Genomic DNA, 57671 nt, shown 5'->3' with positions numbered 1-57671 from the left:
TTTAGTATTAGCTATTCCTTCCTATGCCCAGGAAACACCTCAACAAAGATTGACAAAGTTCTTTAACTGGGTAGGTAAATCAGAACAATTACCAGATGAGAATAATTGCTTTGAGGGAGAAGGATTAGATATTACGAAAATTAATAAAAAGTGTCTGGAAAATTATCTGGTAGCTATTCAGAAGACCGGATTATTTTCAAGTATTTACATGAAGAGCCTGAAAAGTGAGTTAGCAGAAAAACAGGCTATAGTAGCAAAAAAGGAAATTGCTGAAAGGTTGGATTACGACAGGTACTTGCTATCGCAAGACCCTCCTACTACTGCGCAATTGGTCTATGCGTTGAAGAATAGTTCTGCAACTAAAATAGATAAAACTAAAGCCAAGGTAACAGTGAATATCAAAAAACCTTATGTACAAACATTGATTTATAATTTCGATTTAGAAGAAAATAGCTGGAAGATTTCTTCCATAGAATCTAAAGAATAAGATGGAAAAAATACACGCAACAACCGTCCTTGGAATCATTCATGATGGCAAAGTAGCTCTGGGTGCTGATGGACAGGCCACAATGGGTAATACGATCGCCAAAAGCAATGTAAGAAAAGTAAGAAAACTATTTGGTGGTAAAATACTGGCCGGATTTGCAGGTTCAACTGCTGATGCATTTACATTGATTGAACGCTTTGAAGAGAAATTAAACTCTTATGGAGGCAATATGAAGCGTGCCGCGATTGAACTGGCCAAAGATTGGCGTATGGATAGATACCTCCGCAAATTGGAGGCAATGTTAATAGTAGCTAACGAAACAGAACTATTAGTTATTTCTGGCACAGGTGATGTATTAGAGCCTGACAATCAGATTGCAGCAATTGGTTCAGGAAGTATGTATGCACAATCGGCAGCTATTGCGTTGAAAAGACATGCACCCAAATTAAGCGCACATGAAATGGTACAAGAAGGATTGAATATCGCGGCTGATATTTGTATCTATACCAACCATAATATTATTATTGAAACACTTTAATAGTATAATTTTTTTTAAGATACCACCTTATGAATCATTTCTAAGGTGGTTTTTTATTGTAGAGTTTCTTTCAATAGCATTATATCAGATTTGACTAAGTTTTTTTTCAGGGTATCTTTCAAAAATATAATCTTCTTGGTCGTAGAATTGGTCTGATAATACTAAAAGGACTGCGTTTTCAGAAAAATCATACATTTCATGCCAATCTTTAGGGTCAAGTAACAAGCACATATCAGGAGCATCTAAATCGTACACGTGTTGTTCTTCTCCATCATCTACAAAAACTTTGCAACTCCCACTCACACAAGTTAAAGCATTATAAGCCTGTTTATGTCTATGCCCACCTCTTATTTGATTTTCAGCATCATATATATAAAAAATCCTTTTGATACCCCCTGACAATATTTTTTCAAAAACCGTCAGGCTTCCCTTTTCTGATGAAAACGTTTGTAAATGAAATAGTTTTGCCATGAGGCTATGCTAAGCTTAGTTATAATAGTTAAAAATTGCGAGTATACTGTAAAATAAAGCCTTTTTTTTATCATTTAAAAGCCTTAGCCTCTAAATCGAATTAAAATTCCTTTTTTCTTATTTAACAACCACAAGGGAACTTCATCCCTAATGCTTTCTTTTTGTCAATTAAGCCGTTCCAGGTGGCTGGTTTTGGAATAAAGACCACTCTTCCTGCTCCCGGGAATATTGTACTTTGTGTCGGCTTGCCTATTTTATTAACAATTTGATTATACATTTTTTCCGGAATCAAATCAATACATAAGTTGATTCCCGAAAAATCATTATACTGAAAATACTTAATAAAGTATGCCAGCTGCTCTTCTGAAAACTCATTAATTATCCTTGAAGCATTCCGCCAATCTCTTGAATCAGGCTCAGTCAGGTTTCCGACACCTATATCAACAAAGCCTTTAATCGCTGCTGGATGTATATGGCTATAATACCCTCCAATTACCTTTTTCTGATGAAATCTCCTTAGCGCATACACATTACAGGTCTTCTGAAAAATCGGGCAAAGATTTTCTTTCAAACCCGTTCCATCCCCTCCTACCACACAAAATGGAAAGTCCAGAACCGCCTCACCTTTCTGCTTTTCAACTACTGACATATAGTTGAAAAAATTCTTATCGACTCTATAAGTCTCTTTATTATATAAAAACAGATAAACTACTATTCCTTCTACCAAAAATAATAAGGCAAGTACGCCAATCAATATTTTATGCGACTTCAGCTTGAATAAATCAAATGGTAAGATGAAGCAGCAAAAAATAACGGGTAATATCGAAGTAAACCTTGATGGCACACGATTAAAAGTACCCCAAGGAAAAATCTTTAGTGTCGGTACTCTGTTTGGGTGATAAAAGGTTGAGATAACCAGTAATATCACAAGTGGTAAAAATACCAGCCAATATTTCTTCCAGTTTGAAAAGTATCCTATTATTCCTAATCCTAAGCAAAACCAACCCGGACTTCCAGACCCCAACCCTTCGGGCATATCTCTCAATAATTCAGTCATCGGGTTCTGAGTAGCATTGAAAAAAGGCAAATACGGAAATAACATTCTCAAAGGATGGCTCCAAAGATGGGGCGACTGGGCATTATTAAAATGCAACGACTGCGACTCTTTGTAAATCTGCCATACAATAGGTAAATAAAAATATAACAACAAAAGAGGTGGAATGGCCACTAGTGTATATAAACCAATTCCGTTTTTTAATTCTTTACCCCAATTATTGAAATATGTACCTAATTGATTCTCCTTTTTTAAATACCTCTTTATTAATATAACCGCAACTACAAATAGACTTAAGACAAAACTTGTCAGGGCAAATCCGCAGATATAACCTAGATTCATTCCAAGTGTAGCAATCAGCAAAAACGCTTTTAAAAATACCCACTTCAAAGAGATACTCTCTCGCTGAATGATTCTCTTGGTTAATATGAAATCAGAGAATATACTCAGGATTGTCCAATGGATAGTGCTATGATTAAAATGATGTGGATATTTATTTAGCGCATAGAAATTAAAAAATGTCACTACAAATCCCACAAAAAATGCCTTATTCTGCCCAAACTCTTTCTTTAATAGTAAATAGGATCCCAAAAAAGATGTAATAAGGCTCAGCACATAATAATAATTTAGCCACGCGCCATGTCCCCAGTTTTTATAGAAGAAAGCGAACCAATAATTACTTTCAAGCGACCAGTCAGAGAACGCCTGGGTGGTACCAAAAGGATAAAATGTCTGATTTTGTTGTAGCGCAATTTGCGGAAAAATATCGAAGTGAATATTTTCGGCTAAAAAATAACCAACATATTCCCATTCGTCAACATCTCCCCCTCCCGTTAGCGGCAAGCTGAAATTCCGGATAAAGAAAACTCCATAAATAACAGGAAGTAAAACTGCAATAAAAATAAAAATCTGATTTTGCCTTGATGCTCGAAAGTTCATTCAATGTGTTGCTATCCCAGCGGAATTTAAAACACAAATGTATCAATTTTATCATAACCTTTCTAATTTAAAACACTGACTGGCGTTCTATAAAAAAGGTTGGAATGCTTTACAAGTATTTTATAAAAGCGGGATTGGGCGTACGGTTCTTTCTTCCAAAGAGATAAAAGTTTCGGTTCGTTGAATACCCTGAACTTTTTGCACTTTATCATGAAGGACTTCTCGTAAGTGTGGTGTATCGCGGCACACTATCTTGGCAAAAATACTATACATTCCAGTTGTATAGTTAATACTAACTACTTCGGGTATTTTCTCTAACTGATCGGCTACTTCATCATATAGAGAACTTTTATCTAAGTATATGCCAATGAAAGCACTGATGTCCCAGCCTAGTTTTTCAGGATCAACAATCAATTGCGAACCTTTTACAATACCCATTTGTTCCATTTTTGCCATCCTTACATGCACTGTGCCCCCTGAAACAAAGATTTTTTCTCCGATTGCGGTATAAGGCATCTTAGCATCTTGCATTAATAATGATAAAATCTTCAGATCTGTTTTATCAATTTCTAAATTTTTGTCCATTCAGAGTATATATTTTTGCGAATTTATCAATAAATACGCCATTTATTTAATATTTATTCAAATATTTGAGAAATTTTATAAAAAATTTGCAATTATACTGAAATATGTAGTACCTTTGTAATGTCAAAGCGAAAGAGAGACGGCCTTGATGATGATAATGTAAGGTGATGAAATTGGCAGCCATGCCCTCCTGTCTCGGGGGTGGTGATAATAGGACAAACGCAGCATAAAGCCGGACAATTTTAGTCGACTGGGATTGACCACCAAATTTTGTACTGTGGCTAACTACACCGTGGGCGGTTCGAGTCCCCCTCTTACAGCGTGAAGTATGAAAGATTTATGAATAAATTTCTTTCATACTTTTTTTTTAAGTATGTTTGCTTAACAAAAACATTATTTGGTTTTTAGTTTGTTGATGAAGTGTAATTGCGACACGCAGTTCCGAATTGAGGATTGCGTGTTTTTTATTTGAGCCGTTTTTTGCCATTTTTCGATGTTTAAGTGCCATTTCTTAGTGGTTCTTATTTTGCATATTGTGTTAAAATATTAGTTTATTCAACAAAGAAAATCAAACTTTCTCGTTCATGAACCCAAACTCTCCTCTAATCACAAATGATGCAATTGTGTTAGGTATTTTACTTGGTACATTAGCGCTTATTTTTTACTCTACCAGAGTCAAAGCCTTTGAGAAAATCTATAAAATCATTCCACCCATCTTGTTATGTTTTTTCATTCCGGGCTTATTAAGTTCATTCAATGTTATTTCGGCAGACCAATCTCAACTGGATGAAACAGCATCACGATTTTTATTACCGACTTGTTTGGTATTTTTTACACTGGGTATTGATTTTCAGGCTATCAAAAGATTAGGAGGAAAGGCTTTATTTGTGTTTCTGATTGGGGCCATTGGTGTAATGGTAGGCGGACCTTTAGCTTTGTGGGTTGGAAAAGCAATTGATCCGGGTTTTCTCAATAAAAATGGTGAAGAAGTATGGAGAGGATTGGCCACTATTGCCGGAAGCTGGACAGGTGGCAATGCCAACCAATTAGCACTGAAAGAAATATTTCAGCCTGCTCCCAACGTTTTTGCTCAAACAAGTGTCATAGATGTATTATTCTCTGAATTATGGCTGGGATTACTGCTCTATTTTGTCGGAAAGGCGACTATCATAGATAAAAAAATGCAGGCCGATTCTTCTGTCATTGAAGAAATAAGAATTAAGGTTGAGAATAATGGTGTGAAACAAAAGAATCCTGACTTTCAGGAATTAATGATTTTGCTGGCTGTGGGCTTTGGTATTACTGCTGTTTCACATTTTCTTGCGGATTTGATTGCGCCATTTATAGAAAAGAATTATCCGACGCTGAAAGCCTATAGTCTGGCATCTAAATCGTTCTGGATTGTGACTATTGCTTCTTCTTCCGGTCTGATATTATCGACCACAAAGGCACGGCAGCTAGATGCCTGGGGAGCAACTAAATTTGGCACTTTGTTTCTCTATATTCTGATTGCCACCATTGGTATGCAGTTACATATTTTTGATGCTTTTCAGAATCCAACTTTGTTTATTGTTGGCTTAATCTGGATTCTGACACACGCTATTTTTACCTTAATAGCAGCTAGAATGGTGAGAGCTCCTTTCTTTTTTACAGCGGTTGGCTCACAGGCGAACGTAGGTGGTGTAGCCTCTGCCTCAGTAGTAGCCGCAGCTTTTCATCCTTCTTTAGCGCCTATTGGAGTGCTGCTGGCTATCTTAGGAAATGCCATCGGTACTTATTGTGGATACCTTACTGGCCTAATTATGCAATGGATTGCAAATTAGGCATTGTTTTTGTCTTGTATTAATTGTGATTATGCAACCCAAAAAGTAGCCCCAAAATGCTGTAATGAAAATATTTACCGCTATACTAATTCTTTTAAGTACAACTGTTGTCTTTGCCCAGGAAAAACAGCTTAAAAACAAATTCAATTATGAATTTGAAGTGGGAGGATATTTTTCTCTTACCAATAAGCTTCCCTTCTGGCAAGCCAGTAATCAATATGGAAGTATTCCCAAAGAACTTCCTGCCTTTGTATGTCGTCAGATTTTAAGAACTAAAAAAGACACGCTCAATAAATTTTTCAGACTTGATTATGGTGCAGAACTGGTAACTATACTCGGAAATAAACCCCAATTAATTGTTCCGGAGGGATATATTTCTGCCAAAATAGGTATCTTCCAGATTTATGCAGGGCGAAAAAAAGAGATATATGGTCTGGTTGACACTACACTTAGTTCAGGTTCTATTTCATGGTCGGGCAATGCACTGCCCCTACCCAGAGTTCAGGTAGGCATTCCGAATTATACCAGGTTATTCTTCAAATGGCTTAGTTTTAAAGGGATGTTTGCACACGGATGGTTTGGCGACCAGCGATATGCACAAGGATATTATCTCCATCAGAAATCTCTCTTTTTAAGACTTGGCACACCTCAGGCGAAAGTAAAATTATATGGTGGTATTGTTCATAATGTACAGTGGGGTGGCTCACCTAAAGTAAAATTACCTGAGGGAGATGATAGATTATTCAATGGCAAATTCCCGGAAGATTGGTTTGTTTATGGCAATGTGGTGTTTCCATTTAAAAAACTATGGGGCATAGCATCAAAATATGAGGATTATAATAAGTTTGAGTTGGGAAACCGTTTTGGTAATCATTTAGGCTCGCTGGATGCAGGTGCAGAGATTACCATTAAGAAAAGTAAATTGTTATTGTATAAGCAATTTATTTTTGATGATGGTCAGCTTTTTGGACTCACCAATACTGACGATGGTTTATATGGGATAAGCTTTACTCCTGAAAAATCTGCCTTCAAAAAAATAGTATTTGAATATCTCTATACCAAAAACCAAGGGCATTATGTCGCTGCTTTTGGCAGACTTTTGGGCTTACCTGATCGCCACCCGAACGAAGAAAACTTTATCTTCAATCACCAGCAATACCTCGATGGGTGGTCTTATAACCGCAATACCATTGGTACGCCATTCTTAACCCCAGAAGAAAATCTCAGGTCCGAAAAGCAGGTGGATAATAACTATATTTTTGTTAATAATAATCGGGTCTGGGCTTGTTATTTAGGGCTCGCAAATCAGATTGGTACGATTAATTTTACCAATAGAATATCCTATAGCAAGAATTTTGGCTCTTATGATGTAATCGGCAAACCAATTACACCTGTCACACAAATATCTTATAGTGTGAATACTTCTATTCCTTTGAGTAGATTAAAAGCCTTCTTAAACGTAAATATAGCAGTCGATCATGGTGACTTAATCAGAGATAATTTTGGTTCCTATGTTTCAATTGTTAAAAGGTGGTAAGACCTGATTCTTTGTTCCTTAAACTTATAACTCCTTTCTAATTTGCTTCCTTTTTGCTAAGTTTATGGCAAAGCCCTCTCAAATGAAGAAAATCACCCTATTTGTTTTCCTGATAACTACTTCTTTTCAATTATTAGCCCAAAGTGGAAGAATTCAAATCGCGTTTCTCGGTGTCTTTCATATGGGAGAAACACCCGATTATAAACAAGGCTCTTTGACTGATTTGCTTTCTCCCAATCGTCAGCATCAGATTTCTGAAGTAGTGGATGCTTTGGCTCAATTTAAGCCGGATAAAATTTTTGTGGAGAATACTCCCGATACCCAGTCATTCTGGGATAATGTCTATAAAAACTATCAGAATGGACTCAAACCCACAGAACGCAATGTAGAATTTAATGAAATCTATCAATTAGGAATAAAACTGGCTCATAAACTTAATCATCCGACTGGAGTAACTTGCGTGAATTACGTACAGCCTGAACTAGTACCGGGCTTAAAAATAGCACGAAATAAAGTAGACACCCTAGCAAGTTTTTATTCTCATGAATTAGAAAGAAAACGCCCTTCTTATGATGCGTACTTTAAAGCAAATCCAAGTGTAAATAAAGCCTTGAAAGATTATTTAGCGCGATATGAAACCTGGAAAAACCTAAGTATCAAAGATCATCTGATGCTATTGAATTCGGAAGAAAGTATTGCCACCCTGCATTATTTTAATATAACAGGTTGGATGGATACGAATACCAATGGATATGGTGCAGAATTCACAGCGAAGGAGTATCTTCGGAATACTAAAATACTCCAGAATATACTCCTTCGTGTCAGTCCTTCAGACCGTAAATTATTAGTGATTATTGGCGGTGGGCATATTCAAGTCTTACGAGATATGCTAAAAACCCACCCCTATTTTGAAGTAGTTGATGCTGCTACCCTATTGAAGTAAGGATGCGGCTTCTTTATCAATCCAGATATGGCCATTGATATGCTTTTTGAAAACTGTGGCTGGTAAATTAATATTAGGGTCCTGAAGCACTACTTCTTGTATAATTTCAGCCTTTTTCTCTCCCGTTGCAATCATTATCGCAGTTTTAGCTTCCAGCAAGTGCTTTAAGCCAATAGTTATTCCTTGTGTAAGCTCTGTATTTTGATTAAAATATTTCTGTCCGGTGCTTATTGTAATTTCTGCCAGTTTTGATACATGACAATACAAATCGAAACTTGTTCCCGGTTCATTTAATCCTATATGGCCATTCAGACCAACACCCACTATAATGAAATCGGCACCGCCTTTTTCAAAAATCAATTTATCTACTCGCGTACATTCGCTTTGTAAATCATCCGTCATTGAATCAAAAAAAGTGTATTGCGCAGGGTTAACATTGAGAGGTTTCAATAAATTTTCTTCTACAATATATCGGCAACTTCCTTCACTGGTGGCAGGCACACCTACCCACTCGTCTAAGCCAATCACGGTTGCCTGATCAAAATCACCTGGCTGAGCTAATTCAACTATTTTTTTATAGGTTTTTACAGGTGTATCACCTGAGGTAAGAATCAGGGTTGCAGTTGGTTTCTCTCTTACTAGATTGATAATAAATTGTGCTGTCTGTTCAGCTAATTCATTTGGATTTTCGAATACTTTAACTTCCATAGGATAAAGGTTTTTAAGATAATGATGGACTCCGATGCTCGCTGCAAAAATATTCAAATTTGTGAAGAATCAACGTAATCCTCCTGTATGAATTAATACAACAGTACTATTATTTTTAATTTCAGTTTTCAATAATTCATAAAAAGCAAAAAACATCTTTCCAGAGTACACATGCTCTAATCGTATCTGATGATTTGCTTCAAATTTCTTGATAAACGAAATTAATTCAGGTGTGTTTTTTGCATAGCCCCCCTGATGAAAATTCCAGAAAATTTCAAAGTTTTTGCTCACCGCATTTTCTTTATTCTCAATCAGTGACATTATTTCAGATGCTAAATATTGTGCATTTTTCAATACACAAATACCCATAATCCGGGTTTCAGAAGTGGCATTAATCAGGCCGGCTATTGTACCTCCAGAACCCACAGGACAAAATATATAATCGGGTACGTAGCCTAATTGACTCTCTATTTCATTATACATCTCTCCTACGCCTACTAATGAGAGATGATTTGTTCCACCTTCTGGCAATATATACTGGTCGTCTTTGCTATATATTTCTAATAGTCGGCTTTTGTCTCTATACGCTTCTCTTGTTACAAAATGCAATTGCATGCCACATTCATGGGCATATTGTAAAGTAAAGCTTGATGCTTCATTTAATTCATCTCCCCTGATAATACCACTTGTCTCAAACCCTAAATATTTTCCAATTGCAGCAACAGCATATAAATGATTTGAATGCGCACCTCCGAAAGTGATTAATTTACTAAAGCCTCGCTTCTTTACTTCTAAAAGGTTAAACTTCAATTTTCGCCATTTGTTTCCCGAAATCTGTGGATGAATCAAATCATCTCTTTTTACAAAAACTTTTAGCCCTTTTTCTTCAAACGCAGATTCATTAATCAATTCTAATGGAGAAGGCAGATTTAGTATTTTCTCAAAATCAAGCATATCTTTGTGCAATAAATGAGAGTTTAATTCTGTATTGAAACAGATTAAACAGGCAATTTTTAGATTTTCACCAAAATTAAATAGAATGTCTGACATACAAGAGAATATTGATAACGAAGAAGAAGAGGACGAACTTTATGAGCATCAACGAGTGGTAGTTGATAAAGGCCAGGCATTGATGAGACTCGATAAATATTTACCTCATTTTTCTAAAAATCTTTCACGCAATCGTATCCAGAATGCGATTGAAGCTGAAACGATTAAAGTAAATGGGCAAACCGCCAAGGCAAGCTATAAGGTAAAACCTTTTGATGTTATCACCTATTCTTTACCTAAGCCTCCCAGAAATACAGAACTTATTCCTGAGAATATTCCACTCAATATTGTGTTTGAAGATGATGATATTCTGATAATTAATAAGCCTGCTGGAATGGTTGTTCACCCAGCTTTTGGGAATTGGACAGGCACATTAGTGAATGGTTTGATTTATTATCTGCAAAATTTACCAACTCACAGAAACGGAGAAATCCGCCCTGGCTTAGTTCATAGAATAGATAAAGATACCTCCGGCTTGCTGGTTATTGCCAAAACCGATTATGCCATGACATTTATGGCCAATCAGTTTTTTGAACATACCATAGAAAGAACTTACTACGCATTAATATGGGGAGTACCTAAAGAAGAAAGCGGAACGATCCATAATTACCTGGGCAGAAGCCTTAAAAACCGAAAAGTATCAGATGTATTTCCTGATGCTTCACAAGGTAAAGAAGCTATTACCCATTATAAAGTCCTAAAGGATTTACGCTATGTATCATTGATTCAATGTAATCTGGAAACAGGCCGTACGCATCAGATACGTGTGCACATGAAGCACTTGGGTCATCCATTATTTAATGATGCTGACTATGGAGGTGATAAGGTATTAAGAGGACAACTCTTTAACAAGTACAAGCAATTTGTAGAGAATTGCTTTGAAATCATACCCCGACAAGCACTTCATGCCAAAACTTTAGGTTTTATTCACCCACGTACAAAGCAATGGATGCAATTTGATACCGAGTTGCCCGATGATTTTAAGCGAGTGCTGACAAAATGGGAAAATTATGTAACTGAATAAGATAATTTCAGATAAAATAGAGAATTTGTCAACCGAAAGAGTAAATATAAAAACCTAAATAAACCTACTGATGAAAATCAAAATCAGAAAAATAAAAAAAGAAGACATTCCACAGGTTTTTAACCTGGTATATGAATTAGCTGTTTATGAAAAAGCCCCCGAGCAGGTTACTAATACCGTAGAAATGATGGTAAAAGATGGTTTTGGCAAAAACAAAATCTTTGGCTGTTTTGTGGCAGAAGTAGATGGCAAAATTCAGGGTATTTCTATTTATTATTATCGCTATTCAACCTGGAAAGGCAAAAGATTGTATCTGGAAGATATTGTGGTAACTGAGGCCATGCGTGGCAATGGATTAGGCAAATTGCTATTCGACAAAACAATTGAAGAAGCGAAAAAAACCGAATGTACCGGAATGATGTGGCAGGTATTAGACTGGAATGAACCGGCTATTAATTTCTACCGTAAGAATTTCCCGACAAGATTCGATGGCGAGTGGATTAACTGCCACTTAGATTTTTGATAACCCTGATTCCAACATCAGTTTTTCTCTAATTGGCGTCTTTGTTTTCTGACCTTGCGTTTGTTGCTGTCTCCTATCAGTTTTTCGCCAACGAAGTGTACGCGGGTTTTCCATATTTTGCGTGGAGAGAATGTTTTCTCTCCATGCCTATGTTCCATCCAGACTTTGCAGGATTTGATAGGACATGGTCGGTAGATGTAGCAGCTCTGTGCAATAAAGAGCAATAAAAGTATAGCAAGTATCTTTCTCATCAAGTATCAAAACGTTTTCATATTCAAGTTATTTTCTGCTTTCAAACATAAATATCCACTACACCAACCTTTGTGCAAAATTTCTCCAATAGTTGAGTAATTTCCTCGCAGCCATCCACATATTGGGGAAATTGTACCACAAATCTTTATTTTTCGTTAAGGAATAATTTTTTTGTGATTAGAACCATTAAATCTACAACCATGAAAAAATCAGAAAAAGTCGATCACCTTGACCATAATGAAGAGGAACAGGTGAAAGAAGAAAAGAATCTTAATTTTAAAAAAATGTTAATGTGGCTTTTTGGATTAGGAATCGTTTTTTCAATCATTGCTTATGTTGGAGGATTCATTACCGTAGGTGGGCCAGATAAAGGCGGACGTTTCGGTGCGGTTACTCCAGAAGATTCAGCGGCAGTTGTTAAAGGCGATACATTAAAAGCCAAATAATTGATTTCACCACACAAATTTAAAACACACAACAAAACATGAAAACTGAAAGAGAAGAACTGCTAGATAAAGCAAAATCAAAAAAAGAATCTTTGGAAGATAAAGCAGAAAACAAATATGAGCAAGCCAAAGATAAAGCCGAAGATTTAAAAGATAAGGCGAAAGATAAATGGGAAGAAACCAAAGAGGATGCCTCAGAAACTTGGGACAAAACCAAAGAAAAGGCATCTGAAACCTGGGAAAAAACAAAAGACAAAGCCAACGAACTAGGCGATAAAATCAGCGACAAAGCTGAGGAAGCAAAAGATAAAGTAAAAAGTTGGACAAATTAGATATTAATCGTGGATTCTATAGTGGTTGTGAAAGTCAAACAGGGGTATACTACTTTAATATACCCCTTGTTTTAAACGCAATCAAATAGCATTCAAACATATAAAGATACTTTACCAATGAGGTAAAAAAGAGCGCAACTCAAATACACACAACTAACAATACTTATAATTCAGTATAGGTTAGAATTATAATAGTTGCTTAAATTCACACAGCTTGTAACATTACAAGCACACAAATATTAAAATTTCTAAATCCATCATTTACACACAACGAGCTTAACAGCTATTAAATTCACCAGCTTTACAAAATCAGGACAGATTGAATCCTATTGAGTAAGTACACACAACAAAATTGAAAAATTCGCACAATGTATGACATGAGGATTGAAACCCATTCATTAAATGCGCACAACTATTTTAATTGACAATTCACACAATTACTATTTTTAAGCCAAACCCATTTATTCTAAATGGACATTAAAACTTTGATTGAGTTCACACGACTTTAGTTTTAGTTACGCTATTAAATTTTGCACAACTTGCCTTATTAAATCCAATAAACTCTGAGCTACAAAATCCTATTGAAAAGGGGGCATTTTCGAATATCCCCTTTCTTTATGCTAAAATAATATAGATAAACACCTGAGGTTATGCTGCCCATTGTTTATTAGGATGATAGGCTCTGGTCAATAATTGTGGTTTAATTATCTGGTTAAATCTTTCATGTGCAAATCCGTTTTGGAGGTAGGCTGGCAATTCATTCAATAGACTCTGATAAGCATCCATACCCAATGCTTTGACCAGATATAGCTCATGCACCAGATTAATATTATACACGATACCAATCAATGAGTCATGAAAGGCATCAAATGCTATATTGGCATTCAGATAACGCTCAATCTCTCTATTACTTTCTGAATATTTTAAGCGTCCTAATAAATCAAAAACAGTAGTTACAGGCAATTGAGAAGTTATCTTTTCCCAATCGTCTTTGGTAAACTTCAATATCGGGTCTCCGGTCTTTTTATTCTTCAAGGCTGTATCTTCATTACTTTGTATAAACTCTCTCAGTTTTTTAGCCTTAATTGTACGGGTAGTCTTTAAAAACTGTGCAATATGAGAGGCAACATCTTCCTCATCTTTCAGAAAATCAACGCTTGGCTGAACATCTGTCTTGGGTAAACGATGTATTTTGAAATCATTATAATTACCCGAGCTATAATAACCCAATGAAGGCGGATAAAAGCCTCGCTCAACCCAATTAGCCATTCGCTTAGACAAAGCGCTTTCATCGGCCGTATAAATGCCCTGTGTGCCCATTAAAGCCCTTGTCGAGTAAAAGATACTGAAATAAGCTTGTGGGAATGTCCAGTGCAAAGAGCGATTGATAAATTGTGTTTCAGATGTTTTAGCAACACTTCTTAATGAGTACTCCGTATTCCATGCATTCAAGAGCATGGCTTTGATATAATTAACCCTGTTATCATTCATAAAGGGTCTGAATTTTTTCCAGGATGGTAGTGAGGTAACCCTATTCATTTCGCCCTCAACATCAATATTACGATAGATAGCTTCAAAATGATTAAAGAATACTTGCGCTGGGATAGACGATGCGTCCATCATAGTTAATTTTCCTGACTGATAGGTTTTAATTACTGAATTTCTTTCAATATTTTCCATAGTAAAAACAGCTTGATTAAATATATAAAATGTGTGGGTAGTGATATATTTTCAACCTAGAAAATACCCTTATATTATAACGAAAAAACAGTATAAAAAATTCTTTTTTTATTAAAAAAACAAAGATTTTTCACCATACAATCTATTGAAAATCAATAATTTACAAGACAATCTTAGCTTGCTTGTTAGTAGCAAAGTATACGTATTAAAAAGCCATTCTTTTAGCTCATATATGTGAGGATTTTTCACCTCAGGAAAATAAACTTCTGAGTATAATTCAAGGCTACAGAAGATTTACTTTAAAGCTAAATTGAAATGGAATAGTTTTTTTGACAGATAAGATAAGTCATTAGCACTTCTCTTATTTTTTATTTAATTAAAATTCAGGGAGCCATGAAAAATCCTAATCAAAATTTGAGTTCAAAATTCTCAGAACACGATGGTGAAAAATTAAAAACACTTTTTGTCGATGGTTTAAAAGACCTGTATTGGGCAGAAAGCCATCTGGTAAAAGCTTTACCCAGAATGTCAAAGGCAGCAACGTCAGAAGACCTGAAAATGGCCTTTAATACACATCATGCCGAAACCGAAAAACACATTAACCGCCTGGAAAGAGTTTTTGAAATTATCGGCGAAAAAATTCAATCAAAGAAATGCCCGGCTATGGAAGGGCTATTACAGGAAGGTGATGAAATTGTTGAATCTACCGAGACCCGAAGCTTTGTCAGAGATTGCGGTTTAATTATGGCAGCACAAAAGGTTGAACATTATGAAATTGCCTCTTATGGCACTTTACGTAATATCGCCCGGATTCTGGGTCATTTTGAGGTAGCAGAAATTTTGCAGACAACCTTAGACGAAGAGGGAGAAGCAGACCATAAATTAACAGAGCTGGCAGAAGCGCATATCAACGAAGAAGCGGCTTTAGAATAGAGCAATTGCAATTATTGAGTCATTGTATACCAAGAACGCCTTATGATTGCTCATAAGGCGTTCTTGTGAGTTTCAGACACAATATATTTCCTATCATCTATCAAACTTAAAAATATCCTCACCAATATTCTTTTTCCCAATAAGCTTATCTCTAATCATTTCAGCAGCCAATTGACTGAACACAATCCCATTACCACCAAAACCTAAGGCGAAGTAAGTATTCGGATGCTCTGGTACTTCGCCAATATAAGGCAATCCATCTTTTGTTTCAGCGAAAGTACCGGCCCACCGGAAATCTCTCCGAAAATCTAAGTCAGGGAATTTTTTCTCAAATGCTTTTTCAAGTTGCATTGCCTTCTTTTCAGTTAGCTTATCTCTTTTATCAGGATTATAGAAAGGCTCGTCTTTGCCTCCGATTAATATACGATTATCGTCAGTAGTCCGCATATAAAGATAAGGTCGGGCAGTTTCCCAAATCAGGCAGTTTTCATACCATAAATTTCTGGTTTCGAACGGCTCACTGACAATAGCAAAAGAAGAATTGAAATCAACAACTTTTTTAGAAAGATAGTCCTGCGACTCATAACCACAGGCAATAATTACCTTTTTCGCCTTGACAATATCTCCAAAATTGGTTTTGAGCTCAACTCCTGTTTTGTGTTGGTTTATCTCAGTTACTTCTGTCATGTCAAATACTTTCAGCCCATTTTCTATGGAAGTCATTAATAATTCATGCGTTAAAAGATAGGCATCAATCTGAGCTCCCGTTTCTGATAATAGTCCTGCCGGCGCTGAAAAGGGGAATAATCTATCAATATCCTGACTTGAGAGCATTTCTAAGTCAATCCCGATATTCTTTCTTAGTTGGTATTCAGATTTGATTTCTTTGACATCTTTTTTGGTTGAGGCATAATAAAAACTTTTCCGGGACGAATAACCCACGTCACTTTTTAAAGATTTAGCAATCTTTTCAATTTTGCCGATAGCCTCCACACATAGTAAATAACTCTGATTGGCTTTTTCTATGCCTACAAATCTGGAGAGTTCACCTAAGGGTGTATCAATTTCATATTGTAGCAATGCGGTGCTGGCACAAGTGCTGCCCATACCAATCTTGCGTTTGTCTAATAAAATGGATGGAATTCCTTCTTTGGTCAAATGATAAGCAATTAAGGCACCAGTGATGCCTCCACCTATAATGGCAATGTCTGTAGAATAAGATTGCTTGATGGAAAGATACGAGCGAACAATACCGCTTTTCATCAACCAAAATGGTGATTCAGTTCTTAAATCCATGCAGTTGTGTAAAAAATCAAATCGTAGTTGTTAAGCGCTACTTAATATACAAAAGCTAAATCGAATGCTTCCTGAGTTGTTTCAAATGATTTACGAAGGCTTGACATATATTTTCCTATCGTGCTCATCAGGTCAGGAAACATCAATAATTGACTTAGTGCTGAAGCATAGGCTTTTTCAGCAAATTTATCTCCTAATTGGCAGGATAGAGCAACCGTCCGAGGATTAGTTGAGCTTGCTGCCATTGTAAAATAAAACTGAGATTGATGGATTTTCTCATTCTCGACTTTAGTCGATCTCGTTCTCTCAAAATTGGTACTTTCAATCGAACGATTAATGTATTCTGTCAAATCAATCGTTTCATTAATTTTAACCTGAAAATACTTTTTCGAATTTCCGTTCTTAATCATGTCAACAGCCTTCTGATAGCCTTTTACCCTAACCGCATTTATTTCGCACAGTTGCTTCAGGCTTCTCATCGCTTCTTCGTTTAACTTGTCCATGGGTGCAAAAGGTTTGATTTGGGAGTAAATTTGGAAGATTTTATACTTTATAAAAATGTAAAAAATCATTCCATAGCATGACTGGGGGCATATTTAAGATTCTTGAGTATTATATTACTCAGTGCTTTGTTGCCATTGTTACCCACCAATTTTAGCTATATTAAGATTTGATTAAATCTAGCTACGTGGAATACATTTTTTGTTTTCTGAACTTTCCACACAAAACCGTAAAATAATGAAAAACGAAGAAAAGAAAACCCAGGAAGAAATTCGTGAAATGGTAAAAGATATAAAATTTGCGATGCTCTGTACAAGTCATAAAAACGGTTATGTGCATAGTCGGCCCATGGGAACACAAAGAATGGATAAAGACGGAAGTATATGGTTTCTGAGTGCGAAGGATTCAGAGAAAATTCATGATATAAAGGCGAATCCAAAAGTTTGTGTATGTTATGCTGAACCTTCAGATAATACATATGTCTGTGTAATGGGAGAAGCGGAACAAGTAGTCGATCAAAAGAAAATTGATGAATATTGGACACCCTTTGCCAAAGCATGGTTTCCCGAAGGTAAAGATGATCCGAATTTAACCTTAATTAAGGTAACTCCACATGAAGCAGAATATTGGGATAGTAATTCGAGTAAAATTGTCGTGGGCATCAAGATGTTAAGCACAATAGTTACAGGAAAAGAATATGTAGAGGAAGGTGAACATGGCACTGTAAAATTCTGATTTCAAAAATAAGGCTGAGTAAGAAAACTTACTCAGCCTTATTTTTTGATAGTTATTTAACTTTATCTCTTCTTTCTTTCAGTTCTCTCCAGGTCGTAAGAATGATTCCATTATCTTGAATATATTTCTTCAATGCCGGATCAATCATTGCTAATAAGTCTCCTCTCCTATTATTACCAGAGTCTGAGATATGCTCAAAAACTTCCGTTGTAGCGGTACAATGCATAATGACCATTGTTACACCAGGCTGCAAATCCTTGAAAGATTCGATGTATTTATCAGTTTTATATTTTTGCAAAACCTCATCCGTCACTTTCTGATTTCTATATTGGTTCCAGTCATAACTGATATTATGTAAATCGTCTAATACGGGCAAGCCAGCCGCCCATAATTGTTTACCAATAGCTTGCGCTTGCTCCAATTTAAGACCAGTCGTACCGATTTCTTTCATAATCATATGGTCATGGCCTCCCGGAAACATTACTGGAATTTTCTGTTCCATCCCCACTTTCAAATATCTTTCTAAATAATCGGCTCTGGCAAATAAGGTTCCCATGTGAGAATCCATATGAGTAGGTTCAAAACCCATCGTGCGAGCTCTATCCAGTTGACTTCTGATTTCTTTTTCAATATCGTCAGCCGTCGCGTGTGTGGCTGTGCTTTGAACATTTCTCCACATCGCTCCTTCTTCATCAACAAGATTTGGCACATTGGTTTTACCCGCTAATGGCCCCCAGCGATAATCTTTCCACTCTGAAGTAAGTGTTAAGTGTAAGCCAGCATCCGTTTGTGGATGATTTTTAAAATAATGTACAAATCCCGGTACCCAAGGACAAGGCATCATAACACTCAGCGAGGTTGCCACACCTTCTTCAATAGCCTTAATGGCTCCTATGTTTGAGTCATACGACATTCCTACGTCATCAACATGCATAATAATGACTTTAGCTCCCTTTGGATAACCTAATTTCTCGGCATAAGTAGGGTTCTGTGCAGTTACATGGAATGTGAGTAAAATTCCTGTGAGGATAGTTAAAATGGTTTTCATTATAGATAATTTAAACTAGAGGTTGGTTTGGAAAATTTAGTTACTTAGCGATTAAACTATTTTTTGCTTTGTAGATTTTAACAGATGTAGTTATACTATTTAGTGAATGCCTCTAATACTTTCTTTACAAGTCCATCTGTACTATTATTCAGTATCCAACGGCTGACAATGACTAATTCATGATCAGGGTCAACAAAGACTATGTTTGTACCATTGCCGATATGACAAAAAACATTTGCATTGGCACTGGGAAATAGTTTTTTATCAGTGTTCAGAAACCAGTTCATATATCCATAAGTTGGCTCGGCTGTTGTGGGAGTTAATGCTTGTTTTACCCAGTTTTCTGATAGAATTTGTTGACCATTCCAACGGCCTCTGTTTAATGTGAGTAAGCCAAATCGGGCCATATCATAGGCGTTGATAAACATACCACCGCCCCAATGCCCACCACCACTGACCGATTGCACGGCTTGCCCATCAAGCACTATCCATGAGTTTCGATAGCCAGTCCACCGCCAGGTGTTTGAAGCCCCTATTTTATCCATAATATTTTCTTTCAAAACCTGTGGCAAGGGTTTGCGCCATACGCTTAAAGCCGCTAGAGAAAGTACATTGACCCGGACATCATTATATTCATATACTGCACCCGGATTATTTCTTGGTCGGTTGAGCCACTGACTAGCATCTTTATCTGGTCTATCTGCCCAATCAGGCTTACCCCAGAGTGTACCTTCCCAATCGCTGGTTTGTCTTAAGAGTGCATCCCAGGTAATGGTTTTATTATGGGGAGTATTAAATAGCTGCAATAATTCTGGTTTACCAAAATCATCTGCTGAACGGTTGACAGGCTCACCATATAACTCAATAGGCGGTATATAATTGGCAGCTGTATCATGCACACTTTTGATCAATCCTCTATCTATTGCGAGACCGACTACACTTGAAAGGAAACTTTTAGTTACACTATGGGTCATGTCACATTTTTTGGGTTCTCCCCATTGCGCTACAATATATCCTTTATAAATAATCAAACCCGTTGGCTCTCCTCGTTCAGCAAAAGGCCCGACCCCACCACCAAAAGGTTCTTTACCAAAACTCTGATAATGCGAAATCTCCATATTTCGGGAATTCTTAGACTCATTGGCTATGGCAAAGCTAATTGCCTCATCAATTTTTGCGGCGTTTAAACCCATCTCAGCAGGCTTTTTTTGTTGCCACTCATTGTATGGGGGGAAATAAGGCTCAGTAGTTTTCTTTTGTGCGTAGATATTGCCCAATATTAAAAGGCTTAAAGCGATTGGTAGGTATTTCATTGATGATTTCATTATGAGGTTTACAAGTGGAAGAGAAAATGTAACAAGTAAAAACATAAAAAAGTGATTTTACTTTCTCCATTTTCCTTATTCCCCTCTCCTTTTAATAGTATTATTTTTGAAATAGACTTTAGTAGCATCTACTTCTTTATCGGCATAAATATATCGCCCATTTTTCTTTATTTCGAAGTAATTATTCAATACTTTAATTCCTTTAAAATGTGTTCCTGATAAACGAACACCACAAGGAGCTCCATTGATAACATTCCTGGAGTTTACATAGCATTTGTTATTGCTCACTTCGCAATTGGCTACCTCGTTTTCTTCGTCTTGTCCCCAGAATGTAATACTCCCGTAGTTATTTTTAAGACCATCATTCCTGCTGATATTATTGATAATTTTATTGTTGCTGAACTTCAGCGGACAATTAAATTGGGCCAATAAATAACCTGCACCTTCATTATCATGAGAATAGCAATTACGGATGACGCAAGTAGTTGCCCCTCCATCAATATCAAACCCTCCTCCATCCTTTGTCATCCCTGCATGATTATGATGTGATTCTGAGTTTTGAATAATCCCACTTTTACACATCCAAAGCCAGATACCAACGGGACCACCGCCTGTACAACGATTATCTGCTCCATTTTCATAGGCTTCGCAATGTTCAATTATCAAACCATCAATACCGGCCATTACAATTCCATTGCCTGAGTGGTTTTGTGTTTTAGCAAGAATCCCTCTATTATTGAAAGCCTTATTATGTGCGAGATAAAAGTTTTTATGCGGAATAGCTGGATATTTAAATAAAGAACCAATACCAGCTTCACCGTTTTCATGGGCAATTGTATGGGTTATTCTGACATTTCTATAGCCGGAGGTATCACTCTTATCTCCTATAATTAATATGCCATATTTATGAAACCCTTTCACCTCACAACTATCAACTTCAATGAAACTGAGTGATTTAGACGCAAAATCAGAATAGAACTCAATGCCATTCTGTTTGTTTTTTCCAATTCCATCACCATGAAAAGACAGTTTTGAAACTTTTATACCCTCACAATTATGAGCAAAAAATCCTCTTCCTTCACCAGCTTCAATTATGGCAGGCTTGCTACCAAAACTACTGATTATAATAGGATTTCTGGCAGTTCCATTATCAAGACTATCCAGTTGAATATTTCCGCTATATGAGCTTCCCCCTTTAAATAATACCATATCTCCTGCTTTCAGAATAGTATGATTTACCTTTTCAATAGTCTTCCATGCAGTTTTTATGCTTAAGCCATCATTACTATCATTCCCGTTTGGACTTATATAATAAACCTTTGTCTTGGATTGAAAATTAAATACTGAAAACAAAAGAATAAGGTATGTCCACAGATTCATATTAACTACTTTTTAGTATGCTCAAGGTCGTAGTGTTTTTTTAGAATATCCTCTCCGAAATCATTCGTTAAATCACGGGTGACAGTATGGATATGATTCGCATTATTCTGGGTATTATCATATTCAATCAGAATTACCTCATTCTGAATCCTATAATATTGACCATTACTTTCTCCTGCTTTCTTGCCACCAGCCCAGACAAATCTTAATTGATTCAAGCCGGCTTTTTCTATTTTTTGCATCAATTCGTTTGAGAAACCTAACGGATAGTTTTTTATATAGATGCTTAGCAATCGTAAAAATATTTTTTGTTGGGCAGCATTCATGTCTGCAAATGAGATACCTTCTTTAGCCAGGTCACTTACTTTGCGCTTATTGCTAGTAATAATCTCACCCGGAGCAGTTTCCGAAATAATTACTTTCTGTAATTGTTCAGGAGTAAATGAATTGAGTAATTCAAAACCAAGATTATACTCATCTTTTAAAATCTGATAGCCTTTCTTTTCTCCGCTGGGTACAATGCCCGGATTACTACCAAAGAATAAGGGCGTAGCTGATACAATTTTACCTGATTCAGAAGAGAAATTTAACGAGAGGTGATGTCCTTCAATACGCCAACCCCAGAGTTTCTTTTCATCAGGTGTTCCGAAAATGGTAAAGTAATATTTCACAGGGCTACGATAATCGCTTTCGGGTGGTGCTTTTTCGAGTTCTTTCAGTATAATTTCTAATTGAATGATAGCAATTGCTTTCTCTTGTCCTTGTTGACTCAAAGTAGCTTTCAGCAGATTCATAGCGCCCTCTTTTTGCTTATCATCCATTTCTCTGAGCATCAGCCCCTTTCTGACTTTGGGTACAAAATACCAATTCATACGTTCATCAGCATCATAGGGATAATTTATCTTCTGAAGTTGGGTATTATCCAATAGCTTCAAGAAGTCGGAGGCGGCACTTACGATGAGTTTATTGGCTGTATTTTGTGCAAATGCAGCTACACAATAAACCCATAGCATACACATGGTAAGCAGAGTTTTCATAGTAAAAGGCTTATAGATTGAATATTATACCAAGTAAATTCTATTTACTATAAAAAACAAATTAAATTGCAGCGATGAGACTAACACCATCGCACCTAATATCATGAACATCGGTTTATACGTTGCTGCACTTATTTTTATTCTGGCAGGAATTACTCATTTCATTAAAGAAAGAGCTTTTATCAAAATAATGCCTCCTTATATTCCCTATCATAAATTGATGGTCTTGATAAGTGGCGTAGCAGAGATTGTGCTTGGTCTTGGTTTACTTTTCAATCTTACAAGAGTCCATGCAGCATGGGGATTAATTTTACTCCTGATTGCTGTTTTTCCGGCTAATTTATACATGGCTACCTCAGGCAAATTTTATAAGATTCCATCTATTTTACTTTGGCTAAGGCTGCCATTACAACTAGTATTAATCTGGTGGGTGTATCAATACACTAAATAAAACTATTCGGACATCATTTTCAATAAAACCCCGTTAGTCCAGCCAAAACCGTCCTGATTGGGGTATTCTCCTCCACCGGCCTCCAGATTTTCATCATAGACATTATATTTTTCTGTCATTTTTCCTGTTTCCTTGTATACCTTCAGGTTTAGGTCAACCCATCTGATTTTAATTTTATTAGCTAAATCATTAAAACCATAATTTTTTAAGCCCTTATATACTATCCATTGCAAAGGAGCCCACCCATTAGGCGCATCCCATTGCTGACCTGTAAAAGCTAAAGTAGTTAATAAACCTCCAGTTTTTAAAAACTTGTTTTCCAGATTTTGTGCTACAATTGCGGCTTGTTCCTGATTTGCTATTGAAAAGAAAAGTGGGAAGGTAGCTGCTAATGTTTCATATTCCTTCTGCTTATTTTCAATAAAATCATAATCAAAGTAAAATCCTTTTTCTTCCTTCCAGCAATATTTCTGAATAGCTTCTCTTCGATTTTGAGCCAAGGTCTTATATCTTTTCGCAGTTACAGTACTTTTCTGAGAAGCATATACCTCTGCAATTGTTTCCTCAAGATGAACCAATAAGCAATTTAAATCAATTGGAATAATATCAGTGGTATGAATACTATCAAAAGCCTCAGGATTTTTAAACCATCGGCTGCTAAAATCCCAACCTGATTCCGCAGCGGCTCTTAAATGTCTATAGAGTTCTTCCGGTTTTTGTTTAGAATGTTCGGCCAGTTCAAAGTCTTCTTTGTATGCCTCCGGTCTTGGGGTATTATTACTATCCCAATAACGATTTAATACAGAGCCATCAGGCATTTTTATCACTCTCTTGTTCGCTTTTGTATCTCCCTTTAACAAGCGTTTGCCCTCCATCCAGAACTCATATTCTTTTTCCATATAAGGCAAATAATCAACCAGCACCTGTGATCCCTTTTCTTCACTTAATAATTTTAGTATTAAAGCATAAAAAGGCGGTTGAGAGCGACCCACATAGTAGACCCGGTTAGCATTGGGAATATGGCCTATTTTATAAATCAGATAAGAAAAATTATTAACCATGGCCTGAATCATATCCACTTTACCAGATACCTGCAAGCCTAACATTGTAAAATAACTATCCCAATAATAAACTTCTCCGAAGCGACCACCCGGCACTATATACGGATTTGGCAGTGGAATCAACGACGATTTTTCATTATGAGGTTCACGAGTCAATACAGACCATAATTCTTCTATATGTTCGGTGGCAGATTTACTTTTATCACTGCTATAAGAGGTTTCATAATCATTAGGCAAATCAAAGTTATTAAGCACAAAAGTCTTCAGGTCAAAATCTGACAAGTTCTTTTGCTCAGCATAACGGATTTTGATTTCCTGCAAACTCTCTTCATTATTAATGCCTTTGGGAGTACAATCCGGAAAAGTCTTATTGTCCGGGAATACCCTTGCCAATTGTACATCTTCAAAAAGCTCTCCTAACTCGTGAATATATTTAATCGTTTGTCGCATTTGATTTTAACTCTACTCAATGTCCTCCTTTGGCATTGAATTCTATATTTTTACCAGTTTTTTTTTGAAAACTATTTAACAAGACTAAGCACCCAATTAAAATAAGCATCGGTATCAAAGAAAAATAGAATGCTTTACTACCTCCTATACTTTTGAAAAGGTAACCTACTAAACGTGAACCTATTGTTCCACCTATTGCAGAAAAAAAAGTAAGCAATGATGCCATTGGGCTATGAAATACTTTTTCGGTAGCGCTTAATACAATCGAATTTACCAATGGATAAATTGGTGCTAAAAAGAAGCCAATTAATGGAAACACATAAGCAATCACTGGTACATCTGCCAATGAATTGATTGTTTTTACTTCCAGATTATTCGTCTGCGGTAAAACCAAAATAACCATCAAAGCCGCCCCTATCAGACAAGCTAATAAGATAGTTAACCAATATATTTTCTTAATTAATATAGATGACAGAAATCTTCCTCCGGCAATCGATAACATCAGAATTACGGCCATGAATACGCTTGTTCTTTCAGGAAGGTGTAATACTTTTTCGTTAAATGTAGGCAACCAACTCATAATTCCCTGCTCTGTCATTACATACATAAAGGCAGCTATTGCAAATACTGCTACCATCGGGCGTTTTAATAAGCTAATCATTTGTTTAAAATCATCAGCTACATTACTTCCCGGAATTTCATAATTCAGCGTGCTGAAATCTGAAGTCATTAAGAATAGAAAGGAAATGGCTATCAATGCGGCTACTACCAGATAAACTCTTAACCAGGCATCAGGATCAGTATCGCTATAAAACAGAGGAAAAGACACAAACGCCACCGCAATACCGACCATAAAGAAGCTTTCGATAGAACTTAAGATACTTTTATGTTCTTTATCATCACTGGCTACTAGTCCGACCAATGAATAAACAGATACTTTAATTACTGCGAAAGAGATACCAACACAAGCAAATAAAATTCTGACAGCCGTAAACGAATTTCCAAAATACATGCCAATACAGCCAACAAAAACCAGTACCAAAGCTATTAACATTCCTTTTTTATAGCCTAATCTTGGCAGAAAAGAACCAACTAAAAAAGAGACAAAGGCAATTGACAAATCTTTAAATGCCTCAAGCGAGCTGGCAGCTACTTCGTCTACATGATAAGTATTAATTGATTTCTGAATCAATATACCTACGCTATTCAATAAAATGGCAAAAACGAAATAATTAAGATACAATGACAGTTTGATTTTCCAGTTTTTCATAGTGTATTCGGGATAGGGCGGGGTTAAATAATGTCTAATTATTGAATATACTTTAAATCTCATCAATTTGAGATTTGGTGCTCAAAAAAAAACGAGCATACTGCCCGTTTTTTATTCATCATACGTTGACGTATTTTCTAAAACAAAACTAAATGTATTATTTAACGTGTTACAAAATTCATTGTTTTCAATGAGAAAAAATATCCTCATATTCATTAGTTTTAGTGCTATATTATTATTTTTATGAAAATTTTAATTATTCTTATCTTAATATAGTGAAAACCCCTTTTGAAAAGATTCAACCCGACGAAGGAAGTTCGTTCAGACTGCTACATTTAAAGATTTCCTCAAATATTTTCCCTTGGAATTACCATTATCATCCCGAGTATGAAATGGTATTTGTACATTACGGTACCGGAAGAAGACACGTGGGTAATCATTTAAGTTATTATGAAGACGGAGATTTAGTGCTGATTGGCTCAAATCTACCTCATGCCGGCTTTGGATATGATGCTTTGGATGAACATGAAGAAACAGTTATTCAGTTTAAAGAGGACTTTTTAGGTGAAAATTTCTTCGATAAACCAGAAATGACAAATATCAAAGCACTTTTCGAGCGCTCACAACATGGCATTCACTTTTTTGGAAACACCAAAAAGATTGTAGGCAATCGCTTGAAGAAAATGCCGCAACTCTCTCACTTCGGACGGATGATTGAATTATTATCAATTTTTCAGATTCTGGCCAATTCTGAAGAGTATATATTATTGAATGTGGCTGATACTCGCTATGATTTTAACCAAAAAGATCAGGCTCGAATCAAACGTATTTATGAATATGTAGAACAATCATATAGCGCACCAATCAATATTAAACAAGTAGCAGATATTGCCCATTTAACAGTACCATCATTCTGTAATTATTTCAAAAAAGTCATGAACATGACTTACACCGATTTTGTGAATGAATACCGTATCAATCAGGCCTGTAAGTTGCTCATGACCGAAAAAAGTATTACTGATGTATGTTTTGAATGTGGGTTTTCGAATGTCTCCTATTTCAGTAAGGTTTTTAAACAGATAAAAGGCAAAAGCCCTATGCAGTTTAAAAACCTTGTATTGAGGAAGAAATAGCACGATAAGAAAATCCCTTAAACTGACATTTCGCCACAAATATCTTTTTCCAGATTAAATTTCACTCGCTCGAAAGAATCATCTTTTCCGAATAAATACATCATTTTGGTGATGGCGGCTTCAGTAGTTATATCAGAGCCGCTGATTACACCTATTTCCTGCAATTTGCGGCTTGTTTGGTACGTACCTTGTAATACCCTGCCCCCATCACATTGTGAAACATTATAAATAACAATACCTTTGTCAATCGCTTGTTTTATTTCTTCTAAAAACCAACTCTCGGAAGGAGCATTCCCGGCACCATAAGTTTCCATAACTATTCCCTTCAATCCTTTCGTATTAAATATATTACGAATCAGATTCTGCTGAATACCAGGAAAAAGTTTAAGTATCATTACATTATCATCCATCTGCTCATGCAGCTGTAAAGGCAAATCTGTTCTATATGGTCGAATAAATGGGAAATTATAATCAATAGTAACCCCTACTTCTGCCAGATTAGGATAGTTTTCTGACCTGAACGCATTAAACTGGCTACTCTCTTTTTTCTTGGCTCTATTACCACGTAACAGATATGAATTAAAATAAATAGCCACTTCCGGCACAACAGGTCTACCATTTATCCGGGCGGATGCTATCTCCAGTGCCGTTATCAAATTTTCACGGGCATCAGTGCGAGCTATACCTATGGGTAGTTGTGCACCGGTTAAAATTACAGGCTTACTCAAGTTTTCTAGTAGAAAACTCAAGGCCGACGCAGTGTAGGCCATTGTATCTGTACCATGCAGAATAACAAAGGCATCGAATTCTTCAAAATTATCATATACAATCCGGGCAATTTCTACCCAATTTGTAGGAGTCATGTTTGAAGAGTCGATGGGCTTATCTAAGGTAAGAATAGTGAGTTCAAATTCAACTCGATGTAGTTCTGGTACATTGGTAAGTATCTCATTAAAGTTAAAAGGCACCAAGCTTTTGCTTTTTGAGTCGTATACCATACCCAATGTTCCTCCGGTATAAATCATTAAAACAGAGGTGGCACGATTATTTTTTATTGATGAAGTAGTAATTTTTGAAGTTTTATAAGACATAAAAAAGTTTTTTTTCGCAAAAATACAAGGTTTGATTTGAGCTTAAATACTGATTTTTTTAAAATATTATATGCAAGCTACCTAAATCGCAACTTAATTTTTAGGAAAAAACATTTTTTTAAGTAAAAATACTCAAAACTGAGCCAAATTTTTAAGTTTTTACAATTCTAAAATATAACTATTCAAAGATTTATTTTCACTTTTTTTGAATTTTATTTTAAATATTACGTTATATTTGAAAAGCAACAAACGAAAACACAATAAAAGGACGGAGATATGAATTTGCAATCGACATTAAGAATAATTGCTGACGAGGTAGAAATTATAGACTGCTTGGTAGACAACAGAGAAATGTTCAAAACATTTGACACCAATAAAACTGCTGCATTTTTAGTCGGAGAAGATTTTCACCTGGTATTTTATTTAGCCGACAATGAGCCTGAAAATCGTTTCCTGATGTATATCGTAGAAGATTTTTCAGTGAATGAAGACTGTATGGCTTTTGTGGTGAAACAGATTGAGGAACAAATACAACAAAACCGCAATGTTTATATAATGAAACAGGCCCGTAACAAAGTATTAGATATGCTTTACATGACTGATACTTTCAGAGCCTTGTTCGGTAAAAAGGATGTAAAACAAGCAGACGAATATTACTATTAATTATTCAATTTCGTCCAGAAACATTCTATACGCACGTTTTAGCTCATCATAAGCTTTCATATTCTGCTTTTGGTGAGCTATTTCTATTCCGTTCTTATACACTTCTTCAGCTTTCTCCCATTGCTCCATTTCAAAATATAAAGCTGCTGCATGATAATACGTCGGCACGTAATCAGGGTGTTCATCCAATAGCTTTTCTAAGTAGACTAACGCCTTTCCCGGATTGCTATTCATATACTCCATAGCTACCCCATAAATATTAAAAGGATCGTTCGGTTCTTCATCCAGATACTGCAATAAAATTTTTAATCTTTCCTCTTGCATACTATTTCTCTTTAATTTAGATTTGCAATTGTTATGCATGCATAACAATTTTCCTAGCCTTACTGTTTGCTCTAGTGGCAAAAATAGGCAATAATACTCTTAGGTTCATTATATTAATAATGCTTTTTAGAAAACCCCTAAAAGCATCTATTCTATAAAAAACTCCCCTTTAGGGGTACGGGGGCAAAATACTATGAAAATACTAGTCTGCATTTCGAGTGTGCCTGATACAACTTCTAAAATCAGTTTTACTGATGGAGACTCTAAGTTGAATAAGGCAGGAGTACAATACATCATCGGACCCTACGATGATTACGCGCTGGCAAGAGCCGTAGAATTAAAAGAAAAATCTGGTGCAAGTATCACAGTATTAAATGTAGGCGAAGCAGATGCGGAGCCACAAATCCGTAAAGCTTTAGCTATTGGCGCAGATGATGCCATCAGAGTCGATACTGAACCAACTGACTCATATTTTGTAGCAGAGCAAATCGCTGCCGTAGCAAAAGAAGGTAATTATGACCTGATTTTGATGGGCAGAGAAACAAGTGATTATAATTCTGGTGTGGTACATGGTATTGTGGGCGAGATTTTAGGAATTCCGTCATTCTCTCCGGTTATGCAATTAGATATTGAGGGTGGTGTGGCAAAAATGACTCGTGAAATTGAAGGTGGCAAAGAAATATTGGAAGCTCCTCTCCCACTAGTATTAGGATGTCAGGAACCAATTGCCGAGTGGAAAATCCCGAATATGCGTGGTATTATGACTGCACGTACTAAACCTTTGAAAGTAATTCCTGCCTCAGGAGAAGCCTTGACTTCAACTGACAAATACAGCTTACCTCCGGCCAAAGGTGCCTGCAAAATGATTCCTGCTGATGAGGCCGAAAAGCTGATCGAGTTATTACATAAAGAGGCAAAAGTACTATAATTCACATTATTCATTTCAGAAAAGACATTTAATCATGGCTATATTAGTTTTTACAGAGATTGCTGATGGTGCAATCAAAAAGTCATCATTGGAAGCCATTTATTATGGCGCTCAGGTGGCAGAAAAATTAGGTACGTCAGTTACAGCTTTGGCTATTGGCAAAGCTGATAAGGCGGAGCTGGCTATTGCGGGTCATTATGGGGCAGGCAAAGTATTGCACGCAAACGATTCTAAATTGGAAACCCCAAATAGTATGGCTTATGCCAAAGTTTTGGTTGAAGCAGCCAATGCTACTGGTGCCAAAGTAATTATTACGGCGAAATCATCTCTAGCCGATGCAGTAACTGCGCGCGCTGCCGGCACTTTAAAAGCTGCAGTTGTGGGCAATGTAGTTGAGCTACCAGATTTATCAAATGGATTTAAAGTAAAAAGAAGCATTTTTACGGGCAAAGCCTTTGCCGATGTAAATGTAACCAGCGATATAAAAGTATTAGCTATCAAGAAAAATGTAGTAAGCCCTGTGGAAGGAAGCAATGCCGCATCTGTAGAAGCCTTTACTCCTGCTTTAGCTGACAACTTATTTACTGCTAAAGTTACTGAAACAGTAAAAGCTACTGGAACCGTTTCATTACCGGAAGCTGACCTTGTTGTTTCTGGGGGACGTGGGATGAAAGGCCCAGAACACTGGCAACCATTATTAGATTTAGCAGATGCATTAGGAGCAGCAACAGCCTGTTCAAAACCTGTTTCTGATTTAGATTGGAGACCGCATCATGAACACGTTGGTCAAACAGGTGTCAAAGTTTCTCCAAACCTATATATCGCATGTGGTATTTCAGGAGCAATTCAACATTTAGCAGGTGTGAATTCATCAAAAGTGATAGTTGTAATCAATAAAGATGCTGATGCCCCATTTTTCAAAGCTGCTGATTATGGCATTGTAGGAGATGTTTTTGAAGTATTGCCAAAATTGACAAAAGCAGTAAAAGAATTGAAATAAATATAAAATAAAAATACTAAAGGCCTTAGAGACTACCGATCTCTAAGGCCTTTTCGGTTTTAGATACAATAATAAATGTCTTTGTTCGCTAGACTTCAAGATAGAATTGACGTATACGGTGCTTTGAATAAAATAAAAAACCTTTTGATCTTTAATTTATGCTTAAAGTTGAGAGTTTTTATGTTTTTTTGGAAACCAAAACAAACGTTTTAAAGTTAAACCCTGTGTACTAAACATTCACAAGACATTTTTATCGTTTAGATTAAAAGACCAATTAAGAAATACTTATATTTGCAACGTGGAAAAAATAAAACTCGAAATATTAGGTCTATCTCCAAGCCAATCACAAACTGGCTCATTTGCGTTAGTACTGGCAGAAGAATTTGGTAATCGCCGATTACCAATTATTATTGGTATGTTTGAAGCCCAGGCTATCGCTATTGAAATGGAGCGCATTACCCCGAATCGTCCAATGACTCACGACTTGTTTAAATCATTTGCCCGTGCATTTGATTTTACAGTTGAAGAAATACTAATTTCAGATTTAAGGGAAGGTATCTTCTACGCCAAAGTTGTTTGCACTGATGGTATCCGTCAAAAATCTATTGATGCCCGTCCGTCAGATGCTGTAGCTATTGGTTTACGCTTTCAGGTACCTATTTATACAACCAATCAGATTTTATCTGATGCAGGCATAACAGCTCAGGATGCAACAACAGCCGATGAGCCTCAGGAATTGGTATCTTCTTCGACACGCCCTCAAAAAGTATCAAAAGATACTTTAAAAGACTTAAATCTGGAAGAATTGAACAATTTATTGAATCAGGCATTAGCGAACGAAGAGTACGAGAAAGCTGCTAAAATCAGAGATGAAATTGGAAAGAGAAATTAACTGAAAAATTTATAACATTAATTATTAAGCCATTTGTACGCACAAATGGCTTTTTTATTTTTGCTAATCCACTATTTACTTTGCGAAATTGTTAATTTCTTCAAAAAACGGCTCAAAACGCCAAAATATAGATACTTTGCTGTATCACTTTCAAAATATCCTATATCTTTGCGAATATCTCCCAGTTCCCCTTTTCAAACAATTAACTATTAATCATTATAAATCCTTATTATTTATGTTTTCTTATCTAAAAAAGAAATTTGAAAAGTATAAAATTAAAAGAACTTTTAAGGAATATGGCTACAAGGTAGAAGTATATGATCTACCTGAATTTGGCAAAGTAAGTTTTGCTAAATGGGAAAATCCACTCGAAGCTGAAAAACATATTACCCAAGGGCAAGTAGATTTTTATAAGAAAATATTAAAAAAAGGAGACTTTATTATTGATATTGGCACACATATCGGGGATTCAACAATTCCAATGGCTTTGGCTGTAGGTAAAGAGGGAACGGTATTAGGGTTTGACCCTAATCCATATGTTTATAAGGTTTTAGAAAAAAATGCATCGCTGAATAAAGAATTAACAAATATTATTCCTCTCCCATATGCCATTACGACATATGAAGGGGATTTTTTCTATAGCTCATCTGAAGCCACCTATAATAATGGTGGGATAGCTGAAACCCAACAAAACAGACATGGGAAATACGGGTTGAACGAGAAAGTGAAAGGTGTAAACCTCGAGCATTTTGTCAATGAAAATTATAAAGATAAAATCTCGAAACTTTCATTAATAAAAATTGACACAGAGGGCTATGATACTGAAATTCTAAAATCTATTTTGCCTTTTGTGAAAAGCACCAAGCCTAATCTGATTTTTGAATGTTTTCCTAAATTAAGTAAATCTGATAGATATTTCCTTTATGATTTAGTAGCTGATTTAGGTTATGATTTATATTATGTAGAAGCTTTTGATGCTACAACTAAAAAACAACTCATAACCCGTGAGAATATGACCGATTGGAAACATTTTGATATTTTGGCAATTCCAAAAAATTAATGTCGCCTTATAGCCGGGTATATTGATAAGTAAGTTTTTTATTTATATCTTACCCCTTCAATATACCCTAACTAAACAATATAACAATTTATAATGCTTCGAGTACTTCGTAACTTTTTGCCAATACCCAATAATGACCCTAATCCTTTTTTTAGGTACATTTCTTATATAGATATTTTTGGAATTTTTGAGAGAGATCCATTTGGCAACTGGTTAATTTTAAAGCGTCTGATAATTCTAATAGCAGGTTGGCCAACTTATTGGCGCATTGCTGTAGCCAATCAATTAAAAGTTGAAGGAGCTGAAAAAATAGCTCGCCTACCTAATCAGAATGTATATTTCATATCAAATCATCAGACTTACTTCGCCGATGTTATTACCTTTTACCATATCTTTTGTTCAGTAAAATGGGGATTTGGCAATAGAGTTATACCTGTTTCATTATTTGCACCAAGGGCTAGGATATTTTATGTAGCGGCTAGCGAAACAATGAAAGAAGGAATCATTCCTCGAATTTTCAGTTTGGCCGGTGCTATTCTGGTTGAACGTTCATGGAGAGCTCAAGGACAAAATGTAAAACGTGAGCTGGACACCTCGGCCGGGACCAATGTTTCTAAGGGGCTTAAATTTGGTTGGGTTGTGAGTTTTCCGCAAGGCACAACAAGTCCATATGCTCCTATTCGTAAGGGAACAGCACATATTATTAAAGATTCCAATCCGATTGTAGTTCCAGTAGTAATTAATGGATTCCGAAGGGCTTTTAATAAGACAGGGTTGGCTTACAAAAAGCGTAATACTGAATTAAGGGTAAAATTTAAAGACCCAATTCATTTTGCTCCGGAAGCAACTGTTGAAGAGATTACAGAAGTAATTAAGAATATTATTGAGCAGGATATGCCTGAAAGAATTGCCCGATGGAGGGGCGAGGCTTCTGATTCTGTTAAAAATCATTAAATTTCTCCATATTTCTACTACATTTTTTATCTTTGCCCAAAATTACGACACCGTATAGGTTTGTTTTAAATAGATTTACAATGCCCAAACGAAAATTAGGTAGTTTTCCGAGCCTATTGATTATCATCAGCTTATCAACTGCTTTATTTCTGATTGCTTTTACAGGTTGGATTGCTCTGACCTCTAAACAATTGGTTAGTTATGTAAAGCAGAATATAGAGGTTCAGGTCTATTTAGACAAATCACTTACACAAATTCAGCAGGATTCTGTTCGTAATATTATTGCAAAGAAAGCCTATGTGGCTTATGCAGACAATGTTCCACAAATAAAATTCATTTCGAAAGAAAGTACAGCAAAACGAGTACTGAAAGATATCAATGAAGATTATAGCTCAGTATTAGGTGAAAATCCTTATAGAGATGCTTTCAGTCTTAGGATTCGTGAAAGTTATTTGAGTGAACTGAATCTGGAGATTATTAAAGCGGACCTGGAGCAAGTAACAGGTGTTTTTGAAGCAGACTATGCCAAAGATTTTGTAGATAGTATTAACAAAAATGCCTATAAGGCTTTCCTGATAATTGCTTCGGTAATTGTTGTACTATTGGTTGCCATTTTCTTATTAATTAATAATACAATCAGATTAGCCCTTTATTCTCAAAGGTTAATTATCAGAAGTATGCAATTAGTAGGTGCCACGGATTGGTTTATTCAAAAACCATTTATTGGCAGAGGAATCTGGCAAGGATTTGTATCTGGTGTTATTGCCATAGGATTATTCTTGGGGGTTCAACAAATAGCAGTTAATAAAATTGAAGATCTTGTCATATTACAAGATTATATTAAAATAGCCTTTTTGTGTGGCGGTGTGGTATTACTAGGTGTCTTAATTAGTGTTTTAAGTACCTTTCAATCAATGCACCGTTATTTAAGAACACCTCTTGAAGATTTATACTAAATGAACCTATTGAAAGGCTGCCGTAGAGTTAATTTATAGATTCAAAAATTAAGAGACCAATATTTATATCAGTTCTTGTAAAGTCTATCCCTTTTACACGAATACACAATAAAAATATTATCCTTGGGATAAGGAAACTTTGGATTATGAAAAATATCACACCGAAAACAGGAGAGGTAAAAGTTAGCCCCAATGCACCTGGCAATGATAATAGAAGTGCGCTTCCATTCAACCGTCAAAACTATCTGTTAATGTTAGTTGGTATCGGTCTTATCATGGTTGGTTTCTTTATCATGACTTTAGATAAAGAGGAGTTTGGCTTTGGTTTTCTGGGCATCACGCTTGGCCCTGCCATCACTTTTATTGGCTTTTTATTTGAATTTTATGCTATTTTCAAAAAGAAATAATCTTTTCGAAGAGTAGAAATATTTTTTATTTAATAAAAATGACGGATTAGCAGTCCGTCTTATTTATATATTTGCATTCCTAAATATTTACTAATAACACGACCATGAATCTTATTCAGGCTATTATCCTTGCTATCATCGAAGGAATCACAGAATATTTACCAATCAGTTCAACCGGACATATGATTATTGGCTCATCGTTGATGGGTATTAGCGAATTAGATTTCACAAAAGTATTTGAGGTAAATATTCAGTTTGGCGCTATTCTTTCAGTTCTTGTTCTCTATTGGAGAAAATTCCTTCAATCTTTTGAGTTCTACGCCAAATTATTAGCAGCTTTTATTCCTGCGGCTATTATTGGTTTTCTTCTGAATGATTTCATTGATAGTTTACTTGAAAGTGTAGTGGTAGTTGCCGTTTCAATGGTATTAGGTGGGTTTATTCTGGTCTTCATAGATAAGTATTTTGAAAATAAAGCCATTAAAGCAAACATTAGTTACCCAGATGCAGTGAAAATTGGTTTATTCCAATGTATAGCTATGATTCCAGGCGTATCGCGTTCAGCAGCAAGTATCATCGGTGGGATGTTTCAAGGACTTTCGCGTAAAGATTCAGCTGAATTCTCATTCTTTCTGGCAGTACCTACCATGTTTGCAGCCTCGGCTTATAAGTTATTAAAAAGCTATAAAGCAGGTACACTTACTTTTTCTTCTGATGAATTACAGCTTTTGGCTGTAGGAAATATAGTTGCATTCATCGTTGCGATGATTGCTATTAAATTCTTTATTAGCTATCTACAAAAATACGGATTCAAAGTTTTTGGTTATTACAGAATTATTGTAGGCTTAATCATCCTGGGCTTAATAGCAGCAGGTTATGAATTGAAAATCGTTTAGAGCCTGTTTAAATATTGTCTTTCTGACTGAAAAGGATAGATTTTTCAGTTAGACAAGGCGTATTTTGCAGACGTAGCCGGCAGCTACGGCGAAAAAATACAACGCAGGATAACTGAAAAAGATACCTTTGAAAGTCGAATTATAATATTTAAACAGGCTCTTAGCTCGAAATTAAAACTCCATTTATGCAAACAGTCGTTGATGAAAGAAATGAGGTGCTATTGATTGACAAACCTCTTAAATGGACTTCTTTCGATGTAGTAAATAAAGTTCGGTATGCAGGTAAATATAAAAAAGTAGGCCATGCAGGTACTTTAGACCCCTTGGCTACTGGTTTATTAATACTATGTACCAACAAAAAAACCAAAGAGATTGATACCTATCAGGCTCAGGAAAAAGAATATACTGGAACGTTAGTTTTAGGTAAAACTACACCATCAGTAGATTTAGAAACTGATTTTGATGCAGAATATCCGATTGACCATATTACAACTGAAGCTATCAATCAGGTCAAAGCACAATTGACCGGAATTATAGACCAGATACCTCCTGCGCACTCTGCCATTAAAGTTGATGGCAAACGAGCCTATGAATCAGCCAGGAAAGGTGAAGAAGTGATAATAAAATCCAGACAGGTTGAAATAAAAGAGTTTGATATAAATACTGCAAATTTTCCCGAACTCTCATTCAGAATTGTATGTTCTAAAGGTACTTATATCCGAAGCCTGGTGAGAGATTTTGGCAAATTACTAAATTCAGGAGCTTATATGAGCTCACTTCGAAGAACCAGAATTGGTGATTTCAGGATTGAAAATGCGCTAACACTAGACCAATTTCTGGAGAATATTCGTAATTTTGCCCCTAATCAATCATAAGTCTTGCGAAGGATTGACCATGCAGGAGTGCCTTACAAAATACCTTACACATTGAAAGTATATTACAATCTATCAGATTTTAAGCCATTAGAAAATGCCATTGTCACGAGTGGTACATTTGATGGAGTTCATTTAGGTCATCAGAAAATCTTACAAATATTACGGGAAACAACCGAAGCTTCAAGAGGTGAATCAGTTGTACTTACCTTCTGGCCACATCCCAGAATGGTGGTTTCACAAGATAGTCAAAGCCTGAAATTATTATCTACTGTTGATGAGAAAATCGAATTACTTGAAAAGCAGGGAGTCAATCACTTGCTCATAGTTCCATTTACACGTGAATTTTCAGAATTGAGCTCAGAAGAATATGTGCAGAAGATATTAATAGATACTATTGGTACAAAGAAATTAGTGATTGGTTACGATCATCGTTTTGGCCGAAACCGTGAAGGGAGTTTTCAATATTTAGAAGATAATTCTGAGCGATTTGGGATTGAAATAGAAGAAATCTCTCGACAGGAGATTGAAGATTTAGTAATCAGTTCAACTAAAATACGGGAATCATTATTAGAAGGAAATGTAAAATCTGCCAATGATTTATTAGGTAGACATTATAGTTTTTCAGGTATTGTAGTGAAGGGTCGACAGTTAGGACGGACTATTGGTTTCCCAACTGCCAATGTACAGGTTTCAGAGTCTTATAAATTGATTCCGACCAATGGTGTTTATGCTGTAAGAACATTAGTTCGAGGACAATGGTTGAATGGCATTATGAATATTGGTAATCGCCCAACGGTTGATGGCATCGGAAGAACACAAGAAGTTCATATTCTTAATTTCAGTGATGATATTTATGGAGAGAACATCACTGTGGAATTGATTGACTACATAAGACCTGAACAAAAATTCAATGGTCTTGATGAATTAAAAACCCAGATTCTGAAAGACAAAGAAAGAGCTATCCAGATTTTATGAAAATAGATTTTATTGAAATTCTTGGCTGGATTGGAGCGGTATTGGTAACGGGGTCTTATTTCCTGAATATTCAAGGAAAATTAGACGCCAAAGACAACCGCTACATCTGGGCTAATGCTATTGGTGGAATATGTTTTATTATCAATACATATTTCCACCAAGCATATCCATCAATGGCTGTTAATATTATTTGGGTATTGATTGCCGTAACAGCCATTTTTCGTAAAAAATAGGTTTACGCGTTTTTCACATAGCTACCCAACCACTTGATAGTGTGTCTATGTTTCTTAAAAAGTTTCTCAACATTCTCGTCTTTGTAGAAACCTTCCAGTTCGATAAAAAACCAGAAATTAAAATCTTCGCTACCTTTATAAGGGCGGCTCTCAATCTTTGTTAAATTGATTCCGGCTTTCTTGAAATCCTGTAAGAAACCAGCCAGAATACCTGGCTTATCAGTGTCTGGTAGGCGGGCGATAATGGTAGTTTTATCACTTCCACTTCTCTGATTTTCAAAACCTTTGGCAAGGATATAGAAACGCGTACGGTTCTGTCCGTTATCTTCTATATTGTTAAATAATACAGGTAAACTGAATAGTTTAGCTGCAATCTCAGAGCAAATAGCTGCACTTTCAGGGTCTTCTGCTGCTAATTTAGCGGCTTTAGACGTTGATTCTACCTGAATCTCTTCCGGGTGAGTTTGTTCAAAGTATTTATTCAGGAAACCCCGGCACTGTCTGAAAGCTATATCTTTTGAGTAGATTCTTTTGATTTTTGAAGGATTTTCAGCTTCTGTTGCTAATGCAAAATGCACAGGAATCTTTAATTCTGCTGCTACATTTACATTCATTTCATTGAGTAAATCTACTGTTTCATAAACAATCCCTTCCTGATTATTTTCAATCGGAATCACTCCAAACTTAGCTCTACCAGTATCTACCGCTTCAAAGACTGATTTAATGGTTGGCAAGGTCATATATTCGCTCATGGCACCAAAACGACTTTCTGCAGCCTGATGCGTAAAACTTCCTTCCGGTCCTAAAAAGGCTACTCTTTCAGGAAGTTCGATATTTCTAGCGGCAGCAAAGATTTCTAAATAAATGGCTTCGATAGCTTCTTTGTTTAACAATCCATCGTTTTGCGCATTCATCCGGTCCAGAATCTGTTTTTCCCGTTCAGGCCTATAAATAATTGCTTTAGTTGAGCGTTTAATTTCACCAACTTTATGCACCAGTTGCATACGTTTATTTAGCAGTACCAACAACTGGTCGTCAATCGAATCAATGTCTTTTCTTACTTCCTCAAGTGTCACTGTCTGGATAGGTGTTTAAATTTCTAAAAATTTGTAAGGGTTTGTTATATTCAGCATAGCCCAACATTTGACTCTGGGCAATTATAATTAAGCAACTTCTTTTACGTCCAGGATTTTCTCCAAAACCTCGTCAATTTCATCTTTCTCTACTCTCAGGTTATCAATAATAAACCGTTGGCGTTCCGGGGTATTTTTACCCATATAATAACTTAAAATTTTGGCAATAGATGATTCTTTTTCTAAAATGACCGGCTCCAATTTTATGTCTTCACCGATGAAGCCTTCAAACTCATCTGGTGAAATTTCACCTAACCCTTTAAAGCGAGTAATTTCTGGTTTTGGAGATAACTTCTTAATTGCTTTCTCTTTCTCCTCGTCCGAATAGCAATAAATAGTTTGTTTCTTATTCCGAACCCTGAATAGAGGTGTTTCAAGTATATATAGATGTCCTTCTCTCACTAAATCTGGAAAGAATTGCAGAAAGAATGTTAACAATAATAACCTGATATGCATCCCATCAACGTCGGCATCGGTGGCAACGATTATTTTATTATAGCGAAGCCCGTCTAAGCCGTCTTCAATATTCAGCGCATGCTGCAATAGGTTAAACTCCTCATTTTCATAAACAATCTTCTTGGTCAGGCCGAAGCTGTTCAATGGCTTACCTCTTAAACTAAAAACCGCCTGTAATTCAGGATTACGTGCTTTAGTAATCGAACCACTGGCCGAATCTCCTTCTGTAATGAACATGACTGTTTCAAAACGTTTTTCATTCTTCTCATCATCAAGATGGAAACGACAGTCTCTTAATTTTCTGTTATGCAGATTGGCTTTTTTAGCGCGTTCATTAGCTAATTTCTTAATGCCTGCTAATTCTTTTCTTTCTCTTTCCGATTGTTCGATTCTTTTCTTTAATGCCTCCTTTATAGCAGGATTCATATGCAGAAAATTGTCAAGCTTTTCTTTCAGAAAATCTCCTATAAAAACTCTGACCGTAGATGAGTTAGGTTCAGGAGACATAGTCAACGAGCCCAATTTCGTTTTGGTCTGTGATTCAAAAACAGGTTCTTGTACCCTTATCGAGATTGCTCCAATAATAGACTGGCGAATATCTTCTGGCGCATAATCTTTACCAAAGTGTTCTCTTACTGTACGAACAATGGCCTCGCGAAAACCTGATAAGTGTGTACCACCTTGAGTTGTATTTTGTCCGTTTACGAATGAATAATATTCCTCACCGTATTGATTGCTATGTGAAAGTGCTACTTCAATATCTTCACCCTTTAAGTGAATAATTGGATAGCGTAATGAATCTTCATCGGTTTTTCGACGCAATAAATCCAATAATCCATTTTGAGAGATATATTTCTGCTTATTGAAAACAACAGTCATTCCCGCGTTCAGGTAGCAGTAATTCCATATCATGGCTTCCACAAATTGCGGAATATAATGATAGTGTTTAAATACAGTATCGTCTGGTGTGAAGGAAACCAATGTTCCATTCTTCTGGTCTGAATCAATAATCTCCGATTCTTTCACTAACTCACCTTTGGTAAATTCAGCCCATTTAGACTTGCCCTCTCTGAAAGCCTGCACGCGGAATCGAGAAGAAAGGGCATTTACAGCCTTCGTTCCTACCCCATTCAAACCTACTGCTTTCTGAAACGCCTTGCTATCATATTTTGCACCTGTATTTATTTTTGATACTACATCAACTAATTTCCCTAATGGAATCCCACGACCATAGTCTCTTACCTCAGCCACTCCATCTTCTAATTTTATTTCGATTGACCTGCCATAACCCATGGCATATTCATCAATACAATTGTCTAATACTTCTTTTAACAAAACGTAGATTCCATCATCAGCAGCTGACCCGTCGCCCAATTTACCTATGTACATACCAGGACGCAATCTTATGTGTTCTTTCCAATCGAGCGATCGGATACTGTCTTCATTATAAGTTACTTCCTTATTTTCGGCCATTTTAAAAAATAATTTTGGTTTTATGGATTTTATATTTTTACTTTGTATTTCAAAGTTCTTTTTAACACATACTTAATATGAAACAGCAAGAAAATAAAAAAACTTCACTTACTTTGCAATGTTTTCACGTTGTGTTCATTAAATACTTAAACAGCAATTTGGCAAATAACGTTATAGATATGAAATTTAACAAAAATAATTTCTTCCAAACTTTCCTCAAATTTACGCTTTTTACACTAATTATTAGCAATTCTTTTGCACAAAATACGGGCAATCCGGGAAATGCACCAGCAAATGCTCCCGTAACTCCAGCGAACCCGACCACAGCCCCAGCTAACCCAAATGCTCCTGCTGGGCGCACTACACAACCAACGCCTAATATGCCATTGCCGAATCGTAATCGTGTAACAAATGCAAACGACCCGAATGCTATCAGAAATCTTACGTTGAATCCGGCAGACCAAGCAGCCATGACAAGAGAAGATTCTCTAAGAGCTATACGCGAACAAGAAGAAGAACAAGACGTGGCTAAAGCAACCTTAAGAAGAAGAATTTTTGGTTATAATCTATTTAATACCATTAAGTTTGACCCAACCCCGGCTATTAATATTGCTACGCCAAGCAATTATATCTTAGGCTCAAACGACCAATTGATTATTGATATCTATGGTTACTCACAAGCCACATATAAAGCCATCATTTCTCCAGACGGTTATATTACTTTAGATAGAGTTGGTCTTGTTTATCTGGCTGGCTCAACGATGGAGCAAGCCCGTGAGAAGATTCTTAATAAATTAGCAAAAGTATATATTGGTTTATTACCTTATGCAGGCAACCCGCCTAATACCTATCTGGTAGTTTCTCTTGGTAATATCAGAAGTATTAAAGTAACAGTTACAGGCGAAGTAATCGCACCGGGTACTTATACCTTATCATCTCTTTCTTCGGTTTTAAATGCGCTTTACGTATGTGGTGGCCCTAATGAATTGGGGACTTACCGCAAAATTCAGGTAATTCGTAATAATAGAGTATTCGCTACGCTTGACTTATATGAAGTATTGATGAGGGGTTATGCTAAAAACAATATTATTCTTCAAGACCAGGATGTGGTTCAGGTGAGTCCTTATGTTGCCCGTATAGCAGTACAAGGGAATACGAAGCGTAATGGTTTGTTTGAGTTAACAGAAAATGAGAAATTGCAGGATGCCATAGCTTATGCTGGTGGATTTAATCAATATGCCTATAAACATCGTTTAAAAGTATATAGAAATACAAGCAGAGAGCGCAAAATTATTGATGTAAAAGAGGCTGATTTTCCAAGCTTTAATGTTGTATCGGGTGACTCAATTGTGACAGAAAGACTATTGGAGCGCTATGAGAATATGGTAAGTATTGATGGAGCTATTTTTCGTCCAGGTCAATACTCTTTAGACAGTAACCCTACTTTATTGGAGTTAATTAAATCAGCAGAAGGATTAAGAGGGGAAGCATTGACTGGTAGAATTGCAATTGTGAGAACCCGCGACGATATGATTATCGAAAATATTTCAGTAAACCTTGACGATATCATGAAAGGAAAAGCTACTGATATTCCTCTGAAAAGAGAAGATGTTGTAACAATTCCTTCCATCTTTGATTTAACAGAACCTGCTTATGTTCGTATTCAGGGGGCTATCAATAACCCGGAAGGAGAAGCAGGGATTGAGTTGCCATTTGTCAGGAATCTGACGATTGAGGATGTATTAATCAAAGTAGGTGGTTTATCAGAATCAGCTTCTTTATCAAGAGTTGAGGTGGTTCGCAGAAAGAGAAATGTTGATCCTACGTCTGCCAATGCACAGATATCTGATACCTACGAGTTCAACATAAGACCAGATTTAAGTGTTGAAAATGCAGGAAACGTATTTGTTCTCTTTCCGTTTGATGAAATATTTATCAGAAAATCACCAAATTATGTAAAGCAAGCTTTTGTGCAAGTAGAAGGTGAAGTAATTTTCCCTGATAAATATGGTATCAAAAGTAAAGATGAAAAGGTATCTGATATCGTTAAACGTGCCGGAGGGCTTACGCCTTACTCATATCTGGAAGGAGCGACTTTAATCAGAGAAATTCAATTGAGTGATATTGAAATTGAGCAACGTCGTAAAGCTATTACCGAAATAGCTAATAGTGTGAAAGGCAACCAGACGATTGAAGTAGAGGATGTAGATGCCACCAAAAAATCCTCAATTGGTATTGATTTGAGAAAGATTCTTGAAAATCCGGGCTCAGTAGAAGATATGATTCTTCAGGACGGAGATATTATCCGTATTCCTAAACGTTTAGAAACAGTTCGTGTGCAAGGTGAGGTATTATACCCTACTACTGTTAAGTATTTCGACAGAGAGAATTTCATGAACTATATTTCTAAAGCAGGTGGTTTTACCAAACGTTCATTGAAAAGTAAATCTTATGTTTTATATGCAAACGGATCAGTGGACAGAACAAGAAGATTTTTATTCGTGAATATATATCCTAAAGTTGCACCGGGTTCAGAAATTATCATCCCTCAGAAAACAGCTACAGCCGTACAACAGATTGCACAGATTCAGAATTTGTTCGGTACTATCGCAGCTACTATGACTACTCTTATCGGTATCATAGGTATCTTACAAATCACTAAATAATACAACGCTGTACACAACACTATTTATTAAAAAAAATGGCTGAAACACAAATAATACAGGAAGAGCAAATCAGTACGAAAGATTTATTTCAAAAGATTGTTAATATATTCAAACTGATTGGCAGCGAGTGGAAACTGTTATTGATTGGCATTGCAGTGGGTACTTTAGTAAGTATCGTAATGGATATAAATAATTTCAAAGAGTCACAGTTTTATGGAGAAATCCAGTTTAATCTTGAATCAGGCACCCCAAATCAAGGCGGCATGGGCGGCTTTGCCGGACTTGCCAATGCCTTTGGTGTATCAGGCGGGATGGGTGGTGCACAATCAAGCGACCTGTTTAGTGGTGGTAACTTTGGTCTAGTGATTTCGTCAAAAACTTTGTACGAAAAGGCTTTGATGAAAGAGGTAATGGTTGGTAACAGAAAAACTTTATTTATTAACTATTATAAAGATAGCAGTGATATTAAACGTAAAGAATGGGGTGGTGATGTATTTCATGAGCCTAACAAAGCTGCTATCAATTTCAGATTTGTTCCGAAAAACCCTGAGCAGTTCTCAAAAGTCGAAAATGAATTGGTAGCCACCATTTATGAAAAATTGCTAAAACAAACGGAGTTGAAGCCTTTGGATAAAAATGGTTCAATCATGATTTTATCAGCAGTTACTAATAATGAAATGCTGACTAAGATATGGCTTGAAACGCTATTGAAAACACTTGAAGAATTTTATATTGATGTTCGTACGAAAAAGACACAAGATATTTTGGATATTCAAGTTGAACGTTTGAATGAATTACAAGGAAAATTGAATTCAACAGACCGCCAGTTAGCCATCACTACATTCCAGAATATGAATGCCGTTGATCCTACAGCACCTATGCGTCAGCAACAATTGAATAGAAATAATACTTATATTTCCAATCAATACTATACGCAAATGGCAACCGTTGAAAACCTGCGCATGCTAAAGATTCATCAGACTCCTCTATTTACTTTGCTTCAACCGGTGCGTCTACCTTTATTACGTAAAGATTATACAGTTGGTGGAAGTACAAAACTAGGGGCTTTCTTAGGTTTTTTCCTTTGTTTGGTATTCATCATCGTTCGTAGAACTTATCAGGAATTGGTAAGTTAAATTTAAAAAATTATTTTTGTCTGAAAGAATTAGCATTGTGAATGAAAAAATCGGAGAACGAAATAGTAATTAAAGCAGGGAAATCAGCACTACATTATTGGAGAGAAGTCTGGCGACAAAGAGAATTATTTTGGATATTAGGTAAGCGTGATGTAATGGTACGCTACAAACAAACTGTCTTAGGCATAGCCTGGGCAGTTTTTCGGCCATTATTAACAGCTTTGGTAATGACATTTGCTTTTGGTAAAATTGCCAAAATGGAGGTGGATGCCTCTCTACCCTATATGATTATTGTAATACCAGGTGTTATTATCTGGCTATTTTTTTCTCAATGCCTTTCACAAATAAGTAATAGCATTGTAGGTAATAGTAATCTGGTCTCAAAGGTATATTTTCCTCGAATTATTATACCTTTTAGTTCATTACTAGTTGGGCTATTGGATGCACTCATAGCTTTCGCTATGTTCTTTGTTTTTTGTATTTACTACCATTTCATACCCAACTGGCATATAGTATTTGCGCCTTTATTTATGTTATTAGCCTATCTTGGTGCATTCGGTTTTGGCTTAATTGCTTCTGTATTAAATGTCAAATACCGGGATATTGCTCAGATTATTCCTTTTATTGTACAATTTGGTTATTTCATCTCTCCAGTTGGATACACCAGCGAACAACAAAAAGATGCTTGGTGGTATCCATATTATAATCTGAACCCTGTTGTAGGTACTATTGATGGCCTTCGTTGGTCTTTATTGGGCGACTATGCCCCTTTTAATTGGCAAAGTTTAATACCAACCCTTGTATTTGTAACTATTTCAGTCATATTTGCAATTTGGTTTTTCCGCAAAAACGAAAATTCCTTTGTCGATTATATTTAACCTGTACACTGAGTGGCATTTGGCATGAAAGCAATTTCTATAAAAAATATTTCCAAGAAGTATATACTTAGTCATAAAAAGAAAAAGTATCAGAATTTAAAAGAAACAGTTACTGGCTTTGTAAAGGAGTTTTTCACAAGCAAAGATGAGCAAGAAACTAAAGAGGTATTCTGGGCGCTTAGAGGTGTAAGTTTTGATATTGAGCAGGGCGATAGAGTCGGGATTGTTGGCTCTAACGGTGCCGGGAAATCGACTTTATTAAAAATATTAAGCAGAATTACTGAGCCAACTCACGGTGAAGTAAAAGTAAGGGGCCGTATGGCCAGTTTACTTGAAGTAGGAACTGGTTTTCACCCAGAACTCACTGGTAGAGAAAATATTTTTCTGAACGGTGCGATTTTAGGGATGCGCCAGGATGAAATCAGAAAGCAATTTGACGAAATAGTAGATTTTGCTGGAATTGAAAAATTCCTGGATACTCCCGTAAAACGTTACTCTTCAGGAATGTACGTGCGTTTGGGATTTGCTATTGCCGCCCACCTTGAACCTGAAATTCTGATTGTGGATGAGGTTTTAGCCGTAGGTGATTCTGAATTTCAGAAAAAATGCCTTGGCAAAATGAAAGATGTATCGAATGGTGGCAGAACAGTCCTGTTTGTAAGCCATAATGCAACGGCTATTCAAGGACTTTGTAATAAGGCCGCTTTTCTTCAAAAAGGTAATCTGGTGAAATATGGAGAGGTTGGTGAAGTATTACATGATTACATGACAAGTATCTCTAAGTTTCAGTTGAGCCAGAACTGGGAAACACCAGAAGATGCGCCAGGTAATGACTTTGTAAGAGTAAAACATATTGAGGTATTGCCAGAGTTAATTAATGGCAGTAAGAATATTGATGTACGCACTCCACTAAAAATAAGTTTCGAATTCTGGAATATGCTTGAAACAGCTGAACTGAATCTAAGCATCTTTTTATATAGCATGACTGGCGAATGCGTTTTCAATGTAGGAAGCCAATCTAAAACCTTTTCTAAAGGTCTGATTAAAGGTTTATTAGAAATTCCGGGTAATTTACTGAATGATGGATCTTATTATATTTCGGTAATGATAGTAAAAGATACCTCTGACCCTGTTTTCTTTATGGAGGATGCCATTAGTTTTGATGTTGCCGATTTCAGAGAAGGGACCAGTTGGTATGGCAAATGGCCAGGTGCAATTCGCCCAATACATATTCCAGTAAAAACCTGGAAAGTTGATGGCTTGGTTTAGCAAACTTAATAATACATTAAAATGATTTAAATCAGATTAAAGGATTCTGAAAATCATCTTCTTTATTATTGGATAATACCTACATTTGCAAACCACTTTTTTAGGACATACTCAAAACTATAATATAACCCAAAAAGGCTCTTTTCAGGTAAGATATATTTTGATTTTGTTCATTTTCTTCGTCGGTCTAAAACATTTGTATCAACATAGTGATAAACGTAACAAAATCTTTTCTGCCACCTTTTGAAGAATACCAGGATAAGATAAAAGGTATTTGGGAAAATACATGGTTAACTAATAACGGACCGTTAGTCCGTGAGTTAGAAGATAAATTAAAAGACTATTTGGGAGTAAAAAACCTATTATATGTTACCAATGGTACTATTGCTCTGCAAATTGCCATCAAGGCCCTTAATCTAAAAGGCGAAATTATCACAACTCCTTTTTCGTATTGTGCTACAACTACATCTATCCTCTGGGAAAACGTAAAGCCTGTGTTCGTAGATATTGAGGCAGATACTTATAATATTGATGCCAATCTGATTGAACAAGCGATTACCGATAAAACTTCCGCGATTCTGGCAACTCATGTGTATGGCAGACCTTGTGATGTAGAGAAAATCGAAAAAATTGCGAAGAAATATAATCTACAGGTAATTTATGATGGAGCGCACTGTTTTGGTGCTACTTATTTTGATAAATCAGTTCTTTCATTTGGTGACGTAGCGACTTGTAGTTTCCATGCCACTAAGGTTTTTCATACCATTGAAGGTGGCTGTGTGATTTGTAAGGATGATGAACTGTTAAGAACATTGGCACATTACAGAAGTTTTGGGCATAAAAATGATGACTATTATATGATAGGTATCAATGCCAAGAATTCCGAGTTTCATGCAGCAATGGGTTTGTGTAACTTACCAAGAGTTGCAGATATTATTGAGAAACGAAAGGTTATTTCTGAAAAATATGACGATCTACTTGATTGGAGTAAACTAAAACAACCTAAACAGGATATTGAAGGGTTTGTATATAACTATGCTTATTACCCTGTCATGTTACCATCAGAACAAAAATTATTAGAGGTGACGGAAGCATTGAAAAAGGAAGATATTGTTCCTAGACGCTATTTTTATCCATCATTGAATCAACTTCCATATCTGGATTTTTATAATCCCTGCCCAGTTTCAGAAAAAATGTCGGCAGCCGCATTATCATTACCTTTGTATTATGACCTGGATTTGAAAGACGTAGAACGAATTTCAAAGATTGTCAATGCAACACTTTAACTAAGTCCTTTTATTCATTTTAAATCAAATTCGCCTCATCAGTGATTGATGTATCTATCATTATAGTTAATTATCGTACACCTGAATTAATTGTTGATTGTATCAAAACAATCAAGCAATTTACTACACGTGTTAGTTATGAGATAATTATAGTTGATAATCAATCAAAAGGTGACGATGAAGGCTTCGTAAAAAATCAATTTCCGGAAGTCAGATGGATGCCTATGGGATATAATGCCGGATTTGGTAGAGCCAATAATCTGGGAATGAAAAATGCCCGAGGCAGATATTTCCTGTTATTGAATTCTGATACCAAATTATTTGAGGATGTAATTGATAGATGTGTTGAGAATCTTGACAAAAGAACCGATGCCATAGCCGGAGGAGCTTATCAATATTATCCTGACCTGACACCAAGGGCATTTTATCATACTTTTACATTCAGAAGAGATTTCTGGATTACTCCCCCATCGCTTAGAAAATACTTAGATAAATTAATACCTTACACAAAATACGAAGACCCTGAGCAAGTTGATTATATTGCTGCAGCTTTTTTGATGGTAAGAAAAGAAGGTTTTAATAAAACCGGAGGCTTTGATGAAGAGTTTTTCTTGTATGGAGAAGATACTGAGTGGGGTTATCGATTAGGTAAATTAGGCAAGCTTCTGGTGTTCAAAGAATGTAAAATTATCCATGAAGAATGGGGAAGTAAACCTGAACGCTATGAAGAAGCACAAAACCAAACCTATTTCAATAGATTTGATGAACAAATTCAATTATCAAATCTGGTCTGGATTCGTAAACAATTTGGTGCCTTAGATTATTTCCTGTTGATGCTCCATTATTGGATATGGGTGCCTGTTTTTTATCTGATGAAAATTGTTTCAAATGCTTTGAATTTCAGAAATCCATTGACTGATTTAAACAATCAGAAAAGATTCTCACATACAATTGGTGTTTTTTCCCGGTTCTTCTGGAAAATACTCCTGAAAAAACCGACTTTTTATAAAATTAAATGAAGCAGAAAACCATTCTTTTTATTACTCCTACAGGAGGGCGGACAGGTTCTGAAATGCTTATTTGGTACCTGCTAAAACACCTATCAGGTAAAATCAAATCGGTTATATACAGCCGTCAGAATGGAGAACTTTTTGCCAATCATTCAACAGCAGACATAACTTTTATCAATCGCGTCAAACAAGGGTTTCTTTATAAAATATATGAAGGCGTTTATTATCAACTATTTAAGCGAACACCAGAAGAATCAAAAATTCTGAAAATTCAAAAGCAGGTACAGGCTGATAAATGGTATTTAAATACGCTTACAATGCCCAGATTTGCCAGATTAGCTAAAAGTCTGCAAGTCCCCTACTATATTCACGTGCATGAATTGATTAGTGTGTATGATGAAATAGTATATGATGATTTCAAATTTCAGTTTGATAATGCTGAAAAAATTATCTGTTGCTCGGCCATAGTCGAAAAGAGAATTCGACAAATGGGTTATACAAATACTGTTTTGTTACATTCTTTTATTGATACTGAAAAGATTGTCTTCCAACAGAATCCACAGAATTTGAGACAAAAACTAAATATTGCAAAGGAAGCTTTTGTTTGGGTGATGTCAGGCTCTATGAATCTGCGTAAAGGATATGATTTGGCACTGGACGTATTGCAAAATCTCCCTAAAGACACTTATTTACTTTGGTTAGGAAATATCAAAAAAACCGGAGTATTGCATTATTTAGAGCAAAGAACCCATCAAGAGAAATTGAATTTTATACAAGTCGGAGAAAAATCAAGTGAATACTACGATTATTTGAATCTGGCAGATGGATTTGTTTTATTAGCCAGAGAAGACCCTTTCCCATTGGTTATGATTGAAGCGGCCTTTATGCAAAAACCAATTACCGGATTCAACTCAGGGGGGATTGCTGAATTTTCATTGGAAGGTATGGGAAGTGTTGTAGACAGTTTTAATCCAAAAGATTTGGCAGAAGCCATGATTAAAATTCAGGATAAGGAAACGAAAATTGACATAGAATTATTAAAAAACCGTGCTTTAGATTTTGACATAAAAAATCAGATTGAAAAGTGGGTCAAATTTTTTAATGAAAATTAATAGAAGCGTATAAAATGGATAATCTAACTAATATTCTGGATGAATTAAAAGAAGCAAAACAGGTGCTTGATAATTTTATTTCTTCGGAAGAAAATATTAAAAATATAGAAGCAGTTGCTATCGTAATGGCTGATGCTTTAAAAGCGGGTAAGAAAATTATCTCTTGTGGCAACGGTGGTTCACATTGTGATGCCATGCATTTTGCAGAGGAGCTTTCAGGCCGTTATAGAGAAAACCGTAAATCATTGGCTGCTATTGCTATTTCTGATGCAAGCCATATTTCTTGTGTGGGTAATGATTATGGATTTGAATTTGTTTTTTCAAGATTCATTGAGGGTTTGGGTAATGAAGGCGATGTTCTCTTAGGTCTTAGTACCAGCGGTAATTCAAAAAATATCATCAATGCAGTGCAAGCGGCCAGAGAAAAGGGGATGAAGGTAGTCATTTTCTCAGGCAAAGATGGTGGTAAATTAAAAGGTTTAGCCGATGTAGAAATCATTGTACAACATTTTGGTTATGCTGACCGCATTCAAGAAATTCATATCAAAGTTATTCATATTCTCATGCTTTTGATTGAGAAGATGGTTATAGGGAATAATTGAGCGAATCGTCTTGAACTTTGATTTATTTGATTATAATGAGTTAAATTTCTTCATTAAGAATCATTTCAATTAGATAAATCAAAGTTCAAGATAAAATCACTCATTCACTCAATTTTATACATGAAGATCCTTTTCGTAAGTCATGATGCCAACCGTGCTGGGGCACAGATTTTTTTGTTAAATATTATGCAATATTTTCAAAAAAAGCAGATGCCTATGCACTTACTATTGCTTGGTGATGGTGCATTAGAAAAGGATTTTGAAAAGATTTGTCAGGTTTCGAAATATCCTCATGATACGGCAAATACACCCGTGGGTTTTCAGGATAAGGTTCTAAAAAAGTTTGGACTAAAGGATAATAATCCTGCCCAAAAAGCTAAAGAAGTCTTAAAATCAAATCTGCTTAGTGAGAATTTTGATTGTATTTATACCAATACAATTGCCACGGCTTGGGTAATACCTGAGTTGGTTTCTTATCTCAAAGCGCCTCTTATTACGCATATTCATGAATTAGAGTTTTCAATTCAGTTATATTCTTCCAAAGAGAACAGAGATTTCTTATTTAACCATACTACCAAACTGATTGCCTGCTCAAAGGCAGTAGCACAGAATATAGTAGAAAATCATAATTTTCCTGAAACGAAAATTGACGTTATTCATTCTTTTGTCAACAATGAAGATGTTCTGACAAGGTCAGCGAATACTAATCACATAGCTATCAGGGAAAAATATGGTATTCCGGAAAAAGCTTTCCTTATTGGTGGCTGTGGTAATGCTGAATGGAGAAAAGGACTAGATATATTTGCCATCCTGGCCAAGAACGTTTTGGATATTTCAACAGAGAATAGCCATTTTGTATGGGTTGGTGTCAAAAAAGAGGGTGAATATTATAATCAGGTTCTATTTGATACCGAACGAATGGGCATTAAAGATAAAATCAGTTTTATTGAACCAACACCAGAGGCGGTTGAATTAATTAATTGTTTCGATATATTTACGGTAGTATCAAGAGAAGATCCTTTTCCATTGGTCATGTTAGAAGCTGCACTTTCTAAACGAACAATCTTTGGTTTTGAAAAAACAGGTGGTTGTTCTGAGTTTATTGAAAGCGATGCGGGTCAGCTATTCCCTTATCTTGATATTCAGGCAATGGCGAAAGCAATTATTGATTATCAGGAAAATCCTGCAAACCATTGGGGTGAAAGAGCAAAAGAAAAAGTTCTTACTCAATACAGTTTTGAAAATTCGATCATTAAAATCGAAAAATTATTAGAAAATCTGTCTTAAAAGATTCTATCTCGCATGACACTTGCTTTTACACTTTGTTCGGTCAATTATCTTGCTCAGGCGCATACTTTGGGTGATTCGCTTAAGCAACAAAATCCTCATATTAAATTTATTATTGGTCTAGTAGATAAGCTTGAGACGAAAGATATTGACAAGAGCAAACTACCTGAATATCCATTACTAGAGCTCGACAAGATAAATATTGCTGATTTGGCTGGTATGTGCGAGCGCTATGATATTACAGAATTGAACACGGCCGTAAAGCCTTATTATATTGATTATTTCCTTAAAAATTATCCTGAAGCAGATAATATCATTTATTTTGACCCTGATATTATTGTCTTTGACAAGCTAAATCATTTAGAAGAAAACCTCGAGAAATACAATATTATTGTTACTCCTCATATGGTTACTCCTTATAATGACAACAAGTGGCAGAACGAAGAAGACGTGGTAAATACAGGTATTTTCAATTTTGGTTTTGTAGCCATGCATCGTTCTGAAACCACTCAAAAGATGGTAAACTGGTGGTGCCAGAAACTGGAGAAAGAATGTTTAATTGATTTATGTAAGGGTCTTTTTGTAGACCAGCATTGGGCGGAATTCTTTCCTGTTTATTTTGATAAAGTATTGATAAATAAACATTTAGGATATAATGTTGCTTACTGGAACTTACATGAGCGTTTTTGCTCGCAAATAGATCGTAAATGGTATATCAATGAAACTACGGCTTTACAGTTTTTCCATTATAGCGGTTATCTGATTGCTAAACCTGATGAAGTCTCAAAATATCAGAATCGCATCCATTTTGAGGAAAGGCCTGATATATTTCCATTATTCGAATTGTACAAAAATGAGCTTTTAAAGAATAATGAATTATATTGGAAACATTTTAAATGTGATTATATCAAACCTCCTAAAATAAAACGATATTTGCGGGTAAGAAAATATTTAAAATTGCCCCTGGAAAAATTAGCTCAATTGATTGAGGCTTAATATTATATGCAGAAATTTATTGCACTCTGGCAACACCGCTATCGAAAATATACTCATCTTTTTAAGGCATATCTGCATTTCTTACAGGTTTATTTTAGAATCTTATTCCTGAAAATCAGGTTTTCAGGTAAGAGAAAAATTGTTGGTATTATACTTACGCAGCAGTTTGGAGATATTGTAGCAGGAGAACCTATAACGCGACAAATCAGAAAGCAATACCCAGAAGCCTATATTCTTTGGATAGTAAAACCCATCTTTAAAGAGTTACTGGAAAATAATCCAAACCTGGATGGTATTATTGAAGAGTTTTGTGCTAATCAGCGGCGCTCGTTAATTAATTCAGGCATTTTTGATGTTTTATATAACCTGCAATTCCGAAACAATAGCTATTGTCCTGTTTGTGATGTATATGTCGAAAACCCAGTTGCCGATGCTAAAGATATTACAATTCATAATTACTATTTTCAGGGCAATTTACTGACAGTACAGCAGAAAATCGCTGGGCTTCCGATTGAGGATTTAGCACCCAATCTATTTATTACAGATGCACATCGAGCCAAAGTTGATAGTTTGAATTTACCCGATAACTATCTTGTGGTTCATTGCCAGTCAGCACAAAATAGTCGTAACTGGGATAGTACAAAATGGGAAGAATTGATTAACTATCTGATTGATAAAACCAGTTATTATATAGTAGAGATTGGCCTTTCAAGTGATTTAAAGATCCAGGATAATCGCTATATCAATCTCTGCGGAAAACTGAACTTGTTAGAAACCGGAGAGGTAATCAGACGAGCTAAATTATTGATTGGTATTGATAGTGGCCCAGCTCACTTAGCCAATGCTGTTGGCACTTATGGGATTATCATGATTGGGAAATTATCCGATTTTATCAATCATATTCCTTATTCAGGCAAATATAAATCCGGAGAAAACGCATTAATTTTGCGCAATACTGATGGGCCAAGTTCTGAAATTCCGGTAGAGGACGTAATTAAGGCTATTCATCAAAATCATTTGATTTGATTTACTTAAAAACTCATTTGAGTTAAGAATGATTAAAAGTTCTTATCAGTTTTACTTATGCTATTTTTTACACTTTGTCATATAAATCAGTTACCTGAGGCGCATATTTTAGGCGATTCTATCCATTTATATCACCCGGATGCAAATTTTCATATAGGATTGATTGATAAAAAAGATAGAATCCCCGGCAACTTCAAGGCACATTATCCCGTAATAGAAATGAGCGAGATAAATATTGAGCAGTTTGATGAGATGGCAAAGAAATATACGAGGACTGAATTATTGGCTGATGTAAAACCCTTTTTTGCCAAGCATTTTTTACAAAAATCAGACAAGGTAATCTATTTTGATTGCTCGTCTGTGCTCTATAATTCCGTTGATTTTATCGAACAGAGTCTGAATCATTCTCATATAATTATAGTACCACAACTGCTTCATGCAGGTGTACACCCAGATGAAAAACAGATTTTGAATACAGGTATTTTTCATTCCGGATTTATGGCATGGAAAGCTTCAGATGAAGCCAGTAGTTTTCTTGATTGGTGGGGTAATAATACAGCCAACAAGGGATATATAGATTTGTGTAAAGGCATGAATGCCGACCAACTCTGGCTGGAACATGTGCCAAATTTTTATAACAAAGTACTCATTGAGAAGCATGATGGGTTAAATATAGGTATTTGGAACCTACCAGAGAGAAAAATTGACCTAATCAATAAGACCGTTAATTCTCAAAAGCTAATTTCTGTCAATTTTAAAGGAATGAATTATTGGCCGGACTATAAAAAAGCCATCAAGAAATATCAGGTAAGTATGACGGCACCATACTATGGATTACCTGACCCTGAAAACAAAAAACTTGGCAAGCAAATTGCGGCAAATATCAGAAAAATCAATAGTTTTATCGATAAATTGGTAGACCTGATTTGAATCATTTGCCACAGAATAAAATTTTCATTTAACTTTGCAAAATACCTTACGTTTTCTTTATGAATTACAAGATTGATAAGACAGAGCAATACGTACTCATTTCACTCGACGAAACTACTTTTGGTGCAGAGATTGCTCCTCCATTCGAAAAATTAGTTGTGCAATTGTATCGTGAAGGCTACACCAATATGGTAGTTGACTTTACGAAGATTACTGAAGTTGATAATGATGGGCTTTCTTTAATCAGAAAAGCGACGCGTGTGTGCAGAACCGAACAAGGGCTTTTTGTGATTTGTACGAAAGAAGATGATGTAATTGATGAGATTGATTCTGCAAAAATCCCTGAATTAGTTATCCTTCCGACTGTCGATGAAGGCATTGATGCGGTATTTATGAATGATCTTGAAAACGATTTCCGTGAAGAAAAGGATGATGAGTTTGATTTAGGCGAGGAAAATGGTTTTCAGGAAGAAAAATATTAATACCTAGAATACCCTATTTTCTGCTGTTAATAGGTCAGAAGACCAGTTTTTATTTATTGTTAAATTACCCCTTTAGGGGCAAGGGGTTATGAATTTTGAACTCTTAATACTTGGTACCGGCTCGGCAACACCCGTACTCGAACACAATCCATCCGCCTATTTGTTGACATCTGAAAACGAACACTTTCTGATTGATTGTGGAGAGGGTACGCAGTTCCGTTTATTAGAACACAAAGTTCGTACTCATCGCATCCGTCATATTTTTATCAGCCATTTACATGGAGACCATTATTTTGGTTTAATCGGGCTACTTTCAAGCTGGAATTTGAATCAGCGCAAAGATGATTTAACCATTTATGGCCCAAAAGAACTGGCAGAGATATTGACTACTCAATTTAAATATTCTCATACTTTTCTGCACTTCAAGATTCATTTTGTGGCTACCGATACCGCAGCAGCTAATATTATTCTAGATACACAGGCGCTTACAGTTGAAACTATTCCACTAATACATAGAATAGATTGTTGCGGTTTTTTGTTCCGAACTAAAGAATCAAAAAGAAAAATATTAGCAGAAAAACTTCCTGAGAACTTTCCAATTCCTTATATCAAAAAGTTGAAAGAAGGTTTGGATATAGAAGATCCTTTAACAGGGAAAATCTATAAAAATGAGGATTATACAACTACAGGAACGAGTTCAAAATCCTTCGCTTATTGTTCGGATACTGCTTATAATGAAGCCATTATTCCTCAGTTACAAAATGTGAACACTATTTTTCATGAAGCCACTTTCCTTGAGTCCGAACTAAAGCGCGCAATACAGACGAATCATTCTACCGCTAGTCAGGCAGCCACAATTGCATTGAAATCAAATGCTAAACAGTTGATTATCGGTCATTATTCTTCACGCTATAAAACTTTAGACAGCCATCTGGAACAAGCCAAAGCGGTTTTTGAAAATACTCAATTAGCGCAGGAAGGACTCACTTTTAAACTGTAATCAAGATTTATAAAGAAGCTTGTTTAAGTAATAATTCCTGCTTTACAACCTTGATACGCTCGTTAAAACTGGTCTCTTTAAAATTTACGTCTTTTTCACAAGTTGCTGCCAGATACTGCATAATATCTTTTTGGTGAGGTACTCTCCTACCCGTTTCTACGCTCACATATTTACTGGTAGTCCACATAAAGTTCTTTAACTCAGTCATACTCTCATCTGTCATAAAATATTCAGTCACTAAAGTATCTGAATCAAAATAAATAGCTCGCGTAAAAATTTTCACCCATTCACTTACCAGGGCTGGACGTATATAGGCAATCTGATGCTGATAGACCACCCAGCTGGTTCGATAATTCTTGAATACTTCTGAAAACTTAAAACCGTATAATTTTGCCACCTGGTCTTCACGGGCATTAAAATAATAATCAAAGTATTTTGAGTTATTCAGGTGTTGCAGCGGGTCGCAATCCTGGAAACGGATAATGGCTTTAGATTCAGTAACTTTGGGTAGTTCTTTTTCGTTAATTTTTTCAAACATCTTCTCTTCTTAATTTTCTTCAAAAATAGGAATTGTTTTTAAATTCCTTCAAAATTAACTTGAGAACCAGGTTAAACGCATTTAAATATTGTTAATGATACCATAGAGATATTGGTCATTCCAAC

The 57671-nt window shown here is 35.9% G+C and carries 59 protein-coding genes (1 of these 59 running past the window's edge); 39 read left to right on the top strand and 20 right to left on the bottom strand.

Annotated features, from left to right (window positions below; genetic code table 11):
- Together ACYVFA_RS15770 and hslV are read left to right on the top strand one after the other, a co-directional pair.
- A protein-coding gene (locus ACYVFA_RS15770) for a hypothetical protein (RefSeq protein ID WP_460472806.1) crosses the window boundary here: on the top strand, positions 1-487 show its 3' portion. It extends 71 nt beyond the left edge of the window; only the last 487 of its 558 coding nucleotides appear in the window; its start codon lies beyond the left edge, outside the window; it ends in the stop codon at positions 485-487.
- Position 488: 1 nt separating this feature from the next.
- Complete coding sequence (gene hslV, locus ACYVFA_RS15765; protein ID WP_460472805.1) at positions 489-1025, top strand: ATP-dependent protease subunit HslV; 537 nt, start codon at positions 489-491, stop codon at positions 1023-1025.
- 84 nt (positions 1026-1109) lie between these two features.
- On the opposite strand, the gene ACYVFA_RS15760 is transcribed toward hslV, so the two are convergent.
- The 3 genes from ACYVFA_RS15760 to ACYVFA_RS15750 form a co-directional block, all read right to left on the bottom strand.
- Positions 1110-1496: a sugar 3,4-ketoisomerase gene (locus tag ACYVFA_RS15760; protein WP_460472804.1), complete on the bottom strand. Its 387-nt coding sequence runs from the start codon at positions 1494-1496 to the stop codon at positions 1110-1112.
- Between the two features lie 121 nt (positions 1497-1617).
- The gene (locus ACYVFA_RS15755; RefSeq protein ID WP_460472803.1) at positions 1618-3489 is read right to left on the bottom strand and encodes a hypothetical protein; all 1872 of its coding nucleotides are present in this window, start codon (positions 3487-3489) and stop codon (positions 1618-1620) included.
- Positions 3490-3609: 120 nt separating this feature from the next.
- The gene (locus ACYVFA_RS15750; protein WP_460472802.1) at positions 3610-4074 is read right to left on the bottom strand and encodes an Lrp/AsnC ligand binding domain-containing protein; all 465 of its coding nucleotides are present in this window, start codon (positions 4072-4074) and stop codon (positions 3610-3612) included.
- Positions 4075-4658: 584 nt separating this feature from the next.
- Here ACYVFA_RS15750 and ACYVFA_RS15745 point away from each other — a divergent pair.
- The 3 genes from ACYVFA_RS15745 (at position 4659) to ACYVFA_RS15735 (ending at position 8377) form a co-directional block, all read left to right on the top strand.
- Positions 4659-5897: a DUF819 family protein gene (locus ACYVFA_RS15745; protein ID WP_460472801.1), complete on the top strand. Its 1239-nt coding sequence runs from the start codon at positions 4659-4661 to the stop codon at positions 5895-5897.
- Positions 5898-5961: 64 nt separating this feature from the next.
- Positions 5962-7434 carry a capsule assembly Wzi family protein gene (locus ACYVFA_RS15740; RefSeq protein ID WP_460472800.1) on the top strand — a complete coding sequence of 491 codons (1473 nt, stop codon included), beginning with the start codon at positions 5962-5964 and terminating at the stop codon, positions 7432-7434.
- A gap of 82 nt (positions 7435-7516) precedes the next feature.
- Positions 7517-8377: a DUF5694 domain-containing protein gene (locus ACYVFA_RS15735; RefSeq protein ID WP_460472799.1), complete on the top strand. Its 861-nt coding sequence runs from the start codon at positions 7517-7519 to the stop codon at positions 8375-8377.
- Here ACYVFA_RS15735 and ACYVFA_RS15730 read toward each other — a convergent pair.
- Both ACYVFA_RS15730 and ACYVFA_RS15725 read right to left on the bottom strand, forming a co-directional pair.
- The gene (locus ACYVFA_RS15730; RefSeq protein ID WP_460472798.1) at positions 8366-9085 is read right to left on the bottom strand and encodes a 6-phosphogluconolactonase; all 720 of its coding nucleotides are present in this window, start codon (positions 9083-9085) and stop codon (positions 8366-8368) included. The genes ACYVFA_RS15735 and ACYVFA_RS15730 overlap by 12 nt on opposite strands.
- Positions 9086-9154: 69 nt before the next feature.
- Complete coding sequence (locus tag ACYVFA_RS15725) at positions 9155-10135, bottom strand: 1-aminocyclopropane-1-carboxylate deaminase/D-cysteine desulfhydrase (protein WP_460472797.1); 981 nt, start codon at positions 10133-10135, stop codon at positions 9155-9157.
- Between ACYVFA_RS15725 and ACYVFA_RS15720 the strand changes: the two genes are divergently transcribed.
- Together ACYVFA_RS15720 and ACYVFA_RS15715 are read left to right on the top strand one after the other, a co-directional pair.
- The gene (locus ACYVFA_RS15720) at positions 10125-11159 is read left to right on the top strand and encodes an RluA family pseudouridine synthase (protein WP_460472796.1); all 1035 of its coding nucleotides are present in this window, start codon (positions 10125-10127) and stop codon (positions 11157-11159) included. The genes ACYVFA_RS15725 and ACYVFA_RS15720 overlap by 11 nt on opposite strands.
- A 70-nt stretch (positions 11160-11229) precedes the next feature.
- A complete protein-coding gene (locus tag ACYVFA_RS15715) occupies positions 11230-11682 on the top strand; it encodes a GNAT family N-acetyltransferase (RefSeq protein ID WP_460472795.1) in 453 nt (150 codons plus the stop codon).
- A 17-nt stretch (positions 11683-11699) separates the two neighbouring features.
- Here ACYVFA_RS15715 and ACYVFA_RS15710 read toward each other — a convergent pair whose 3' ends face one another.
- Positions 11700-11933, bottom strand: a complete 234-nt coding sequence (locus tag ACYVFA_RS15710) for a hypothetical protein (protein WP_460472794.1) — start codon at positions 11931-11933, stop codon at positions 11700-11702.
- A 201-nt stretch (positions 11934-12134) separates the two neighbouring features.
- Between ACYVFA_RS15710 and ACYVFA_RS15705 the strand changes: the two genes are divergently transcribed.
- Positions 12135-12380 (top strand): hypothetical protein, encoded by a 246-nt coding sequence (locus ACYVFA_RS15705; RefSeq protein ID WP_460472793.1) that lies wholly within the window; start codon positions 12135-12137, stop codon positions 12378-12380.
- Between the two features lie 38 nt (positions 12381-12418).
- The gene (locus ACYVFA_RS15700) at positions 12419-12712 is read left to right on the top strand and encodes a YtxH domain-containing protein (protein ID WP_460472792.1); all 294 of its coding nucleotides are present in this window, start codon (positions 12419-12421) and stop codon (positions 12710-12712) included.
- A 648-nt stretch (positions 12713-13360) separates the two neighbouring features.
- On the opposite strand, the gene ACYVFA_RS15695 is transcribed toward ACYVFA_RS15700, so the two are convergent.
- A complete protein-coding gene (locus ACYVFA_RS15695) occupies positions 13361-14392 on the bottom strand; it encodes a hypothetical protein (RefSeq protein ID WP_460472791.1) in 1032 nt (343 codons plus the stop codon).
- A 393-nt stretch (positions 14393-14785) separates the two neighbouring features.
- On the opposite strand from ACYVFA_RS15695, the gene ACYVFA_RS15690 reads away from it, so the two are divergent.
- Positions 14786-15325, top strand: coding sequence for a YciE/YciF ferroxidase family protein (locus ACYVFA_RS15690; protein WP_460472790.1), 540 nt, complete (start codon positions 14786-14788; stop codon positions 15323-15325).
- A 93-nt stretch (positions 15326-15418) separates the two neighbouring features.
- Here the strand turns inward: ACYVFA_RS15690 and ACYVFA_RS15685 are convergent, their stop codons facing one another.
- Positions 15419-16621: an NAD(P)/FAD-dependent oxidoreductase gene (locus ACYVFA_RS15685; RefSeq protein WP_460472789.1), complete on the bottom strand. Its 1203-nt coding sequence runs from the start codon at positions 16619-16621 to the stop codon at positions 15419-15421.
- 41 nt (positions 16622-16662) lie between these two features.
- Positions 16663-17124 carry a hypothetical protein gene (locus ACYVFA_RS15680; protein ID WP_460472788.1) on the bottom strand — a complete coding sequence of 154 codons (462 nt, stop codon included), beginning with the start codon at positions 17122-17124 and terminating at the stop codon, positions 16663-16665.
- Between the two features lie 235 nt (positions 17125-17359).
- Between ACYVFA_RS15680 and ACYVFA_RS15675 the strand changes: the two genes are divergently transcribed.
- Positions 17360-17857: a pyridoxamine 5'-phosphate oxidase family protein gene (locus ACYVFA_RS15675; protein ID WP_460472787.1), complete on the top strand. Its 498-nt coding sequence runs from the start codon at positions 17360-17362 to the stop codon at positions 17855-17857.
- A 52-nt stretch (positions 17858-17909) separates the two neighbouring features.
- Here the strand turns inward: ACYVFA_RS15675 and ACYVFA_RS15670 are convergent, their stop codons facing one another.
- The 4 genes from ACYVFA_RS15670 to ACYVFA_RS15655 all read right to left on the bottom strand — a co-directional run bounded on the left by ACYVFA_RS15670 (position 17910) and on the right by ACYVFA_RS15655 (position 22647).
- On the bottom strand, positions 17910-18905 hold the full coding sequence (locus tag ACYVFA_RS15670; protein WP_460472786.1) for a polysaccharide deacetylase family protein: 996 nt from the start codon (positions 18903-18905) through the stop codon (positions 17910-17912).
- Positions 18906-19000: 95 nt separating this feature from the next.
- A complete protein-coding gene (locus ACYVFA_RS15665; RefSeq protein ID WP_460472785.1) occupies positions 19001-20218 on the bottom strand; it encodes a serine hydrolase domain-containing protein in 1218 nt (405 codons plus the stop codon).
- 87 nt (positions 20219-20305) lie between these two features.
- Positions 20306-21610, bottom strand: a complete 1305-nt coding sequence (locus ACYVFA_RS15660) for a right-handed parallel beta-helix repeat-containing protein (RefSeq protein WP_460472784.1) — start codon at positions 21608-21610, stop codon at positions 20306-20308.
- Positions 21611-21615: 5 nt separating this feature from the next.
- Positions 21616-22647, bottom strand: a complete 1032-nt coding sequence (locus tag ACYVFA_RS15655) for a DUF3500 domain-containing protein (RefSeq protein WP_460472783.1) — start codon at positions 22645-22647, stop codon at positions 21616-21618.
- Positions 22648-22747: 100 nt separating this feature from the next.
- Here ACYVFA_RS15655 and ACYVFA_RS15650 point away from each other — a divergent pair, with 100 nt between their 5' ends.
- Positions 22748-23098, top strand: coding sequence for a DoxX family protein (locus ACYVFA_RS15650; protein ID WP_460472816.1), 351 nt, complete (start codon positions 22748-22750; stop codon positions 23096-23098).
- Between the two features lie 2 nt (positions 23099-23100).
- Here ACYVFA_RS15650 and treF read toward each other — a convergent pair whose 3' ends face one another.
- Together treF and ACYVFA_RS15640 are read right to left on the bottom strand one after the other, a co-directional pair.
- Complete coding sequence (gene treF, locus ACYVFA_RS15645) at positions 23101-24609, bottom strand: alpha,alpha-trehalase TreF (RefSeq protein WP_460472782.1); 1509 nt, start codon at positions 24607-24609, stop codon at positions 23101-23103.
- Positions 24610-24625: 16 nt separating this feature from the next.
- The gene (locus ACYVFA_RS15640) at positions 24626-25879 is read right to left on the bottom strand and encodes an MFS transporter (protein ID WP_460472781.1); all 1254 of its coding nucleotides are present in this window, start codon (positions 25877-25879) and stop codon (positions 24626-24628) included.
- A 275-nt stretch (positions 25880-26154) separates the two neighbouring features.
- Between ACYVFA_RS15640 and ACYVFA_RS15635 the strand changes: the two genes are divergently transcribed.
- Positions 26155-27012, top strand: a complete 858-nt coding sequence (locus tag ACYVFA_RS15635) for an AraC family transcriptional regulator (protein WP_460472780.1) — start codon at positions 26155-26157, stop codon at positions 27010-27012.
- A 17-nt stretch (positions 27013-27029) separates the two neighbouring features.
- Here ACYVFA_RS15635 and ACYVFA_RS15630 read toward each other — a convergent pair whose 3' ends face one another.
- Entirely contained in the window at positions 27030-28103 is a 1074-nt protein-coding gene (locus ACYVFA_RS15630) for an asparaginase (RefSeq protein ID WP_460472779.1), read from the bottom strand.
- A gap of 276 nt (positions 28104-28379) precedes the next feature.
- Between ACYVFA_RS15630 and ACYVFA_RS15625 the strand changes: the two genes are divergently transcribed.
- On the top strand, positions 28380-28766 hold the full coding sequence (locus tag ACYVFA_RS15625) for a hypothetical protein (protein ID WP_460472778.1): 387 nt from the start codon (positions 28380-28382) through the stop codon (positions 28764-28766).
- Here ACYVFA_RS15625 and ACYVFA_RS15620 read toward each other — a convergent pair whose 3' ends face one another.
- Positions 28767-29090: a tetratricopeptide repeat protein gene (locus ACYVFA_RS15620; protein WP_460472777.1), complete on the bottom strand. Its 324-nt coding sequence runs from the start codon at positions 29088-29090 to the stop codon at positions 28767-28769. It abuts the gene before it with no gap.
- A 193-nt stretch (positions 29091-29283) separates the two neighbouring features.
- On the opposite strand from ACYVFA_RS15620, the gene ACYVFA_RS15615 reads away from it, so the two are divergent.
- The 11 genes from ACYVFA_RS15615 to ACYVFA_RS15565 all read left to right on the top strand — a co-directional run bounded on the left by ACYVFA_RS15615 (position 29284) and on the right by ACYVFA_RS15565 (position 38266).
- Positions 29284-30018 carry an electron transfer flavoprotein subunit beta/FixA family protein gene (locus ACYVFA_RS15615; RefSeq protein WP_460472776.1) on the top strand — a complete coding sequence of 245 codons (735 nt, stop codon included), beginning with the start codon at positions 29284-29286 and terminating at the stop codon, positions 30016-30018.
- Positions 30019-30052: 34 nt separating this feature from the next.
- Complete coding sequence (locus ACYVFA_RS15610) at positions 30053-31018, top strand: electron transfer flavoprotein subunit alpha/FixB family protein (RefSeq protein WP_460472775.1); 966 nt, start codon at positions 30053-30055, stop codon at positions 31016-31018.
- Positions 31019-31316: 298 nt separating this feature from the next.
- The gene (locus ACYVFA_RS15605; protein WP_460472774.1) at positions 31317-31910 is read left to right on the top strand and encodes a bifunctional nuclease family protein; all 594 of its coding nucleotides are present in this window, start codon (positions 31317-31319) and stop codon (positions 31908-31910) included.
- A gap of 235 nt (positions 31911-32145) precedes the next feature.
- The gene (locus ACYVFA_RS15600; protein ID WP_460472773.1) at positions 32146-32970 is read left to right on the top strand and encodes a class I SAM-dependent methyltransferase; all 825 of its coding nucleotides are present in this window, start codon (positions 32146-32148) and stop codon (positions 32968-32970) included.
- A gap of 93 nt (positions 32971-33063) precedes the next feature.
- The gene (locus ACYVFA_RS15595) at positions 33064-33924 is read left to right on the top strand and encodes a lysophospholipid acyltransferase family protein (RefSeq protein WP_460472772.1); all 861 of its coding nucleotides are present in this window, start codon (positions 33064-33066) and stop codon (positions 33922-33924) included.
- 80 nt (positions 33925-34004) lie between these two features.
- Positions 34005-34880: a cell division protein FtsX gene (locus tag ACYVFA_RS15590; protein ID WP_460472771.1), complete on the top strand. Its 876-nt coding sequence runs from the start codon at positions 34005-34007 to the stop codon at positions 34878-34880.
- 146 nt (positions 34881-35026) lie between these two features.
- Positions 35027-35287 (top strand): DUF3098 domain-containing protein, encoded by a 261-nt coding sequence (locus ACYVFA_RS15585; protein WP_460472770.1) that lies wholly within the window; start codon positions 35027-35029, stop codon positions 35285-35287.
- A 104-nt stretch (positions 35288-35391) separates the two neighbouring features.
- Positions 35392-36183, top strand: coding sequence for an undecaprenyl-diphosphate phosphatase (locus ACYVFA_RS15580; protein WP_460472769.1), 792 nt, complete (start codon positions 35392-35394; stop codon positions 36181-36183).
- Between the two features lie 185 nt (positions 36184-36368).
- Positions 36369-37058 (top strand): tRNA pseudouridine synthase B, encoded by a 690-nt coding sequence (gene truB / locus ACYVFA_RS15575; RefSeq protein ID WP_460472768.1) that lies wholly within the window; start codon positions 36369-36371, stop codon positions 37056-37058.
- Positions 37059-37109: 51 nt separating this feature from the next.
- Positions 37110-38033: a bifunctional riboflavin kinase/FAD synthetase gene (locus ACYVFA_RS15570; RefSeq protein ID WP_460472815.1), complete on the top strand. Its 924-nt coding sequence runs from the start codon at positions 37110-37112 to the stop codon at positions 38031-38033.
- A complete protein-coding gene (locus ACYVFA_RS15565; protein WP_460472767.1) occupies positions 38030-38266 on the top strand; it encodes a CBU_0592 family membrane protein in 237 nt (78 codons plus the stop codon). Before ACYVFA_RS15570 ends, ACYVFA_RS15565 begins: the two co-directional genes overlap by 4 nt.
- 2 nt (positions 38267-38268) lie before the next feature.
- Here ACYVFA_RS15565 and pheA read toward each other — a convergent pair whose 3' ends face one another.
- The gene (pheA, locus tag ACYVFA_RS15560; protein ID WP_460472766.1) at positions 38269-39342 is read right to left on the bottom strand and encodes a bifunctional chorismate mutase/prephenate dehydratase; all 1074 of its coding nucleotides are present in this window, start codon (positions 39340-39342) and stop codon (positions 38269-38271) included.
- 87 nt (positions 39343-39429) lie between these two features.
- Positions 39430-41328 (bottom strand): DNA topoisomerase IV subunit B, encoded by a 1899-nt coding sequence (locus ACYVFA_RS15555; RefSeq protein ID WP_460472765.1) that lies wholly within the window; start codon positions 41326-41328, stop codon positions 39430-39432.
- A gap of 179 nt (positions 41329-41507) precedes the next feature.
- Here ACYVFA_RS15555 and ACYVFA_RS15550 point away from each other — a divergent pair, with 179 nt between their 5' ends.
- The 14 genes from ACYVFA_RS15550 (at position 41508) to ACYVFA_RS15485 (ending at position 57008) form a co-directional block, all read left to right on the top strand.
- Positions 41508-43994, top strand: a complete 2487-nt coding sequence (locus tag ACYVFA_RS15550) for a polysaccharide biosynthesis/export family protein (RefSeq protein WP_460472764.1) — start codon at positions 41508-41510, stop codon at positions 43992-43994.
- 35 nt (positions 43995-44029) lie between these two features.
- A complete protein-coding gene (locus ACYVFA_RS15545; RefSeq protein ID WP_460472763.1) occupies positions 44030-45130 on the top strand; it encodes a hypothetical protein in 1101 nt (366 codons plus the stop codon).
- Between the two features lie 41 nt (positions 45131-45171).
- The gene (locus ACYVFA_RS15540; protein WP_460472762.1) at positions 45172-46008 is read left to right on the top strand and encodes an ABC transporter permease; all 837 of its coding nucleotides are present in this window, start codon (positions 45172-45174) and stop codon (positions 46006-46008) included.
- Positions 46009-46032: 24 nt separating this feature from the next.
- Complete coding sequence (locus tag ACYVFA_RS15535) at positions 46033-47277, top strand: ABC transporter ATP-binding protein (RefSeq protein ID WP_460472761.1); 1245 nt, start codon at positions 46033-46035, stop codon at positions 47275-47277.
- 209 nt (positions 47278-47486) lie between these two features.
- The gene (locus ACYVFA_RS15530) at positions 47487-48563 is read left to right on the top strand and encodes a DegT/DnrJ/EryC1/StrS family aminotransferase (RefSeq protein ID WP_460472760.1); all 1077 of its coding nucleotides are present in this window, start codon (positions 47487-47489) and stop codon (positions 48561-48563) included.
- Between the two features lie 41 nt (positions 48564-48604).
- Positions 48605-49582 carry a glycosyltransferase family 2 protein gene (locus ACYVFA_RS15525; protein ID WP_460472759.1) on the top strand — a complete coding sequence of 326 codons (978 nt, stop codon included), beginning with the start codon at positions 48605-48607 and terminating at the stop codon, positions 49580-49582.
- Positions 49579-50685 carry a glycosyltransferase family 4 protein gene (locus tag ACYVFA_RS15520; RefSeq protein ID WP_460472758.1) on the top strand — a complete coding sequence of 369 codons (1107 nt, stop codon included), beginning with the start codon at positions 49579-49581 and terminating at the stop codon, positions 50683-50685. The genes ACYVFA_RS15525 and ACYVFA_RS15520 overlap by 4 nt, the downstream gene beginning before the upstream one ends.
- A 14-nt stretch (positions 50686-50699) precedes the next feature.
- Positions 50700-51287 (top strand): D-sedoheptulose 7-phosphate isomerase, encoded by a 588-nt coding sequence (gene lpcA, locus ACYVFA_RS15515; RefSeq protein WP_460472757.1) that lies wholly within the window; start codon positions 50700-50702, stop codon positions 51285-51287.
- Positions 51288-51407: 120 nt separating this feature from the next.
- Entirely contained in the window at positions 51408-52574 is a 1167-nt protein-coding gene (locus ACYVFA_RS15510; RefSeq protein WP_460472756.1) for a glycosyltransferase family 4 protein, read from the top strand.
- Between the two features lie 15 nt (positions 52575-52589).
- Positions 52590-53570, top strand: a complete 981-nt coding sequence (locus tag ACYVFA_RS15505) for a glycosyltransferase family protein (RefSeq protein ID WP_460472755.1) — start codon at positions 52590-52592, stop codon at positions 53568-53570.
- Between the two features lie 6 nt (positions 53571-53576).
- Entirely contained in the window at positions 53577-54596 is a 1020-nt protein-coding gene (locus tag ACYVFA_RS15500; RefSeq protein ID WP_460472754.1) for a glycosyltransferase family 9 protein, read from the top strand.
- 57 nt (positions 54597-54653) lie between these two features.
- On the top strand, positions 54654-55526 hold the full coding sequence (locus ACYVFA_RS15495; RefSeq protein ID WP_460472753.1) for a hypothetical protein: 873 nt from the start codon (positions 54654-54656) through the stop codon (positions 55524-55526).
- Between the two features lie 59 nt (positions 55527-55585).
- Positions 55586-56008 carry an STAS domain-containing protein gene (locus tag ACYVFA_RS15490; protein ID WP_460472752.1) on the top strand — a complete coding sequence of 141 codons (423 nt, stop codon included), beginning with the start codon at positions 55586-55588 and terminating at the stop codon, positions 56006-56008.
- Between the two features lie 88 nt (positions 56009-56096).
- Complete coding sequence (locus ACYVFA_RS15485) at positions 56097-57008, top strand: ribonuclease Z (protein WP_460472751.1); 912 nt, start codon at positions 56097-56099, stop codon at positions 57006-57008.
- 7 nt (positions 57009-57015) lie between these two features.
- Here ACYVFA_RS15485 and ACYVFA_RS15480 read toward each other — a convergent pair whose 3' ends face one another.
- The gene (locus ACYVFA_RS15480) at positions 57016-57546 is read right to left on the bottom strand and encodes an acyl-CoA thioesterase (protein WP_460472750.1); all 531 of its coding nucleotides are present in this window, start codon (positions 57544-57546) and stop codon (positions 57016-57018) included.
- Between the last annotated feature and the right edge of the window lie 125 nt (positions 57547-57671).

It is taken from the genome of Emticicia fontis (assembly GCF_054779675.1).
This window is presented reverse-complemented; position numbering and strand designations above follow the sequence as displayed.

What these genes read in the sequence shown, in the direction of transcription:
- hslV (WP_460472805.1), top strand. Translation starts at nt 489, where the DNA reads ATGGAAAAAATACACGCAACAACCGTCCTTGGAATCATTCATGATGGC.
- ACYVFA_RS15760 (WP_460472804.1), bottom strand. Translation starts at nt 1,496, where the DNA reads ATGGCAAAACTATTTCATTTACAAACGTTTTCATCAGAAAAGGGAAGC.
- ACYVFA_RS15755 (WP_460472803.1), bottom strand. Translation starts at nt 3,489, where the DNA reads ATGAACTTTCGAGCATCAAGGCAAAATCAGATTTTTATTTTTATTGCA.
- ACYVFA_RS15750 (WP_460472802.1), bottom strand. Translation starts at nt 4,074, where the DNA reads ATGGACAAAAATTTAGAAATTGATAAAACAGATCTGAAGATTTTATCA.
- ACYVFA_RS15745 (WP_460472801.1), top strand. Translation starts at nt 4,659, where the DNA reads ATGAACCCAAACTCTCCTCTAATCACAAATGATGCAATTGTGTTAGGT.
- ACYVFA_RS15740 (WP_460472800.1), top strand. Translation starts at nt 5,962, where the DNA reads ATGAAAATATTTACCGCTATACTAATTCTTTTAAGTACAACTGTTGTC.
- ACYVFA_RS15735 (WP_460472799.1), top strand. Translation starts at nt 7,517, where the DNA reads ATGAAGAAAATCACCCTATTTGTTTTCCTGATAACTACTTCTTTTCAA.
- ACYVFA_RS15730 (WP_460472798.1), bottom strand. Translation starts at nt 9,085, where the DNA reads ATGGAAGTTAAAGTATTCGAAAATCCAAATGAATTAGCTGAACAGACA.
- ACYVFA_RS15720 (WP_460472796.1), top strand. Translation starts at nt 10,125, where the DNA reads ATGTCTGACATACAAGAGAATATTGATAACGAAGAAGAAGAGGACGAA.
- ACYVFA_RS15725 (WP_460472797.1), bottom strand. Translation starts at nt 10,135, where the DNA reads ATGTCAGACATTCTATTTAATTTTGGTGAAAATCTAAAAATTGCCTGT.
- ACYVFA_RS15715 (WP_460472795.1), top strand. Translation starts at nt 11,230, where the DNA reads ATGAAAATCAAAATCAGAAAAATAAAAAAAGAAGACATTCCACAGGTT.
- ACYVFA_RS15710 (WP_460472794.1), bottom strand. Translation starts at nt 11,933, where the DNA reads ATGAGAAAGATACTTGCTATACTTTTATTGCTCTTTATTGCACAGAGC.
- ACYVFA_RS15705 (WP_460472793.1), top strand. Translation starts at nt 12,135, where the DNA reads ATGAAAAAATCAGAAAAAGTCGATCACCTTGACCATAATGAAGAGGAA.
- ACYVFA_RS15700 (WP_460472792.1), top strand. Translation starts at nt 12,419, where the DNA reads ATGAAAACTGAAAGAGAAGAACTGCTAGATAAAGCAAAATCAAAAAAA.
- ACYVFA_RS15695 (WP_460472791.1), bottom strand. Translation starts at nt 14,392, where the DNA reads ATGGAAAATATTGAAAGAAATTCAGTAATTAAAACCTATCAGTCAGGA.
- ACYVFA_RS15690 (WP_460472790.1), top strand. Translation starts at nt 14,786, where the DNA reads ATGAAAAATCCTAATCAAAATTTGAGTTCAAAATTCTCAGAACACGAT.
- ACYVFA_RS15685 (WP_460472789.1), bottom strand. Translation starts at nt 16,621, where the DNA reads ATGGATTTAAGAACTGAATCACCATTTTGGTTGATGAAAAGCGGTATT.
- ACYVFA_RS15680 (WP_460472788.1), bottom strand. Translation starts at nt 17,124, where the DNA reads ATGGACAAGTTAAACGAAGAAGCGATGAGAAGCCTGAAGCAACTGTGC.
- ACYVFA_RS15675 (WP_460472787.1), top strand. Translation starts at nt 17,360, where the DNA reads ATGAAAAACGAAGAAAAGAAAACCCAGGAAGAAATTCGTGAAATGGTA.
- ACYVFA_RS15670 (WP_460472786.1), bottom strand. Translation starts at nt 18,905, where the DNA reads ATGAAAACCATTTTAACTATCCTCACAGGAATTTTACTCACATTCCAT.
- ACYVFA_RS15665 (WP_460472785.1), bottom strand. Translation starts at nt 20,218, where the DNA reads ATGAAATACCTACCAATCGCTTTAAGCCTTTTAATATTGGGCAATATC.
- ACYVFA_RS15660 (WP_460472784.1), bottom strand. Translation starts at nt 21,610, where the DNA reads ATGAATCTGTGGACATACCTTATTCTTTTGTTTTCAGTATTTAATTTT.
- ACYVFA_RS15655 (WP_460472783.1), bottom strand. Translation starts at nt 22,647, where the DNA reads ATGAAAACTCTGCTTACCATGTGTATGCTATGGGTTTATTGTGTAGCT.
- treF (WP_460472782.1), bottom strand. Translation starts at nt 24,609, where the DNA reads ATGCGACAAACGATTAAATATATTCACGAGTTAGGAGAGCTTTTTGAA.
- ACYVFA_RS15640 (WP_460472781.1), bottom strand. Translation starts at nt 25,879, where the DNA reads ATGAAAAACTGGAAAATCAAACTGTCATTGTATCTTAATTATTTCGTT.
- ACYVFA_RS15630 (WP_460472779.1), bottom strand. Translation starts at nt 28,103, where the DNA reads ATGTCTTATAAAACTTCAAAAATTACTACTTCATCAATAAAAAATAAT.
- ACYVFA_RS15625 (WP_460472778.1), top strand. Translation starts at nt 28,380, where the DNA reads ATGAATTTGCAATCGACATTAAGAATAATTGCTGACGAGGTAGAAATT.
- ACYVFA_RS15620 (WP_460472777.1), bottom strand. Translation starts at nt 29,090, where the DNA reads ATGCAAGAGGAAAGATTAAAAATTTTATTGCAGTATCTGGATGAAGAA.
- ACYVFA_RS15615 (WP_460472776.1), top strand. Translation starts at nt 29,284, where the DNA reads ATGAAAATACTAGTCTGCATTTCGAGTGTGCCTGATACAACTTCTAAA.
- ACYVFA_RS15610 (WP_460472775.1), top strand. Translation starts at nt 30,053, where the DNA reads ATGGCTATATTAGTTTTTACAGAGATTGCTGATGGTGCAATCAAAAAG.
- ACYVFA_RS15600 (WP_460472773.1), top strand. Translation starts at nt 32,146, where the DNA reads ATGTTTTCTTATCTAAAAAAGAAATTTGAAAAGTATAAAATTAAAAGA.
- ACYVFA_RS15595 (WP_460472772.1), top strand. Translation starts at nt 33,064, where the DNA reads ATGCTTCGAGTACTTCGTAACTTTTTGCCAATACCCAATAATGACCCT.
- ACYVFA_RS15590 (WP_460472771.1), top strand. Translation starts at nt 34,005, where the DNA reads ATGCCCAAACGAAAATTAGGTAGTTTTCCGAGCCTATTGATTATCATC.
- ACYVFA_RS15585 (WP_460472770.1), top strand. Translation starts at nt 35,027, where the DNA reads ATGAAAAATATCACACCGAAAACAGGAGAGGTAAAAGTTAGCCCCAAT.
- ACYVFA_RS15580 (WP_460472769.1), top strand. Translation starts at nt 35,392, where the DNA reads ATGAATCTTATTCAGGCTATTATCCTTGCTATCATCGAAGGAATCACA.
- truB (WP_460472768.1), top strand. Translation starts at nt 36,369, where the DNA reads ATGCAAACAGTCGTTGATGAAAGAAATGAGGTGCTATTGATTGACAAA.
- ACYVFA_RS15565 (WP_460472767.1), top strand. Translation starts at nt 38,030, where the DNA reads ATGAAAATAGATTTTATTGAAATTCTTGGCTGGATTGGAGCGGTATTG.
- ACYVFA_RS15555 (WP_460472765.1), bottom strand. Translation starts at nt 41,328, where the DNA reads ATGGCCGAAAATAAGGAAGTAACTTATAATGAAGACAGTATCCGATCG.
- ACYVFA_RS15550 (WP_460472764.1), top strand. Translation starts at nt 41,508, where the DNA reads ATGAAATTTAACAAAAATAATTTCTTCCAAACTTTCCTCAAATTTACG.
- ACYVFA_RS15545 (WP_460472763.1), top strand. Translation starts at nt 44,030, where the DNA reads ATGGCTGAAACACAAATAATACAGGAAGAGCAAATCAGTACGAAAGAT.
- ACYVFA_RS15540 (WP_460472762.1), top strand. Translation starts at nt 45,172, where the DNA reads ATGAAAAAATCGGAGAACGAAATAGTAATTAAAGCAGGGAAATCAGCA.
- ACYVFA_RS15535 (WP_460472761.1), top strand. Translation starts at nt 46,033, where the DNA reads ATGAAAGCAATTTCTATAAAAAATATTTCCAAGAAGTATATACTTAGT.
- ACYVFA_RS15520 (WP_460472758.1), top strand. Translation starts at nt 49,579, where the DNA reads ATGAAGCAGAAAACCATTCTTTTTATTACTCCTACAGGAGGGCGGACA.
- lpcA (WP_460472757.1), top strand. Translation starts at nt 50,700, where the DNA reads ATGGATAATCTAACTAATATTCTGGATGAATTAAAAGAAGCAAAACAG.
- ACYVFA_RS15510 (WP_460472756.1), top strand. Translation starts at nt 51,408, where the DNA reads ATGAAGATCCTTTTCGTAAGTCATGATGCCAACCGTGCTGGGGCACAG.
- ACYVFA_RS15505 (WP_460472755.1), top strand. Translation starts at nt 52,590, where the DNA reads ATGACACTTGCTTTTACACTTTGTTCGGTCAATTATCTTGCTCAGGCG.
- ACYVFA_RS15500 (WP_460472754.1), top strand. Translation starts at nt 53,577, where the DNA reads ATGCAGAAATTTATTGCACTCTGGCAACACCGCTATCGAAAATATACT.
- ACYVFA_RS15495 (WP_460472753.1), top strand. Translation starts at nt 54,654, where the DNA reads ATGCTATTTTTTACACTTTGTCATATAAATCAGTTACCTGAGGCGCAT.
- ACYVFA_RS15490 (WP_460472752.1), top strand. Translation starts at nt 55,586, where the DNA reads ATGAATTACAAGATTGATAAGACAGAGCAATACGTACTCATTTCACTC.
- ACYVFA_RS15485 (WP_460472751.1), top strand. Translation starts at nt 56,097, where the DNA reads ATGAATTTTGAACTCTTAATACTTGGTACCGGCTCGGCAACACCCGTA.
- ACYVFA_RS15480 (WP_460472750.1), bottom strand. Translation starts at nt 57,546, where the DNA reads ATGTTTGAAAAAATTAACGAAAAAGAACTACCCAAAGTTACTGAATCT.